The 57,671-nt window shown below is 35.7% G+C and carries 44 protein-coding genes (1 of these 44 only partly in view); 35 read left to right on the top strand and 9 right to left on the bottom strand.

Features of this window, described 5'->3' with window-relative positions:
- Both PBT89_RS11180 and galK read right to left on the bottom strand, forming a co-directional pair.
- Positions 1-620: the 5' portion of a UDP-glucose--hexose-1-phosphate uridylyltransferase gene (locus tag PBT89_RS11180; protein WP_270061981.1), read on the bottom strand. 421 nt of this gene lie to the left of the window's left edge; only the first 620 of its 1,041 coding nucleotides appear in the window; it begins with the start codon at positions 618-620; its stop codon lies beyond the left edge, outside the window.
- Between the two features lie 21 nt (positions 621-641).
- Positions 642-1,805, bottom strand: coding sequence for a galactokinase (gene galK / locus PBT89_RS11175; RefSeq protein WP_270061980.1), 1,164 nt, complete (start codon positions 1,803-1,805; stop codon positions 642-644).
- Positions 1,806-1,930: 125 nt separating this feature from the next.
- Between galK and PBT89_RS11170 the strand changes: the two genes are divergently transcribed.
- Both PBT89_RS11170 and PBT89_RS11165 read left to right on the top strand, forming a co-directional pair.
- The gene (locus PBT89_RS11170) at positions 1,931-2,635 is read left to right on the top strand and encodes an NUDIX hydrolase (RefSeq protein ID WP_270061979.1); all 705 of its coding nucleotides are present in this window, start codon (positions 1,931-1,933) and stop codon (positions 2,633-2,635) included.
- A 103-nt stretch (positions 2,636-2,738) separates the two neighbouring features.
- Positions 2,739-3,626, top strand: a complete 888-nt coding sequence (locus PBT89_RS11165; protein ID WP_270061978.1) for a hydroxypyruvate isomerase family protein — start codon at positions 2,739-2,741, stop codon at positions 3,624-3,626.
- A 32-nt stretch (positions 3,627-3,658) separates the two neighbouring features.
- Here the strand turns inward: PBT89_RS11165 and PBT89_RS11160 are convergent, their stop codons facing one another.
- From PBT89_RS11160 to PBT89_RS11130, 7 genes are all read right to left on the bottom strand, one after another.
- On the bottom strand, positions 3,659-4,534 hold the full coding sequence (locus PBT89_RS11160) for a sterol desaturase family protein (RefSeq protein ID WP_270061977.1): 876 nt from the start codon (positions 4,532-4,534) through the stop codon (positions 3,659-3,661).
- A gap of 102 nt (positions 4,535-4,636) precedes the next feature.
- A complete protein-coding gene (locus tag PBT89_RS11155) occupies positions 4,637-5,743 on the bottom strand; it encodes a hypothetical protein (protein WP_270061976.1) in 1,107 nt (368 codons plus the stop codon).
- Between the two features lie 231 nt (positions 5,744-5,974).
- On the bottom strand, positions 5,975-8,527 hold the full coding sequence (locus tag PBT89_RS11150) for an adenosylcobalamin-dependent ribonucleoside-diphosphate reductase (RefSeq protein ID WP_270061975.1): 2,553 nt from the start codon (positions 8,525-8,527) through the stop codon (positions 5,975-5,977).
- Between the two features lie 356 nt (positions 8,528-8,883).
- Positions 8,884-10,323: an alpha-amylase gene (locus tag PBT89_RS11145; protein WP_270061974.1), complete on the bottom strand. Its 1,440-nt coding sequence runs from the start codon at positions 10,321-10,323 to the stop codon at positions 8,884-8,886.
- 51 nt (positions 10,324-10,374) lie between these two features.
- The gene (locus PBT89_RS11140; RefSeq protein WP_270061973.1) at positions 10,375-11,520 is read right to left on the bottom strand and encodes a SusF/SusE family outer membrane protein; all 1,146 of its coding nucleotides are present in this window, start codon (positions 11,518-11,520) and stop codon (positions 10,375-10,377) included.
- 13 nt (positions 11,521-11,533) lie between these two features.
- On the bottom strand, positions 11,534-13,165 hold the full coding sequence (locus PBT89_RS11135; protein ID WP_270061972.1) for a RagB/SusD family nutrient uptake outer membrane protein: 1,632 nt from the start codon (positions 13,163-13,165) through the stop codon (positions 11,534-11,536).
- 9 nt (positions 13,166-13,174) lie between these two features.
- Positions 13,175-16,111 carry a SusC/RagA family TonB-linked outer membrane protein gene (locus tag PBT89_RS11130; protein WP_270061971.1) on the bottom strand — a complete coding sequence of 979 codons (2,937 nt, stop codon included), beginning with the start codon at positions 16,109-16,111 and terminating at the stop codon, positions 13,175-13,177.
- A 235-nt stretch (positions 16,112-16,346) separates the two neighbouring features.
- Between PBT89_RS11130 and PBT89_RS11125 the strand changes: the two genes are divergently transcribed.
- From PBT89_RS11125 to PBT89_RS10965, 33 genes are all read left to right on the top strand, one after another.
- Positions 16,347-17,366, top strand: a complete 1,020-nt coding sequence (locus PBT89_RS11125) for a LacI family DNA-binding transcriptional regulator (RefSeq protein ID WP_270061970.1) — start codon at positions 16,347-16,349, stop codon at positions 17,364-17,366.
- Positions 17,367-17,507: 141 nt separating this feature from the next.
- A complete protein-coding gene (locus tag PBT89_RS11120; protein ID WP_270061969.1) occupies positions 17,508-18,878 on the top strand; it encodes an MFS transporter in 1,371 nt (456 codons plus the stop codon).
- A 19-nt stretch (positions 18,879-18,897) separates the two neighbouring features.
- A complete protein-coding gene (gene pgmB / locus PBT89_RS11115; RefSeq protein ID WP_270061968.1) occupies positions 18,898-19,557 on the top strand; it encodes a beta-phosphoglucomutase in 660 nt (219 codons plus the stop codon).
- A gap of 8 nt (positions 19,558-19,565) precedes the next feature.
- The gene (locus PBT89_RS11110; RefSeq protein WP_270061967.1) at positions 19,566-21,857 is read left to right on the top strand and encodes a glycoside hydrolase family 65 protein; all 2,292 of its coding nucleotides are present in this window, start codon (positions 19,566-19,568) and stop codon (positions 21,855-21,857) included.
- 10 nt (positions 21,858-21,867) lie between these two features.
- On the top strand, positions 21,868-23,979 hold the full coding sequence (locus tag PBT89_RS11105; RefSeq protein ID WP_270061966.1) for a glycoside hydrolase family 97 protein: 2,112 nt from the start codon (positions 21,868-21,870) through the stop codon (positions 23,977-23,979).
- Positions 23,980-24,149: 170 nt separating this feature from the next.
- Entirely contained in the window at positions 24,150-25,994 is a 1,845-nt protein-coding gene (locus PBT89_RS11100) for a glycoside hydrolase family 13 protein (RefSeq protein ID WP_270061965.1), read from the top strand.
- Positions 25,995-26,311: 317 nt separating this feature from the next.
- Positions 26,312-27,298, top strand: a complete 987-nt coding sequence (gene pfkA, locus PBT89_RS11095; RefSeq protein WP_270060916.1) for a 6-phosphofructokinase — start codon at positions 26,312-26,314, stop codon at positions 27,296-27,298.
- Between the two features lie 17 nt (positions 27,299-27,315).
- On the top strand, positions 27,316-28,314 hold the full coding sequence (gene gap / locus PBT89_RS11090; protein ID WP_270060917.1) for a type I glyceraldehyde-3-phosphate dehydrogenase: 999 nt from the start codon (positions 27,316-27,318) through the stop codon (positions 28,312-28,314).
- A 97-nt stretch (positions 28,315-28,411) separates the two neighbouring features.
- Complete coding sequence (locus PBT89_RS11085) at positions 28,412-29,269, top strand: N-acetylglucosamine kinase (RefSeq protein ID WP_270060918.1); 858 nt, start codon at positions 28,412-28,414, stop codon at positions 29,267-29,269.
- Positions 29,270-29,322: 53 nt separating this feature from the next.
- Positions 29,323-30,858, top strand: coding sequence for a YifB family Mg chelatase-like AAA ATPase (locus PBT89_RS11080; RefSeq protein ID WP_270061964.1), 1,536 nt, complete (start codon positions 29,323-29,325; stop codon positions 30,856-30,858).
- A gap of 85 nt (positions 30,859-30,943) precedes the next feature.
- Positions 30,944-32,095: a DUF2891 domain-containing protein gene (locus tag PBT89_RS11075; protein ID WP_270061963.1), complete on the top strand. Its 1,152-nt coding sequence runs from the start codon at positions 30,944-30,946 to the stop codon at positions 32,093-32,095.
- 4 nt (positions 32,096-32,099) lie between these two features.
- Complete coding sequence (locus tag PBT89_RS11070; protein WP_270061962.1) at positions 32,100-33,311, top strand: Nramp family divalent metal transporter; 1,212 nt, start codon at positions 32,100-32,102, stop codon at positions 33,309-33,311.
- Positions 33,312-33,416: 105 nt separating this feature from the next.
- Positions 33,417-34,154: a 5-oxoprolinase subunit PxpA gene (gene pxpA / locus PBT89_RS11065; RefSeq protein ID WP_270061961.1), complete on the top strand. Its 738-nt coding sequence runs from the start codon at positions 33,417-33,419 to the stop codon at positions 34,152-34,154.
- The gene (gene pxpB / locus PBT89_RS11060) at positions 34,151-34,885 is read left to right on the top strand and encodes a 5-oxoprolinase subunit PxpB (RefSeq protein WP_270061960.1); all 735 of its coding nucleotides are present in this window, start codon (positions 34,151-34,153) and stop codon (positions 34,883-34,885) included. The genes pxpA and pxpB overlap by 4 nt, the downstream gene beginning before the upstream one ends.
- A 1-nt stretch (position 34,886) precedes the next feature.
- A complete protein-coding gene (locus PBT89_RS11055) occupies positions 34,887-35,738 on the top strand; it encodes a biotin-dependent carboxyltransferase family protein (protein WP_333474133.1) in 852 nt (283 codons plus the stop codon).
- 583 nt (positions 35,739-36,321) lie between these two features.
- A complete protein-coding gene (locus PBT89_RS11050; RefSeq protein WP_270061958.1) occupies positions 36,322-36,948 on the top strand; it encodes a response regulator transcription factor in 627 nt (208 codons plus the stop codon).
- An 86-nt stretch (positions 36,949-37,034) separates the two neighbouring features.
- Positions 37,035-38,555 carry a carbon-nitrogen hydrolase family protein gene (locus PBT89_RS11045; protein ID WP_270060926.1) on the top strand — a complete coding sequence of 507 codons (1,521 nt, stop codon included), beginning with the start codon at positions 37,035-37,037 and terminating at the stop codon, positions 38,553-38,555.
- A gap of 456 nt (positions 38,556-39,011) precedes the next feature.
- Complete coding sequence (ilvD, locus tag PBT89_RS11040) at positions 39,012-40,685, top strand: dihydroxy-acid dehydratase (RefSeq protein ID WP_270061957.1); 1,674 nt, start codon at positions 39,012-39,014, stop codon at positions 40,683-40,685.
- Positions 40,686-40,696: 11 nt separating this feature from the next.
- A complete protein-coding gene (gene ilvB, locus PBT89_RS11035; protein WP_270061956.1) occupies positions 40,697-42,430 on the top strand; it encodes a biosynthetic-type acetolactate synthase large subunit in 1,734 nt (577 codons plus the stop codon).
- Positions 42,430-42,969 carry an acetolactate synthase small subunit gene (ilvN, locus tag PBT89_RS11030; RefSeq protein ID WP_270060929.1) on the top strand — a complete coding sequence of 180 codons (540 nt, stop codon included), beginning with the start codon at positions 42,430-42,432 and terminating at the stop codon, positions 42,967-42,969. The genes ilvB and ilvN overlap by 1 nt, the downstream gene beginning before the upstream one ends.
- The gene (ilvC, locus tag PBT89_RS11025; protein ID WP_270061955.1) at positions 42,966-44,441 is read left to right on the top strand and encodes a ketol-acid reductoisomerase; all 1,476 of its coding nucleotides are present in this window, start codon (positions 42,966-42,968) and stop codon (positions 44,439-44,441) included. The genes ilvN and ilvC overlap by 4 nt, the downstream gene beginning before the upstream one ends.
- Positions 44,442-45,716, top strand: a complete 1,275-nt coding sequence (gene ilvA / locus PBT89_RS11020; RefSeq protein WP_443089595.1) for a threonine ammonia-lyase IlvA — start codon at positions 44,442-44,444, stop codon at positions 45,714-45,716.
- A 383-nt stretch (positions 45,717-46,099) separates the two neighbouring features.
- Complete coding sequence (locus PBT89_RS11015) at positions 46,100-46,729, top strand: GNAT family N-acetyltransferase (RefSeq protein ID WP_270061954.1); 630 nt, start codon at positions 46,100-46,102, stop codon at positions 46,727-46,729.
- A 13-nt stretch (positions 46,730-46,742) separates the two neighbouring features.
- Entirely contained in the window at positions 46,743-47,924 is a 1,182-nt protein-coding gene (locus PBT89_RS11010; protein WP_270061953.1) for an argininosuccinate synthase, read from the top strand.
- Between the two features lie 18 nt (positions 47,925-47,942).
- Entirely contained in the window at positions 47,943-48,905 is a 963-nt protein-coding gene (argC, locus tag PBT89_RS11005) for an N-acetyl-gamma-glutamyl-phosphate reductase (protein WP_270061952.1), read from the top strand.
- A gap of 24 nt (positions 48,906-48,929) precedes the next feature.
- Positions 48,930-49,724 (top strand): pyrroline-5-carboxylate reductase, encoded by a 795-nt coding sequence (proC, locus tag PBT89_RS11000; protein ID WP_270061951.1) that lies wholly within the window; start codon positions 48,930-48,932, stop codon positions 49,722-49,724.
- Between the two features lie 2 nt (positions 49,725-49,726).
- A complete protein-coding gene (locus PBT89_RS10995) occupies positions 49,727-50,869 on the top strand; it encodes an aspartate aminotransferase family protein (RefSeq protein WP_270061950.1) in 1,143 nt (380 codons plus the stop codon).
- 151 nt (positions 50,870-51,020) lie between these two features.
- Positions 51,021-51,968, top strand: a complete 948-nt coding sequence (locus tag PBT89_RS10990; protein WP_270061949.1) for an N-acetylornithine carbamoyltransferase — start codon at positions 51,021-51,023, stop codon at positions 51,966-51,968.
- Between the two features lie 143 nt (positions 51,969-52,111).
- A complete protein-coding gene (gene argB / locus PBT89_RS10985) occupies positions 52,112-52,885 on the top strand; it encodes an acetylglutamate kinase (RefSeq protein WP_270061948.1) in 774 nt (257 codons plus the stop codon).
- Positions 52,885-53,952: a M20 family metallo-hydrolase gene (locus tag PBT89_RS10980; RefSeq protein WP_270061947.1), complete on the top strand. Its 1,068-nt coding sequence runs from the start codon at positions 52,885-52,887 to the stop codon at positions 53,950-53,952. The genes argB and PBT89_RS10980 overlap by 1 nt, the downstream gene beginning before the upstream one ends.
- A 59-nt stretch (positions 53,953-54,011) precedes the next feature.
- Entirely contained in the window at positions 54,012-55,286 is a 1,275-nt protein-coding gene (gene argH, locus PBT89_RS10975) for an argininosuccinate lyase (protein WP_270061946.1), read from the top strand.
- Between the two features lie 2 nt (positions 55,287-55,288).
- Entirely contained in the window at positions 55,289-55,843 is a 555-nt protein-coding gene (locus PBT89_RS10970; RefSeq protein WP_270061945.1) for a GNAT family N-acetyltransferase, read from the top strand.
- 377 nt (positions 55,844-56,220) lie between these two features.
- Positions 56,221-57,519, top strand: a complete 1,299-nt coding sequence (locus tag PBT89_RS10965; RefSeq protein ID WP_270061944.1) for a hypothetical protein — start codon at positions 56,221-56,223, stop codon at positions 57,517-57,519.
- The last annotated feature ends 152 nt before the right edge of the window (positions 57,520-57,671 follow it).

Here is a 57,671-nt window from a genome sequence, read left to right as displayed (position 1 = left end):
TCCAATTCTTGTTTAATGTAATCGCCTAATAAGCTACTCTTTTTCTTATCCCAATATTCTTTAAAATGCTTTGATTTTTTTTCAATTTCGGTTGGGATAGACATTTGCGACCAGATTTGCCCGTGTGGATGGGGATTACTACAACCCATAATGGCACCTTTATTTTCAAAGATCTGCACGTAATTGATATTTTCCTGGCTTCCTAACTCGGCATATTCCTTTTTCCATGTTTTCACCACTTTGGTAATATCTTTTTCTTCCATAAGAGGAAGCGTAAGCGAGTGATCTGGAGAAAAACAAACTACTTTACAGATGCCAACCTCAGTTTCGGCTTTCATCAATCCGTTTTCCTGTGTTTCAACCGGGCTATCGATTAAAAGGGCAGAGAAGTCATTAATAAAAGTGTATGGTTCTTTATAATCTGGATTTTTATCCCCCGTACTTCTTGTGTTTCCCGGGCATAAATAGCAGCTAGGATCGTAAGTTTCTTTTTTAGGCGTAGTATCTTTTTCGGTTTTTCCCTGCCATGGTCGTTTTGTACGATGCGGAGAACAAAGTATCCATTCGCCCGTTAAAATATTATATCGTCTATGAGGAATCGAATTAATATCCTGACTCATAATTTAAGTTTTCTATTAGTATTATACTTTTTCTACAATTGTCCCTTCACTTGGTGAAACGGCAATAGTATCTAATTTTATATTGAATTTTTTAAAGTAAGCTTCGGCAGCTTCGGCAACATATTCGTCAATCTTATCTGCTTCAATTAAATTAATGGTGCAACCGCCAAAACCACCACCCATCATCCGGGAACCATAGATGTAATCTTTATCTCTGGAGAATTCAACCAAAAAATCAAGCTCTGGGCAACTTACTTCATAATTATACTGAAGTCCGTCGTGAGATCCATACATTAAATCACCAAATTCGTTAAGTTCACCAGCTTTTATGGCAGTAGTGGCATTTATTACACGCTCGTTTTCTTCGATAACATATTTAGCTCTTTGATACTGTTTTTCCTGTAATTGTTCTTTGAACTCTTTGAGCATTTCAAGATTTACATCACGTAAGCTTTTTACTTCCGGATATTTTTTCTGAATAACTTCAACGGCAGCCTCACATTCTTGTCTACGGGTATTATATTCGCTATCGGCAAGATTGTGGGAAACATTAGTATTTAGTAATAATAATTTGCAGGATTTAAAATCTGCCGGAATATATTCAGCTTCTAAACTTTCACAATCCAGAAGTATAATATGATCTTTTTTGCTCATAACTGAAGCATATTGATCCATAATTCCGCATTTATTACCTACAAAATTATGTTCTGCTTTTTGTGATAATTTGGTGATTTCAGTTTTGCTTAATTCAAGATTAAAGAGCGCATTTAAGCCTGAGGCAAAACCACATTCTAATGCTGCCGAAGAACTAATTCCTGCACCTGTAGACAAATCACTTTTTATAATGCAATCAAAACCTTTTAAAGATTTTCCTAAAGCAATAATCTCGTTTGTTACACCTAAAACATAATTTTCCCAAGACTTGTTGCTTATAGCTAGCTTTTTAAGATCAAATTCTAGATAGGCATCGTATGTAGCACTAAAAACGCGGCAGGTACTATCGGTACCATTTTCTTTAAATTCGAAATAGATTTTTTTATCGATAGCCGTAGGCATTACAAATCCATTATTATAATCTGTATGTTCTCCTATTAGATTTATTCTTCCTGGTGAAGCGACTTTAATTTCAGGCTTAAAGTTGGTAAAAGCTTCTGGTAAATTATGTGCGTTTGCTGAAGTACTCAATATGCTTATTTTTAATGAAAATTATAAATCAAATATAATAAACGTAAAATTTACATTCATCTTTTTAATAGATTATTTTTCAACTATTTCCCTATATTTATGTAAAAATTGTATAAAATACGCTTATGACCCCAGCTTTAAAAGATCAATATGTTCAAAAAGACAAAATGTATGTGGCAACCGACTGTATTATCTTCGGTTTTGATGCAGGCAAACTAAAACTACTTGTTTTTAAGCGCCGGGTTGCTCCATTTTTAGGAACTTGGTCTTTAATAGGAAGTTTTGTGAAAATGGAAGAGGATGTGAGCAACGCAGCAAAACGTGTACTTACCGAGATTACCGGTTTAGATAATGTTTTTATGGAGCAGCTTAAAGCTTATGGGCTAGCAGATCGTGATCCCGGTTATCGTTGTGTTTCTATTGCTCAATATGCTCTAATTAGAATCGATGAATACGATAAAGAATTAACCGAAAAACATGGCGCGCACTGGTTTGACTTAGAAGAATTACCCGATCTAGTACTAGATCACAACCAAATGGTTGTCGATGCCATGGCTAGATTAAAACGAAAAGCCAGATATCAACCTATAGGATTTGAGTTACTTCCTGAAAAATTTACGATTCCGCAGCTACAAAGTTTATATGAAGCGATCTATCAGAAAAAGCTTGATGATCGTAATTTTCGGAAAAAACTAATGAGTCTTGGACTGCTAATTAAATTGAATGAGAAAGATAAATCGGGTTCTAGGCGTGGTGCTTTTCTTTATAAATTTGATTATACCAATTACCAAAAATTGGCAAAATCTGGGTATAATTTTGAAATTGCTTAATATATTTTCTTTTTTATGGTTATTTCATTATAAAAATACTTTTTTTAAAAATATGTTTTTAATTTAGAATTCTTAATTTACATAGATTTTTAAATTTAATAAAATGAGCAAAACGAATAGGAGATTAGCTATTAAAACCATTACGCTAGGAGCCGGGGCATTGGGTTTAAGTTCGTTTTCTAGTTTACAAGCAGAAACTAAGCCAACCGCTTTAAATGTAAAGCGCTTAAACAACAACATTAAGCATTCAGCATGCCGATGGTGCTACCAAAATATTCCTTTAGATGATTTTGCTAAAAATGCTGCAGAAATTGGATTATCAGGAATAGATCTTTTAAGACCCGAAGAATGGGATACGGTCGAAAAATATGGATTAAAATGTTCGATGGCTACCGATAGTTTTGCAGATATTCAAAACGGATTTAATGAGATTAAAAATCATAAACATTTACAAGCATCTTATAAAACTTTAATTGAAAAGGTGGGTAAGCGCGGTATCAAAAACGTAATTGTTTTCTCTGGCAATCGTAGAGGAATGGATGATGAAACCGGATTTAAAAATTGTGTTATTGGTTTAAGACCATTGTTGGAATTTGCTGAAGAACACAATGTAAATTTAGTGATGGAGCTTTTAAATAGTAAAGTAAATCATCCCGATTACATGTGCGATCATACCGAATGGGGTGTGGAACTGGCAAAACGTACAGAAATGCCAAATTTTAAATTGCTATATGATATTTACCATATGCAAATTATGGAAGGTGACGTTATCGCAACTATAAAAAAGCATCACAAATACATTAATCATTATCATACCGGCGGAGTGCCCGGTAGAAATGAGATTAATGATTCTCAAGAATTATTTTATCCTGCAATTGTAAAAGCTATTATAGAAACTGGCTTTGACGGTTATCTTGCTCAAGAATTTGTTCCTACCTATGATGATAAGCTTGCCGCTTTGAAAGAAGGAATTAAAATATGTGATGTGTAATATATCAATCACACATCACATATTTCAACTATTTATTTTTTATTAGTTTGCTTCGGAATCTTTTTTAGAGAGCTTGGTGGCCCAAAAAAGATTTTTACCGCTTCTTTAAAACTTTCTGCATGTCTCATATTTCTAAAAATATCTACCCAAACATGGAATACATGCTTCACTGGATTAAAGTGTTTAGGCTGATCTATAATTCCGTAAATAGATTTTTCTCTTTCAGGCTCAAAAGTGCCAAATAAACGATCCCAAATTATAAATGTAGAGCCGTAATTTTTATCTAAATATTGTTCATTACGACCATGGTGCACGCGATGGTGAGAAGGTGTAACAAAGAAAAAGCTAAACCATTTAGGCATTCTGTCAATTAATTCTGTATGAATCCAAAACTGGTATAACACTGCAATTTGGTGACAGATAAAAAACACAATAGGGTTAAATCCTAAAAAACTAATAGGAATAAAGAATATTACTTTTATCTGTTGCGTCCAGGATAATCTAAAAGAAGTCGATAAGTTATACTTTTCAGAATTATGATGCGTCACATGGGTGGCCCATAAAAAATTTATTTCGTGGCCATAGCGATGCGCCCAATATCTGCAGAAGTCTAAAATAACGAAACATAAAATGCTCGTAAACCAATTTGTTGGAATGCTCCAAGGGACAATATTATAAACCCACAGCACTAATCCAAACATAATAGATTTGGTTACAAGTCCCTGTAGGACATATACCAAACCTATACTTAGTGATGTGAGAAAGTCTTTTTTCTCGTACCATTCTCGCTTTGTTTTCCAGCTGTAGTAAAATTCTAAAAGTGCCAAGCCAATCATTAGCGGGGCGGCATATAAAATTAAATCGGGGGCACTGGAAACAACACTGTCTAATGTGATTTCCTTTTTCATGGGGGTAATTTTTATTTTATGAATGATAATAGAAATTATCCCCATCAACAAATTTTAAATCACAAGATTTTTAAATTTTAACAATTGGCGATAAGGTACTTTCTAATCTGGCTTCAGCATGTTTCCAAACCAAGAATAACCTATAGATAAATTTACAGAATATCCATTTAAATCTTCATAAAAATCATTCTTAGAAACGAATAATTTCGCTCTAATCGCGCTAAAAGAAATATCTTTTCTACCTAAAAATAAATTAGGAATTGTATTAATATGAGTTCTAAGTTTAAAATCGGCACTTAATCCTAATAGAAAATTAAAATCAGTCATAATTAGATCGTGTTCTTCACCATCATAATTTACTTCTGAAAATTCTGTAATTGCCAAACCGGCAAAAGGGGCTAATTTCAATTTCGAATTGTCAATAATGGCGTAACCGTAAGAAATATCTATCAAAGCCACCGAAAATCGTTCTCTTTGTTCCCAATAAATGTTCCCTAGATAGTCATCTTTTACGCGTCCTCCAGATAATGCTCCGTTAATATTCAAAATCGAATTTTTGAATGCTAAATCGAATCCAAACAAAAAACTTATAGAATTACCGAAATGCTCTTTAACCTCGCCGTTACGAAAGCTATAGAGCGCGCCTACGTTAAATCCCAGTCCGAATTTTGCTTTCTCGTACTCCGGCAATTTATTATTATTGTAAATATCCAGCCGGTCTTCGATATTGGGTTTCCATTGCAGTATTACAGCATAGTTTCTTCCGTAGTCACTTTGTTTTTGGAACATAGCAACTTCATCGTTTAAGTTCTGATAAATGTTCTGAAAAACGGTTTCAGCTGAATAATATGATCCCAATCTATCTAGTTCGTATTGTAATTTTCTTCTGTATAATTCAGCAATATCAAATATAATCTGATTGTACTCTAGGTTTTCTTCAGTTTTAAAATCTGGATGCACCCAGGATATCTGCGGATCGATGTAACAAAATGATTGTAATCTTAAAATTACCGTATCCTTGCGTTTCTGTTTTTCCGTAGTATATCCAATGGTATATTTTAATTCTGAAATAGAATGTTCAAAAGCAATTTCACGTTCCTGAAAATCATTCCAGGTTAAATTTCCTTCATTCCAGTCTTTTCTGGAAACCTGACTGTGTACCCCTACAAAAGCGAAGTAGATGATGATACAAAAATGTTTAATTTTCATTAATGATAATGGATTGCAGAATCCAAAGAGTAAGTTTAATCGATATATTTTGTGATTTAATAATGAATAAAAAATTATTTATAAATAACGGTTAAATGTATATAATTTTCTTGATATAAAATTATAAAAAAAAGTGCTAAATATTAAATTTTCAGAAGGTTAGGGGGAGTGAACCAAAAACAAAAAGAGCCGCCATTAGGCAGCTCTTTTATAACTTAACTTTTTAGTTGTTTATCCACATTTGGAAGAACCACAATCTTTACAGGTTAGGCAGCCTTCCTGATAGATAAGATTCGAAGAATTACAATTGCTACATTTTTCTTTTTTCGCAACGGTACCATCTTCAATAAAGCGTTTTAAGGCTCTCGCGACTCCGTTTTTCCAGGTATTAATGGATTCGGTATCCAACTGCAAGCTATTCACAAGATTTACCACGTTATCGATTGCCATACCATGTCTTAGTGTACTGGAAATAAGTTTTGCGTAATTCCAGAATTCTGGATTAAACTTATGTGATAAGCCTTCTATGGTTGTTTTATAACCTCTTTTATTTTTATACTGAAAATCGTAGCGTGAAGAACCGTCTTCATTTCTATTTTTAATAATTAATCCTTCGTTTACCCATCGAGGAATAAGAATACCGTCTTCATCATCTGAAAATCCTGTAAAAATTTCATAAGGCCTGCCATCGATCAAACCAATAAAGGCGATCCATTTATCTTTATTATTCTGGAAACGTACAACGTCAGCTTCTAAAACCTGAGGACGCTTGGTAGGGAATATTCCTTGAGTATCATTCTTTTCTTCTTTTTTCTCTTCATTAGAAATTAATACTCCAGAGCGGGAACCATCACGATAAACCGTAACACCTTTACATCCCGCTTCCCATGCTTCCAGATACAATTTGCCTACAAGCTCTTCGCTTACATCATTAGGTAAATTAATTGTAACACTGATTGAATGGTCTACCCATTTTTGTACAGCTCCTTGCATTCTTACTTTACTTAACCAATCTACGTCGTTACTGGTAGCTTGGTAGTAAGGAGAAGCTTTTACCAATTCATCTAACTCGGTATTAGAATAGTTTTTATCAATGTCGTGCCCATTAATTTTCATCCATTCTTTAAAACGATGGTGAAAAACCACATATTCTTCCCAGCTATCGCCAACTTCATCTACAAAATCAACGCGAGAATCCTTATCATTAGGATTTACTTTTCTTCGGCGTTTGTAAACTGGTAAGAAAACAGGTTCTATTCCTGAAGTTGTTTGCGTCATTAAACTAGTAGTACCAGTTGGTGCAATGGTTAGCAATGCGATATTTCTACGACCATGTTCCAACATATCGTAGTATAATTTTTCATCAGCTTCTTTTAATCGAAGTATAAATGGATTTTCTTTTTCTCTTTCAGAATCGAAAATAGTAAAAGCACCCCTTTCTTTTGCAGCTTCTACAGAAGCGCGATAAGCAGCAAGTGCGATATTTTTATGAATTTCGGTCGAAAAAGCAACACCTTCTTCGCTGCCATATCTTATTCCTAAACCGGCGAGCATATCACCTTCAGCAGTAATCCCAATACCAGTTCTTCTTCCTTCTTGTGCCTTCTTTTTAATATTTAACCAAAGATTGCGCTCCACTCCTTTAACCTCTTCGCTTTCAGGATCGGCTTCAATTTTCTCAAGAATGGCGTCAATTTTTTCTAATTCAAGATCGATAATATCGTCCATGATTCGCTGAGCCGCGCTAATATGTTTTTTGAAAAGCTCGTAGTTAAATTTCGCTTTCTCTGTAAATGGATCTTCAACATAAGAAAATAAATTGATGGCTAACAATCGGCAAGAATCGTAAGGACAAAGCGGAATTTCGCCACATGGGTTTGTCGAAACAGTTTTGTAACCTAGATCGGCATAACAATCGGGTACCGATTCGTTAATTACCGTGTCCCAGAATAAAATCCCTGGTTCAGCAGATTTCCAGGCATTATGCACAATTTTTTTCCAAAGTTTTTCTGCTTCAATCTCTTTACTGAATCTAGGCGCTTCACTAAAAACCGGGTATTTTTGAGTGTAAGCTGTTTGATTTTTTACAGCTTTCATAAATTCATCATCAATTCTCACAGAAACATTTGCTCCGGTAACTTTACCCTGTTCCATTTTAGCATCGATAAAATCTTCTGAATCGGGATGATTAATCGATACGGAAAGCATTAAAGCACCACGGCGGCCATCTTGCGCTACTTCACGAGTAGAATTAGAATAGCGTTCCATAAAAGGGACAATGCCTGTTGAAGTTAAGGCTGAATTTTTTACCGGTGAACTTTTTGGTCGAATATGCGATAAGTCGTGGCCTACACCACCACGTCGTTTCATCAGCTGAACCTGCTCTTGGTCTATTTTCATGATTCCGCCATAAGAATCTGAGCTTCCATCATTGCCAATAACAAAACAATTTGATAGCGATGCAATTTGGTGAGGATTTCCTATACCGGCCATAGGGCTGCCTTGGGGTACGATATATTTGAAATCTTTTATAAGATCGAAAACTTCGTCTTCAGACATCGCATTGGGATAGCGTTGCTCTACTCTTGCAATCTCTTTTGCAATTCTGCGATGCATATCGTTTGGCGTAAGCTCATAAATATTTCCATCAGAATCTTTTAGAGCATATTTGTTTACCCAAACACGGGCAGCAAGATCGTCTCCTTTAAAATATTCTAGAGAAGCTTTAAAAGCTTCGTCTTGAGTGTAAGTAGTAGCTTTTTTGGGTGTTGTATCTACAGGCATAAAATCGCTTCGGTTAAATGAAAAAACTAAAATTTAAGAGCGATAAAAGTAAATAAATATTAAGGATTTTTTGTTCTTATGGAAGATAAAAGTTATCAAAAATAAGTTGTTAATAAATTGTTTTTCAGTTATTTATTTGTTTTTGAATAAAGGAGAAGTGAACAAAAAATATCTATTTTTTGCTTTAAGTAGAGGGGTGTTCAATAGATTCGTTATTAACGAATGTTGAGATTGCAAAAGTACTTTTTTGAATCAAAATAGAATGAATTTTAACAAAAAATCCGACTTAAAATATGTCGGATTTTTTTTCTACTTCAGCTTCAATGTGAAGTTTTCAAATTTTGCCATTTTTTAATTTATTTCATAATAGACCAGACAGCATAAGAATTTGCAGGAGCTTCTATACTCACATTCCCTGAATTTTCTGATTTGGGTTGAAAAGCAGAATTGCCGGTATAATCCATTAAAACCATATTTTCCCAATCTGAAGCTACAATGCGGCGCTTATTATTAGCGCTAGTGTTGATGTATAAAATTAGACCTGGATTTTCTGCATTTCCGTTTCGTTTCATGATGTACTCGTCATCATCTACATGTAAAATTGTGACATCACCTATGGCTAAGCTATTGTGAATTTTAATGAGTTGCTGAATAGGTTGCTGGAATGCTTCATTTTTGTAATCGGAATAAAAAATACAAGGATAGCCGGGGTGCGTTAAAATATAAGCATAGGCTTTCAATTTATTTTCGGCAGCAATTACGTTGTTCTCGTCATCATCCTTTTCGGTATCGTGATTTGCAGTAAAGGTGACAGCTTTATCGGCATTTGTTTTCCATAGCATATCATTCTCTAAAATTTGCAGATCGTCATTTCTATCAAATGCTTCTTCTAATTTATAGAATGTTGAAAAATCGAATACACTACTGCCAGTTTCATCTATAAATTTTCGTAGCACATCTGGATTGCCGTCCCAAAGTTCACTTACTGCAAAACCGCCAACTTCATCTAACCAGTTTTTAATTACAAAAGGTTCAAAACCTAGCACATAATCAAAACGCCAGCCATCAAATTCCATCACGTTTTTATAGTATTTAGCAACAGAATTCTCATCTTTCCATAACCAGTCCTTAACGCGCTCTCTGTGATGATCTAAGTTTGTTTCTTGATAAAATAAACTTGGCGGATCGTACTCGCTTACGCTATTAGGATAAAAATCTTCGTAATTTCTATTAAACATTCCTGAAGCATTGCCATGAGTTTCGTCGAAAAGCGTGTATGTATCTCTTTCACGATAAGGATTGTATTCTAAACCACCACCAGAATTATGATTTAAAACGATATCGGCAATTACTTGCAGATTATTTTCATGCGCTTCAACAATTAAGCTTTCTAAATCTTCACGAGTTCCAAATCGCGTAGGTATCGTACTATGTTGATTATATTCTCCAAAATCAAAATAATCGGAAGGATCGTAGCCCATAGAATATCCGCCCGATTGCCCTTTACTTGCTGGCGGTAACCAAATACGATCTATACCATTTGCAGACCAATCGCTAACTTGTTCTGCGATGGTATTCCACCATTCAAATCTTGGTTCTACATCCCAGTAAAATGCCTGCATCATTACTCGAGATCCATTATCGTAATCTGATAAGTTTAATGCTGAAACTGTTTCGGGTTGCTCTACATCGTTATCATCGTCTGAATCTAAAACCGCATCATCATCTGAAGAGCAACTAAATATAAGAGCCAAAATCAGAAAATAGAGTAGAGGAATACTTGTAATTTTTTTCATAAGAAAAGAAGTTAAAAAAGGCTGCCATGGCAGCCTTCTTATTAGTAGTTTTTATTCTTCAACCTGTGGAATTAATAAGTAGCGTCCATCTAGATCATTAAACCAGATATTATAGGTCCCTGGAGTTGCAGTAATATTCTCGCCTCCTAAATTAGTTTCTCCACTAATTGCTGCTGAAGCGATACCCCAACTTACATCCCATGAATCGTTGGCTCTAAATTTAAACTCACCATCGTTAAGCACGAAATCTTTTATATACCATATATGAGGATTAAATTCAGATTGCGTCATATCGGTATCGGCATCCCATCCACCTGGTGTTGCGTCACCAATGATTCCTATGCTTGTGTAACTAGGTGCATCATTAGTTGCAAGAGTTTCCATAGAATAAGTGCCATCTGAAACATTTACGATTAAACTATAATAGGTATCCTCATTAACTTTAAATGCATTAGGATCGCCACCTAAAACCTCGCTGCTGGTTACTAATTCTTCTGAAATTCCCCATTGTGGTTGCCATTGGCCAAGATTTTCTAAAAGTTTAAATCCTTCAACATCTGCACCTCCTGCGAATCTTCCTTCAAAATAATAGATGTCATCATTTTCAGCATCTCTAAAAAGAGGGGTGTTATTATTGTCATTACTCCATCCTGCAGCAGTAGCATCACCAACCAAATAAAGTTCTCTTTTTAGTTCTAAAGCATCAGTATTTTCCGGAAGCATTACCATAACACTTAAGGTATCTGAATATTGCTCCACTAAGTTGCCGCCATCATTACTGCCGGCATAGGCTCGAACTCTAAAATAAAGTTCGCCAGAGTTTGGTGCTTCTGTATCTGGATCGTTATCTAAACCGGCATCTTTTGCCAGTTCTAACATGTTTTTAACCGTAACTGCTGCATTGGTACTTTTACCATCACTTATTGCAGCTATGATATTGAAAGTAGAAGAAGTAGCTCCCTGTAGTTCGTAATTAATAGGTGTTTGAACACCAAAATCTACTGCATTCCAAACAAAACGTTCTGCCAGATTGTTAGCGTTATTTGCTTCTAAAGTATAAACTTCAGCAGCGGAATTGGTAAATGAAATTCCGTTAGGATCTTCTTTTGCGACAAATGTAAAATCATCATCGTCTGAGCAAGAAAAAGTAGTGAAGATTCCTAAAAATGCGATTAAAAGGTATTTAAAATTTCTCATAGTTTTAAATATTTTAGTATCCTGAGTTTTGTGTAAGATTTGGATTTATGGAAATGATATTGCTTGGAAGGGGAAATATTTCTCTATATTCTGAAACTGAAGTCCCCGGGCGAATACCACCTTTAAATGGCCACAAGTAATTGGCAGAGGTGAATTTATTGAAACGTATTAAATCAGTCCTACGCTGTCCTTCCCAATATAATTCTCGAGCTCTTTCGTTTAAAATAAGGTCTAAATTAACATCTGAAGAAGAAATATTTCCGGTGTTATTACCAAAAGCACGTTCTCTTAACTCATTAATATAATTAGTAGCGGTTTGTAAATCTCCACCTGAACCACCGCGTGTAACAGCTTCAGCATATACCAAATAAATATCAGCTAATCTAATTAAGGGTAGATCGGTATCTGTGAAATTACCTGCTTCGTCACTACCACTATTTCCCTGGCTGTCTATATTGCTGAATTTTACTACGGCATAACCATCACTAAAAGTATTTGCAATGGTATTAATTTCAAGATTTTGACCATCGGTATAGAACATAGCTCTTCTATCGCTCCAGGCTATAGGATTACCATCTTCATCGGTCTCGGTTATCGCATAATCAAATTTAGATACTAACGCTTTAGTAGTTCTTAAACCTTCCCAACCACCGTTAACACCATAGTCTGAGGCTGTCATCGATCCGCCAATAGCAGCATGTACTAAAAAGCTTGTGCCGCCATAGGTTCTAGAGTTATTTCCGTCAAAATTCAGTACAAAAATGAATTCTTTTTGGGCGCCATTACTATTGTTGTCTGCAAGAAACAATTCGTCATAAGCAGATCCATTTCCGTTAGCATCTGTTGTGTTTATGGCGTAAGAAGAATTTATGGTTTGTTGAGCATAAGCTATAGCATCGGTATATCTGTCTTCATTCACCCATGTTTCAGCATTTAAATATAATTTAGAAAGTAAAGCCCATGCAGCAACGCGATCTACTCTGCCATATTCGTTAGCACCGCTTTCTTTTAATTGATCTTGAATATCTAATAATTCAGATTCCACAAAATCAAACACCTCTTCTCTAGAATTTTGGGCAGGTAAAGCAGTAGAAACTTCAGTTACTATTGGAATATTCGCATATAAATCAATAAGGTTATAATAGGCAAAGGCGCGTAAAAAACGAGCTTCTGCAATGTAGTACCCAACTTCGCTATTATCGCTTAAACTTTCTGCATTATTAATAAACGAATTACAAAAGGAAACTTCTTGTGCCAGGCGATAATACATAGCCGTTGTAAAAATGTTTCCTGCTTCCCAGTTCATGGCATGAAGGTCTGGTAAACCCGGATCTCCCCAACTAACAACTGCGTTATCGGTAGTTAATTCGTTTAAATTAAAAAGCATTCTGGAATATTGTGAAGTACCTTCATCGATACTTGTAATATCAGGTTTTCCAGAAGGGCCTTCCTGGCCGGTTAATGCTAAACTTGCATACAATTTGGCTATTGCACCTCTTGCTTCATCTGCATTTGCGAAAACATCATTTTCAGTAAAATTATTAGGATCTATTTTAGGATCTTGATCCAGATCGTCATGACAGGATACCAGCAGCGTAATAGGTAGGGCCAGCATCAATTTTTTTATCAAGTTTATCGTTTTCATAAGTCTTTTTTAAAAATTAAGAGATACACCTATAGTATATATTCGTGGTCTTGGGTAGAAATTATTATCGATACCCGTGGTTGGAAAATCACCACCTATATAGATTTCAGGATCTAAACCATCGTAATCGGTAACGGTAAGCACATTTTGAGCAGAACCATAAACGCGTAGATTAGAATCTTCAAAAATTTGATTGAAAGTATAACCAAGGGTAATATTATCGAGCTTAAAGAAGGATGCATCCTGAACGTAGTAATCGCTTCTTAAATTAGTATCGGTTAAGGATTTGAAACCTGTTGAATAATAATCACGATGTAGATTACTTAAAATTCCATTTATTGTGGCTTTCGTTTCATAAGCACGGCTAGAAGCCATGTTGTTGTATGCATAATTTCCTAAACTGGCTCTTGTAACCACTGCCAAGTCCCAATTTTTATAATTCAGGTTGGTATTAAAGCCCATGGTAATATCTGCAAAGGGATCTTTATATAAGTATTTATCTTTTTCTGTAATTTGATTGTCCCCATTACGATCTACATAGGCACCTTCGATAGGTTTCCCGTCTTCATTATAAACTTGTTTATACACCCAGAAACTGAAAGGTGAATAGCCTTCTTTATGAAGTTGAACCGTGTTACCAGTACCGCCATCTATACCACCAACCTCAACTTGATCTGGTAAATTGGTAATTTCGTTCTTATTTAAAGCCATGTTGAAGCCAATATTCCATGTAAAATCTTCAGTTTGAACAGGAATGGCATTTAATTCAAATTCAATCCCCTTATTTTCCATGTCGCCAATATTGCTTTCAATTCTGTTTGAAAAATTAGTGAAAGGATCTACTGTTACATTACTAATTAAATCTTGAGTTGTTTTGATATATGCGTTAATAGATCCTGAAATGCGGCTATTAAAAAAAGCATAATCAATCCCGGCATTTAGCGTATTTCCTACTTCCCAACGTAAATTTTTATTGATAGGTTCTGGTCGATAGGTTTGATAATAATTGTCACCTAGTTGATAATCGGCGCCGGCAATACTTTTGTTATAACGAGTTAAATACTTGTAATCACCCAAACCATTTACATTCCCAATTTCCCCGTAACCTATGCGCAGTTTTAATTGATTGATCTTTTCAGTATTGAAAAAGTTCTCATTACTAATATTCCAGGCTAAAGCTACAGAAGGAAAATAGCCCCATCTGTCATCAGGATTTAATTTAGAAGAAGCATCTGCTCGTAAAGTAGCGGTAACTAGATATTTGTCGTCATAATTATAATTAGCGCGACCAAAATACGATAATAGAACACTTTTATATTTAGTTATGGTATTAGGATTTAATCCGTCTTTTTCGCGTAAACTATTATAATCGAATTTATGCGTTTCAAAGCTCTGGTAAGAATATCCTCCAACTAATTTAAGATTGTTTTTATCGTTAAAATCTTTATCGTAAGTAAGATATGCATCTAGTAATTTGTTGGTAGATTCATTTTCGTAATTGGTAAAAGAACCTTCCCAGTCGGTATTTGAAGATGGCATCTCTTCAGAAGTAATTACGCGACCATGGCTGTTGGTTTTATCTAAGCCAATATTTATGGTAGCGGTTAATTCAGGTAAAAAATGAAGACGATAATCTACTTTGGTATTCCCTATAAATCTTCTAATTTCTGAAGTATCGTCTTTAAAGCGTAACAAAGCTACAGGATTGGTGGGAGCCAGGTTTTGCTGATAACCTTCAGAGTTTAGCCATGTATAGTAACCACCAAATGGAGAAGCTTCGTCATAAATTGGCTGCGTAGGATCGAAATCCACTGAAGCACCAATAGCATCTTTGTTTGCAAAAGTATTTTCAGTATACATTCCTCTGGCATTCACTTCTACTTTTAAGTGACCATCCATAAATGAAGGGCGTAAACTTAAAGAAGCAGTTGTTCTGGAGAAATTATCAGAATCTAATATTCCATCCTGATCGGTATAACCAACAGAAGCGCGGGTTGGCATAAAACCACCTATATTACCAGTGGTACTGAAATTATGCTCAAAACCTATTGCATCTTTGTAAATTTGATCTTGCCAACTGGTGTTTGCGTCTCCTAATAATTCGATAGCCGATTCGCTACCAATCTGGGTTACAAGTTCTCTAAATTCACCTGCATTTAAAACATCAACATGATCGGTAGGACGATACAAGGTTGTAGCGCTAGAATAATTGAATTTAAACTCCTGGCCTTTCCCTTTTTTAGTGGTAATCATAATTACACCGTTGGCAGCCCTAGATCCATAAATTGCTGTAGCAGAGGCATCTTTTAAAACCGTCATGCTTTCAATATCATTAGGGTTAATAAAGTCTAATGGATTTCTGGATCCTCCTATGCTTTCATTATTTAATGGAATTCCATCTACAACAAATAATGGCGAACTATTTAAAGAAATAGAACCAATACCTCTAATATTAATATTTTGACCTTCACCTGGCGCACCACCACCGGAAGTTACATTTACACCAGCAATTTTACCGGTTATTAACTGGCTTGCGGTGTTCACCTGTCCTTTATTAAAATCTTCAGTAGAAACTTGATTCACCGCTCCGGTTGCATCTTTTTTACGAATGGTACCATAACCTACAACTACCACTTCGTCTAATTGAGACTGATTTTCTTTTAGTAAAATATTAATTTCGTTCTGTCCGGTAAATTCAATTTCTTCGGTTTCAAAACCAAGAAAAGAATAGGCAATGGTATCTCCAACTACAAGGTTTTCGATAGTGTATAAACCGTCAAAATCGGTCATCGTTCCGTTAGAGGTTCCTTTCACTATCACATTTGCACCGGGAACGGGCATCCCTGTAGCGGCTTCTGTAACTGTTCCCGAGACTTGCTCCTGAGCAAAAAACTGGATAGGCAACAAGCAAAGTAAACCTAGTATTCCTTTAGTAATCGTTTTCATAAATTTCAATATCTAATTTTACTTGTTAGATCTTATATTTTTACTTCCTGTGGTTAAAATTATATAAATTTTATCTTCTTTTTTTGAGGATATGTCAATGAAAGCACACTACAACGTTGTAGTGTTGAAAACTTTTCTCTTTTACGCCTGGAAAATCTCTAAATCGTAAAAGAAACTATGATTTTATAGTATTTTTGGAATATTGGAAGAGCGCAAATCATGTAGATTTAATTTTATGAGGCCAAAACTTACTTTAAAGCAAATTGCAAGAGAATTAGATGTTTCAATTTCAACCGTATCTAAATCCTTAAGGGATAGTCCTGAGATAGGGGAAGATACCAGAAAAAAAGTACAGGCATTTGCCAAATTATATAATTATAAACCCAATAATATTGCGCTAAGTCTTAAAAATCGAAAAACAAAAACCATAGGTGTTGTTATTCCAGAGATTATTCATCATTTTTTTACTACGGTTATTAGCGGAATAGAGCATGTAGCAAATGAGCGTGGTTATAGTGTTATTATTTGCCTTTCAGACAACAGTTTTGATAAAGAAGTATTGAATATGGAAATGCTGGCCAATGGTAGTATAGATGGTTTTATAGTTTCTGTGGCTAAAGAAACCATGCAAAAAGAGGATTATCATCATTTAACTGAAGTGGTGAACCAGGGAATGCCTTTAGTGCTTTTTGATCGTTCGGTAGAACAAATTCCATCAGACAAGGTTATCATTGATGATATAAAAGGAGCGAAAAAGGCTGTTCAATGTCTTATAGATAAAGGAGCCAAAAATATAGGGATTATCTCTACCGTAGATTATATTAGTGTGGGGAAATTAAGAACTCAGGGATATACAGATGCGCTTAAAGAAAATGGATTTGATGTAAATGAAAGAAATATTCTGAAAATAGAGAATATGGAAGAGGTAGAGCAGGAAATTTCAGCTTTTATAAAAGAAGGAGATTTTGATGCGCTCTTTGCCGTAAACGAACATTTTGCAGCAGATGCTGTACGTGCGGTTCAGGAAAAAGGACAAAAAGTTCCTGATGATGTTCAGGTTATCGGTTTTACTGATGGTGAATTGTCGAAACGTTTTATTCCTAGTTTAACCACTATTAGTCAGCATGGGAGTAGAATGGGAGAGGAAGCAGCAAGATTATTAATTGAAAAATTAGAAAAATCACCTAACGAAGAAGAAAGTTATAAAACTATCATCGTAGATACAGGTTTAATAGAACGCGAATCAACAAAGTAGTGATTTAATGCAGCAATCTTTAAATTATTAATTATATTTATCCCCAAATTAGTTAATTTATCAAAGCTTATATTTTTACTTCCTACCTAAATTAAGTTTTGATAAGTCTTAGTGCTTATCGTAACCATTTAAAATTACGATATGCAGAAACGCAAATTAAGTTTCTGGGAAATCTGGAATATGACGTTCGGTTTTCTAGGAATCCAAATGGGCTTTGCATTGCAAAATGCTAACGCAAGCCGTATTCTTCAGGTTTTTGGTGCAGAGGTCGAACATCTCTCATGGTTTTGGATCGTCGCTCCTGTTACCGGTTTGATCGTTCAACCTATCATTGGTTATTATAGTGATCGCACTTGGACGAAATTGGGTAGACGCCGACCGTTTTTCTTAACAGGTGGAATATTGGCTGCCATTGGTTTGGTTTTAATGCCAAATGCCGATTTATTTACCGCAATTATGCCATCCTTATGGGTTGGTGCCGGGATGTTAATGATAATGGATGCGTCTTTTAACGTAGCCATGGAACCATTTAGAGCATTAGTGGCCGATAACCTTCCAAGTGATCAGCGAACCTTAGGTTTTAGTATTCAAACAGTACTAATTGGAATTGGAGCTGTAATAGGCTCATGGTTACCTTATGTATTAACCAATTGGTTTGGATTTACAAATAGAGCTGCGGAAGGGGAGATTCCTTTAAATCTTCTTTTATCTTTTATTATTGGTGCTGTGGTTTTAATAGTAAGTATTTTAATTACGGTATTTACAACTAAAGAGTATAGTCCAGAAGAATTAGAGCATTTTCACGCTCAGGAAGATAAACCAGATGAAGTAGTTCCAGAAGAAGAGAAATCTAAGATCACCGATATTTTTACCGATTTTGTAAAAATGCCACACACGATGCGTCAGCTAAGCTGGGTGCAATTTTTTTCTTGGTTTGGATTGTTCGGAATGTGGGTATTTGCTACCCCAGCCATTGCACATCATATCTATGGTTTGCCACTTTCAGATTCTAGTAGTGAGACCTATCAGGATGCAGGAGATTGGGTTGGGATTTTATTTGGAGTTTACAATGCCGTTTCTGCTGTCTTCGCGTTTTTCTTACCGGTAATTGCCAAAAAAGTAGGCCGTAAAAAAACGCACATCATTTCATTACTTATTGGTGGAGCAGGTTTGCTTTCTATCTATGTAATGCCAGATGAAAATTGGGTGATCTTAAGCATGGTTGGTATTGGTATTGCCTGGGCCAGTATTCTGGCGATGCCTTATGCTATTTTAGCCGGAGCGATACCACCTCGAAAAATGGGTGTTTATATGGGGATTTTTAACTTTTTTATTGTTGTGCCTCAGATAATCAATGCGCTAATAGGCGGGCCTATGGTAAAATACCTTTATGGCGGTGATCCTATTTATGCATTAATGATGAGTGGTATTGCCTTTATTATTGCCGCGATCCTTACCATTAGAATAGACGACGTAGACGAAGAAGTCTCATCTAATATTGCTACTAACTAAGAATTCAAGAAACATTAAAATGAGTGAAAAAGCTATCATATTCGATCTTGATGGTGTAATCGTAGATACTGCAAAATTTCATTTTCTAGCCTGGAAAAAACTGGCTAATGATTTAGGTTTCGATTTTACCAAAGAGCAGAATGAAGAATTAAAAGGAGTGAGCCGGGTAGATTCGCTAAAAAAGATACTGAACTGGGGAAATAAACAACTTTCAGAAGAAGAGTTTAATCGCCAAATGCAGTTAAAGAACGAGAATTACCTGTCTTATGTAAATAAGATGGATAAAGGAGAGGTGCTTCCGGGAGTGCAAAAAGTTTTGGATTATTTAGAAGAAAATAACATTCCGTATGCATTAGGATCGGCGAGTAAAAATGCACGTCATATTTTAAAGAAAATAGACTTAAAGGATGGTTTTGCTGCAATTGTAGATGGTACAGACGTAAGTAAAGCGAAACCAGATCCTGAAGTTTTCTTAATTGCTGCTGAAAAACTGAATATCGCTCCGCAAAACTGTATCGTTTTTGAAGATTCGGTGGCCGGAGTACAGGCAGCGAAGAAAGGTGAAATGATAAGCATTGGGATTGGCGAAGAAAAAACACTTCATGAAGCCGATTATATCTTCAATGATTTTACAGAGATCTCAATCGAATTTTTAAAAAATCTACTCCAAAATAAATAAAATAACGAATGAATCAGGATTATATTAAACCAGATGCATGGTCCATTATAGAAGAAGGTTTTGATGCCACGCGCGTCGAATCTTCAGAAAGTTTATTCAGCATAGGTAACGGAGCCATGGGGCAACGTGCCAATTTTGAAGAGCAATATTCTGGCGACACCTTTCAGGGAAATTATATCGCCGGTGTTTTTTATCCCGATAAAACAAAAGTGGGTTGGTGGAAGAACGGCTATCCAGAATATTTCGCTAAAGTACTTAACGCGCCAAACTGGATAGGAATTAATGTAAGTGTAAATAATGAAGTTTTAGATCTTAATACCTGTAAAGAGGTAAAAGGTTTTGTGCGTGAATTAAATATGAAAGAAGGCTATCACCAACGAAGTTTTATTGCGGTGATGCCAAATGATCTTGAAATAAAAGTTACGGCAACTCGTTTCCTTTCGATCGTCGATGATGAGTTAGGAGCTATTAACTATGAAGTTGAGGTTCTAAACAGCGATGCTGTTATAAAATTTACGCCATATTTGGATGGTGGGATCACCAATAGAGATGCGAATTGGGAAGAGCGTTTCTGGCAGACTTTAGAAATTAAGGCTGAAAATAATCAGGCTTTTGTTGTTTCTAAAACTTTGAAAACCGAATATCATGTAGGTACCTATATGCAATCTGAAATTACGGTAAATGGAGAAAAAATTCAGGTTGAAGGTGAAGTTGAAAAAGCTGATGATCAGGTACGTATTTCGTATTCGGTAAAAGTGAATAAAGGAGAAAAAATTGCGCTTCAAAAATATGCTGGTTATGTAACCGATATGAATCATAAGAAAGATTCGTTAATTGAAGCGGCAAAAATTGTATTGCAAAAAGCGACAACTTCAGGTTTTGCACAATTACTTCAGGAGCAAAAAGAAGCCTGGGCAAGAATCTGGGAAATGGCCGATATTACCATCGATGGTGATGTAAAGGCGCAACAGGGAATTCGCTTTAATATTTTTCAGCTAAATCAAACTTATTTAGGAAAAGACGAACGATTAAATATTGGCCCAAAAGGATTTACTGGCGAGAAATATGGTGGTAGCACCTATTGGGATACCGAGGCGTATTGTATTCCGTTTTATATGGCAACCAAAGATCAGCAGGTGGCTAGAAACCTGTTGACATATAGGTATAATCATTTAGAAAAGGCAATAGAAAATGCACAAAAATTAGGCTTTACTAATGGAGCGGCGCTTTACCCGATGGTAACGATGAACGGAGAAGAGAGCCACAACGAATGGGAAATTACTTTTGAAGAAATCCACCGTAACGGAGCCATGGTTTTTGCCATTTACAACTACGTTCGTTTTACAGGAGATTACAGTTATGTGCCAGAAATGGGGCTGGAAGTAATGATCGCGATTGCAAGATTTTGGCAGCAACGCGCAAACTTCAGTAAAAACAAAAATAAATACGTAATTCTTGGCGTTACCGGACCAAATGAATACGAAAATAATGTAAACAATAACTGGTACACTAATTATTTAGCGAAGTGGTGTATCGAATACTGTATCGAAAATATCGAGAAAATTAAAGCGGAATATGCGGAAGATCATGCTCGAATTTTGGCCAAAACTAATTTAAATTCAGAAGAAATTGCGAAGTGGAAAGATGTAGCTGATAATATGTATTTCCCGTATTCTGAGGAATTTGGCGTGTATCTTCAACAAGATGGTTTTTTAGATAAAGAAATTGAACCGGTAAGTACGCTTACAAAAAACCAGCGTCCAATTAACCAAAATTGGAGTTGGGATCGCATTTTAAGAAGTTGCTACATCAAACAGGCCGATGTACTTCAAGGTTTCTATTTCTTTGAAGATCATTTTTCCGAAGAAAACTTAGAAAAACACTTCGATTTCTACGAACCTATTACCGTTCACGAATCCTCGTTATCGCCATGTGTACATAGTATTCAGGCAGCGAAATTAGGTAGAATGGAACAGGCCTATACTTTTTATTTAAGGACTTCTCGATTGGATTTAGACGATTATAATCACGAAGTAAAAGAAGGTTGCCACATTACAAGCATGGCGGGAACCTGGATGAGTATTGTAGAAGGTTTTGGAGGAATGCGTGTTGTGGATGGAAAATTATCGTTTACCCCAAAATTGCCGAAACAATGGAAAAGCTTTAGTTTTAAAGTGAATTTCAGAAATCAGATTGTAACCATCAATATTGGTCAAAAACAGACCACATTTTTGGTTGAAGGAAATAAGCCTTTAAGCATTTTGCTTAATGGAAAAGAAATAAATGTCCAAAACACCTAAGTATATAATTATGAGAAATTTTTTAGTAGTAGTAAGTATTTTTTTGGTCTCGGCGCTAGGGAGATCGCAAGAATTATCGTCGCCGGACGATAATTTTAAAATGAAATTTAATTTGAAGGATGATGGTTCTCCTACCTACCAACTTTTTTATAAAGGCAAGGAAGTTATAAAACCCAGCAAATTAGGTTTAGAACTTAAAGATGATGAAAAATCATTAGTAAACTCTTTTGAAGTTACCAATACAGAAACGTCAACTTTTGATGAAACCTGGAAACCGGTTTGGGGTGAACAATCTGAAATTCGAAATCAGTATAACGAGTTGGCAGTGACGCTAAATCAGCCATCAGAAGATCGAAAAATGATTATTCGATTTCGTTTATTTAACGATGGTCTAGGTTTTCGATATGAATTTCCGAAGCAAAAAAATTTAGTGTATTTTGTGATTAAAGAAGAGCATACACAATTTGCGATGACGGGCGATCATACCGCTTTTTGGATTCCCGGAGATTACGATACGCAGGAGTATGATTATACAAAATCCAAATTAACCGAAATACGCGATAAGTTTGATGGAGCAGTGACTTCTAATGCATCACAAACACAGTTTTCTAAAACTGGAGTACAAACTTCTTTAATGATGAAAACTAAAGAGGGTTTGTATATTAATTTACATGAAGCTGCTTTAAAAGACTATTCGTTAATGAGTTTAAACTTAGATGATAAAAATTTAATTTTTGAGTCTTGGTTAACTCCAGACGCACAAGGTAACAAAGGGTATATTCAAGCGCCGGCAGTTTCTCCTTGGCGAACCATTATGGTGAGCGATGATGCACGAGATATTTTAGCATCTAATATTACCTTAAATTTAAACGAACCCAATAAAATTGATGATACTTCTTGGATAAAACCGATTAAATATATTGGTGTTTGGTGGGAAATGATTACCGGTAAAAGTAGTTGGAATTATACCAATGAGCTGCCATCGGTAAAATTAGGAGAAACCGATTTTTTTAAAGTAGAACCTAATAAAACGCATGGAGCGAATACTAAACACGTAAAAGAATATATAGATTTTGCTGCTGAAAATGGTTTTGATGCCGTTTTAGTTGAAGGATGGAATGAAGGTTGGGAAGATTGGTTTGGAAAATCGAAAGATTATGTATTCGATTTTGTAACTCCATACCCAGATTTTGATGTAGAAGAAATTCAAGAATACGCTGAATCTAAAGGCGTAGAAATGATGATGCATCATGAAACTTCTAGTTCTGTAAGAAACTACGAACGTCATTTAGATACAGCGTACCAGTTCATGAAAAAATATGGTTACAATTCGGTTAAAAGCGGTTATGTAGGCGATATTATCCCACGTGGAGAATTTCACTACGGGCAATGGATGGTAGATCATTATTTATACGCGGTTAAAAAAGCAGCTGATTATAAAATTATGGTAAATGCCCACGAAGCTGCTCGACCTACCGGATTACGTAGAACCTGGCCAAATTTAATAGGAAACGAATCGGCTAGAGGGACTGAATATCAAGCTTTTGGTGGCTCTAATCCTAATCATGTTACTATTTTACCTTTTACACGTTTAATTGGCGGCCCTATGGATTATACACCGGGTATTTTTGAAATGGATATTAGTAAATTAAATCCTGATAACAATTCTCATTTAAATGCTACCATTGCCAATCAATTAGCCTTGTATGTAACCATGTACAGTCCGTTACAAATGGCTGCTGATCTTCCTGAAAATTATGAACGTTTTCCAGATGCTTTCCAGTTTATAAAAGATGTGGCGGTAGATTGGGATAAGAGTTTGTATTTAGAAGCTGAACCGGGCGATTATATTACGATTGCTCGAAAAGCAAAAGGAACCGGAAATTGGTTTGTAGGAAATGTGAATGGAAATGAATCAAGAACGTCAAAAATCAAACTTGATTTCTTAGAAGAGGGTAAAAAATATGAAGCCACCATTTATGCTGATGCTAAGGATGCGCATTATAAAACCAATCCACAAGCCTACAAAATCACTAAAAAAACAGTGACCAACCGAACTACTTTAAAACTGACTTCTGCACCGGGCGGAGGTTATGCCATAAGTATTTTCGAGAAAGAATAGTCTTTTTAAAATATAAGTTTTCAAAAAATAAAATTAGAAAATACTATCCCGGGCTTGCTCCGGGATAGTGTTTTAAAACCATTCATTGTAAAGGATTTATCCAACCTACAAACTGCTTAAACTTATAAACCAAGGTTTAGGAAGAAAAAATGCTAGCTAAAACGTAAATAATGAAAAAAAATATAAGCCTTAATCTTGTTGCACTTTTGCTATTATTTTCAGGAGTAATACAAGCGCAAATCGATAAAATGGAACCACCTTTTTGGTGGAGCGATATGAAGCTGCAAGAACTTCAGATCATGTTCTACGGAAAAAATATCGGTACATACGAGGTTTCTTCAGAAGATGAAGTAATCATCAATACTATTCGGAAAACTGAAAATCCAAATTATGTGTTTGTAACCATCAATTCAGGCGATCTTGCTGCTGGAGATTACGAATTTACTTTCAGTAAAAAAGGAAAAAAAACCATCACAAAAGCTTTTGAATTAAAACAACAAGCCAAGGGTTCAGCCTTGCGAGAAGGTTTTGATGCCAGTGATGCTATTTATCTAATTATGCCCGATCGTTTTGCCAATGGCAATCCAAAAAATGATTCTTCAGCAGAAATGCAGGAAAAAGCCGATCGTTCTAAACAAGGTGGCCGCCATGGTGGCGATATTCAAGGTATTATCGATCATTTAGATTATTTAGAAGATTTGGGAGTAACCGCACTTTGGAGTACACCTTTATTGGCAGACGATGATGCTGAATATTCGTATCATACGTATGCGCAAAGTGATGTGTACAGGATCGATCCTCGTTACGGAACTAACGAAGATTATAAACGCTTAGCCGATGCGCTTCATCAAAAGGATATGAAGTTGATTATGGATTATGTAACCAACCATTGGGGAAGTGAACATTGGATGATTAAAGATTTGCCAACTTACGATTGGATACATCAATTTCCGGGTTACGAAAACTCAAATTATAGAATGACCACACAATACGATCCGCACAAATCGGAACGTGATTTTACCTATTGTGTGGATGGTTGGTTTACGGGTACGATGCCCGATTTGAATCAGAGTAACCCTTTGGTGCTTAATTATTTAATTCAGAATGCGATCTGGTGGATCGAATATTCTGGTTTAGATGGTTTTCGTGTAGATACCTATTCGTATAATGATAAAAAAGGTATCGCAAAATGGACAAAAGCAATCATGGATGAATATCCTAATTTCAATATCGTTGGAGAAGTTTGGATGCACGATCAGGCGCAAATAAGTTACTGGCAAAAAGATAGCCCGATTGGTGCTATTCAGGATTACAATTCCAATTTACCATCGGTAATGGATTTTACTTTGCACGATGCGATGACATCGATGTTTAATGAGCCAGATGCCAGCTGGGATCGTGGAATGATAAAAGCTTACGAGAATTTTGTAAATGACTTTTTATATGCCGATACCGATAATTTATTGGTGTTTATGGGGAATCACGATACCGGTAGATTTAATGAAATTTACGATGGTGATTTCCGGAAGTACAAAATGGCGATGACGATGATTGCTACCGTAAGAGGGACGCCGCAATTGTATTATGGAGATGAAATAGGAATGCGTGGCGATAAAGCTAAAGGTGATGGTGCGATTCGACAAGATTTTCCCGGTAGTTGGGAAGGCGATGAGCAATCTGCTTTTACTGCGGAAGGAAGAACGGAAACTCAAAATCGATATTTTGACTTCACTTCAAAATTGTTGAATTTCAGAAAAGAAAATGAAGTGCTGCAATTTGGCAAGATGCTTCAATTCTTACCTGAAAAAAATGTGTATGTGTATTTTAGATATAATGATGAAAACCGTGTAATGGTGGTAATCAATAACAGTGCTGAAGACCAGATTTTAGCTCTAAAAAAGTATGCTGAAGGAATCCAAGATTCGACATCTGGGAAGGAAATTATTTCCGGAGAAAACATTCAGCTAAATGAAACTTTACGTATTAAGGCTCAGGATGCCATGTTAATTCAATAGGAATCAATATTGAGTGAGGAGAAGTTTAATTATTAAATTTTTAAAGAAAATCTTCAAACTCAATCCTCACGTTTTTAAACTATAATTGCCAATGAATTTTAAATATTTAGAAAGCGAAAAAGTTTTCGGATTGTAAAAAATCCTATAATATGGGATATTTACCTTAGTAATATAAAATTTTAATAAACTGATAATAAAATTCACAAAATCCTAAAAACAGTCTCATTTTGAGACTGTTTTTATTAGTTATTAACCGCAATCGATTTAGTTGTGAATGAAATTAGGTTATAATTAAGATTTAAAATAGATTTGAGGTGATGGCAAATAAAATAAAAAAAATTGGTGTCTTAACATCTGGAGGTGATGCTCCCGGAATGAACGCCGCAATACGAGCGGTCGTTAGAGCTTGTTCTTTTTATAAAATTGACTGCGTTGGAGTTTATCGTGGCTATCAGGGCTTAATGGAAGGAGACTTCGAAGAACTGAATGCGAGATCTGTACGTAACGTCATAAATAAAGGTGGTACTTTCCTTAAATCTGCCCGCTCTATGGAGTTTAAAACCAAAGAGGGTAGAAAACGAGCTTACGAGCAATTAACAAAAAATAACATTGACGCTTTGGTTGTTATAGGCGGAGATGGTACTTTTACTGGTGGAATATATTTTAGCCAGGAATTTGATCTTCCAATAGTAGGTATTCCGGCCACAATCGATAATGATATAAGTGGTACAGATTTTACTTTAGGTTACGATACAGCTTTAAATACTGTTGTTGAAGCTATAGATAAAATTAGAGATACAGCAAGTTCTCATAATAGATTATTCTTTATCGAAGTTATGGGAAGAGACGCCGGCGATATTGCACTGAATAGTGGAATTGGAGCAGGAGCAGAGGAAATTCTAATTCCTGAAGAAGATGAAGGCTTAGAGCGAATGCTCGAATCGCTTAGAAAAAGTAAAATGTCCGGCAAACTTTCTAGTATTATCGTTGTCGCTGAAGGAGAAAAGAGCGGAAAAAATATTTTTCAGCTCGCAGAACATGTAGAAGAGCAGCTAGAGGGTTACGACATAAGAGTATCTGTTTTAGGACATATTCAGCGAGGTGGTAGGCCAAGTTGTTTTGATCGTGTTCTGGCAAGCAAATTAGGAGTAGGAGCTGTAGAAGCTTTAATAGACGGCGACTCTAAGGTAATGATTGGTTTAAGCCATCAAAAAGTTGTTCGCGTTCCACTTACCACCGCTATCAACGGTGAAGCAAAATATGATAAAGAATTAAGGAGGGTGGCAGACATCACTTCAGTTTAAATTTTAAAAATAGAAAAATGAGTACAAAAATTGGAATTAACGGTTTTGGCCGTATAGGGCGTATTGCTTTTAGAATAGCAGCTCAAAGTGAGAAAGTAGAAGTAGTAGCTATCAACGATTTATTAGATGTAGATCATTTGGCTTATCTTTTAAAATATGATTCTGTACACGGTAAATTTAAAGGTTCTGTTGAAGTTAAAGACGGAAGTCTTATCGTAGACGGAAAAACAATTAGAGTAACTTCTGAAAAAAATCCAGCAGACCTTAAATGGAAAGATGCAGGAGTAGAAGTTGTTTTAGACTGTACTGGTATCTTTACAGATTTAGATAATGCAAAAGCTCACCTTGAAGCAGGCGCTAGAAAAGTTGTAATTTCTGCACCTTCTAAAACTGCTCCAATGTTTGTTATGGGAGTAAATCATAACGAAGTTACTGCAGATCAGGATATCGTTTCTAACGCTTCTTGTACTACTAACTGTCTTGCACCACTTGCAAAAGTGATTGATGATGAGTTTGGTTTAGTAGAAGGATTAATGACAACTGTACACGCATCTACTTCAACTCAATTCACTGTAGATTCTCCATCTAAGAAAAACTTTAGATTAGGACGTAGTGCTATGGCTAACATTATCCCTAGTTCTACTGGTGCTGCTGTTGCTGTAACCAAAGTAATTCCTTCACTTAAAGGAAAACTTACCGGGATGGCTTTTAGAGTTCCAACTACAGATGTTTCTGTTGTGGATCTTACAGTGAAAACTGAAAAAGCTACTTCTTACGAAGAAATTAAAGCAGCTTTCAAAAAAGCAGCTGATGGAGATTACAAAGGTGTGATTTCTTATACAGATGAGGCTGTAGTAAGCCAGGATTATGTATCAGATGCTCATACATGTAACTTTGATGCTGAAGCTGGTATCGCACTTAATGATAACTTCTTCAAGTTAATCGCATGGTACGATAATGAGTATGGATACTCTTCAAAACTTATCGATTTAGCTGCTCACGTAGCTTCTCTATAATTAACTAATTTTAAGCCTGAAAAGTTATGCGTTAATTCAGAATTTTGAATTTGCATAGTTTTTCAGGCTTTTTTATCTCTAATCAATACCTAAACAAATGATACTAATAGCAGATGGTGGCTCTACAAAGTGCGACTGGATTTTGATGGACGCTTCCGGAGAAAAGATATTTAAAACCAGAACTAAAGGATTAAATCCGGCTGTATTTCCAGAAATAGTATTAGAACAACGTATAGAAGAAAATGCAGATCTAAGGGAAGTAAAAGACAAAGTACAACGAGTTCACTTTTTTGGTGCTGGATGTGGTACTGCAAAGCCAAGTGCGCTATTAGCAGGAATTATTGGTAATTTCTTTACCAATGCAGATGATGTAATGGTAAAAGAAGATATGGTCGCTGCTGTTTACGCTGCTACTACAGAACCTGGTATCGTTTGTATTCTAGGAACGGGATCTAACTCTTGTTATTTTGATGGAGAGAATATTCATCAATCTGTGGCGTCTTTAGGATACATTTTGATGGATGAAGCTAGTGGTAATTACTTCGGAAAAAGATTGATCCGTGACTATTACTACAAAAGAATGCCCCCTGAATTGGCGGTTAAATTTGAAGAAAAATTTGACTTAACCAGTGATGAAATTAAGAAAAATATCTACCAGAAGGACAATCCAAATACTTATTTGGCTTCTTTTGCAGAATTCATTTTTGCTAATGAAAGAAATGGATATTTTTACAAACTAGTACACGAAGGATTAACCGATTTTATACATTCTAGAGTTCTTTGTTATCCAGAATGTCGTACAACACCGGTACATTTTATTGGTACTATCGCTTATTTTAGCGAGGATATTATTAAAGCCGTGCTTCAACCTTACGGTATAGAAGTAGGGAATATCGTTAGACGTCCTATCGATGCTTTAGTAGAACATTATCGTAAAAATGTGTTAACTGCTTAAATAACAGTTTACTAAAAAGAATATTTTACTAGATTTAAAGAAACTTTCTTTAAATGCTGGTAAAAGTTTATGGTAGTGCTGTTTTTGGAGTAGAAGCAACAACTGTTGCAGTTGAAGTAAATATAGACAAAGGCATAGGCTACCATTTAGTAGGATTGCCAGATAATGCGGTAAAGGAAAGCAGTTTTAGAATTGCCGCAGCATTACAAAATAACGGATTTAAATTTCCGGGAAAAAAGATTATAGTGAATATGGCTCCGGCCGATCTTCGAAAAGAAGGATCGGCTTACGATCTTACTTTTGCTATCGGTATTTTGGCAGCTTCTGGCCAAATTAAAGCCGAAAATATTTCAGAATACATAATAATGGGAGAATTATCCCTTGATGGAAGTTTACAACCCATCAAGGGAGCACTTCCTATTGCCATAAAGGCAAAACAAGAAGGTTTTAAAAACTTTATCTTACCGCAGCAAAATGCCAAAGAAGCGGCGATAGTTTCAGATATTAAAGTCTTTGGCGTAAATAATATTAAAGAAGTTTGCGATCACTTTGATAAAGCTATAGAATTACCTGAAACCACAATCAACACTCGAGAAGAGTTCTATAATCACTTAGATCATCCCGAGCATGATTTTGCCGATGTAAAAGGACAGGAATCTATCAAACGATGTATGGAAATTGCCGCAGCCGGAGGGCACAATATCATTTTAATTGGCCCACCGGGAGCCGGTAAAACAATGCTTGCTAAAAGATTACCAAGCATTTTACCACCTATGACTTTACATGAAGCATTAGAAACGACTAAAATTCATAGTGTTGTTGGTAAAATAAAAGATCATGGTTTAATGGCTCAGCGACCTTTTAGAAGTCCACATCATACAATTTCAGACGTCGCACTTGTTGGAGGTGGCGCTTATCCGCAGCCGGGAGAGATTTCACTTTCACATAACGGAGTTTTATTTTTAGATGAATTACCCGAATTTAAACGTAGTGTTTTAGAAGTGATGCGACAGCCTTTAGAAGATCGCGAGGTTACCATTTCTAGAGCTAGGTTTACAGTAACTTATCCTTCCAGTTTTATGTTGGTTGCTAGTATGAATCCCGGCCCAGGAGGTTATTTTAATGATCCAGATGCCCCGGTAACTTCTTCACCAGCCGAAATGCAACGCTATTTAAGCAAAATAAGCGGTCCTCTTTTGGATCGAATAGATATTCACATTGAAGTTACTCCGGTTCCATTCGATAAACTTAGCGAAGAAAGAAAGGGAGAAAACAGTATCGATATTAGAAAACGAGTAACTAAAGCCAGAGAACTACAGACTCAAAGATTTCTAGAGTACGAAAATATACATTATAATGCGCAAATGGGAACTAAGCAAATTTCAAGATTTTGTCGTTTGGATTTGGCTTCAAAAGATTTATTAAAATCGGCGATGGAGCGCTTAAATCTTTCTGCAAGAGCTTATGATCGAATATTAAAGGTCTCCAGAACAATTGCCGATTTAGAAGCTTCCGAAGAAATTAAAGCAATGCACATAAGCGAAGCCATTCAATATCGAAGTTTAGATAGAGAGGGCTGGTTGGGCTAAATCTTTTTGCTTTTTAGCAAGACCTTTAAATTTTTGTAATTAATTTTTGATAAATTGTTCCTGAATTTTCAATCCATTTCGATTCATGAAAAAAATAGTGCTTGTTCTTGCAGCTTTTAGTCTTTTTTCCTGCAAAAAAGAAACAGCTAGTGATCCAGAGCAAAAAGAGGAAACCTCATCTGATTCTTTAATTGATGTAGAGACAATTACAGAAACTATAAATCCTGAAACTACTGTCGAATTTACGCTAGAAGAAGCAAATCGTCTTGCTGAACTTCCGTTAGAATGTGTTGAAACACAATATCCTAATAAATTAAGCCAAACGCTGGAAAATGCCGAAGCTATAGGGGAACCTAAAGAATTGCATCCTGCATTTTTTGGTTGTTTCGATTGGCATAGTTCTGTACATGGACATTGGTCTTTAGTGGCACTTTTAAAACGTTTTCCTAATCTTGATAAAGCAGACGAAATTCGCGAAAAATTAAAAACATCCTTAACCGCCGAGAATATCAAAGCTGAAGTTGATTACTTTAAAAGACCTCAGGCTTTGAGTTATGAGCGTACTTACGGCTGGGCTTGGTTATTGAAACTTGCAGAAGAATTAAAAACCTGGGATGATCCTATGGCAGTTCAACTCGATAAAAATTTGCAACCGCTTACGGATTTAATTGTTTCAAGATATTTAGAATTTTTACCAAAATTAAATTATCCAATTAGGGTAGGAGAGCACACAAACACTGCTTTTGGTTTAGGTTTCGCGTATGACTATGCGGTAGCTGCTAACAATAGAGACCTGCAAGAAATTATTTCCAAAAGGGCCAAAGATTTTTATTTGAAAGATGATAATTGCCCCATTGCTTGGGAGCCTAGTGGGTATGATTTTTTATCGCCCTGTTTGGAAGAGGTAGATATAATGAGAAGAATTATGCCTAAAAATGCATTTTTTCTATGGATAGAAGACTTTATGCCAGAACTGATGGAAAAAGATTTTTCTATTGAAGTAGGAGAAGTTTCTGATAGGAGTGATGGTAAGCTCGTACACTTAGATGGCTTAAACTTTAGTCGTGCCTGGGTTTTTAATGGTTTAGCCGATACTTATCCAGAAAAATTTGGGCATTTAAGCTCGCTTGCGGACAATCATTTATCTTATTCTTTTCCTAATTTGGTAGGAGATTCTTACGAAGGTGGGCACTGGTTAGGAACTTTTGCAATTTATGCTTTAAGCAGAGATAAATAATAATTTGAAGAATTATCTCAAAGAATTAGGTCCGGGAATCTTAGTTTCTGCGGCTTTTATAGGACCAGGAACTGTAACGGCCTGTACTTTGGCAGGTGTTAACTTTGGCTATTCTTTACTTTGGGCATTATTACTTTCCATTTTTTCATGTATCATTTTGCAGGAAATGGCGGCCAGGTTGGGTGTAGTTTCTCAAAAAGGATTAAGCGATAATATTCGAGCCGAGATTAAAAATCCTTTATCGCGATTCCTTGCTCTTGCTTTAATTTTTTCAGCGATTGTTATTGGTAATGCAGCTTACGAAGCCGGTAATATTACCGGGGCTGTTTTGGGGTTAGAGGCCGTTTTTGGTGAGCAACATGTAAGTTTATCAAATTTTGAAATAAATCTTTGGAGTCTGGCTGTTGGAGCGGTAGCTTTTGCGATTCTTTGGATAGGAACTTATAAAGTTTTAGAGAAGATTTTTATCGCGTTGGTCATATTAATGAGCCTCGCATTTATTATCACCGCTATATTCGTAAAACCTGATATTACTGAAATTTTAAATGGATTTATACCGAATAATATTTCCAGCGGAATTTTAGGGGTCATCGCTTTGGTAGGGACTACTGTAGTGCCTTATAATTTGTTTTTGCACGCTTCGTTGGTTAGTGAAAAATGGAAAGGAAAAAAGTATCTTAAAACAGCTAAAATCGAATTGATTATTGCGATAGTTTTGGGCGGAATCGTTTCTATGGCGATCTTAATTTGCGGTGGAGCTTCTGGATTAGATGGCGTAAACAATGCGGTAGATCTGGCCGAAGGTTTAAAACCTGTTTTTGGAGATTTTGCCTCCTGGTTTATGGCTATTGGTCTATTATCCGCCGGGATTACCTCTTCGATCACAGCGCCACTTGCGGCCGCTTATGTGGTAAAAGGTTGTTTGGGATGGCAAACTAATCTTAAGTCGGGTAAATTTAAGGTAGTCTGGGCAAGTGTGGTCATTTTGGGTGTTTTCTGCTCTTCTTTAAAGATTCAGCCAATACAATTAATTCAGTTTGCACAAATTGCCAACGGAATATTACTTCCGGTCATTGCGATTTTCCTATTTTGGGTAGTGAATAAAACCTCAGTATTAGGTGATTACAAAAATACACTTACTCAAAACATTTTTGGTTTTATCGTCATTGCTATAGCTGTATTTCTGGGAGCAAAATCAATCTACACGGTTTTATAAAATGGCCTTATAAACTTCAAATCTTAGCAATATACAAGGCTTATCATTTCTTTTGCACTTTTCTACGGAAAAAACTTTATATTAAAATCCTAGAAAAATAAGACCATGAAAGAGATAGATATTAATTGCGATCTTGGTGAAGGTGGTGATTACGATCATTTGTTAATGCCCTTAATTTCCAGTTGTAATATTGCCTGCGGTGGCCACGCTGGTGATCTAGGTATAATGGAAAAAACATTAGATATTGCCATAGCAAATAAAACCAATATTGGTGCACATCCATCTTATCCTGATAAGAAAAATTTTGGAAGAAGATCGATAGCGATTTCTGCGGAAGCTCTAAAAAAAAGTATCCAGGATCAGGTAATATCTTTACAACATATTGCTGAAGAAAAAGGAGCGAAACTACATCATGTAAAACCTCATGGAGCACTTTATAATGATGCAGCAAAAGATGAAAAAATAGCACAAATTGTAGTGGAAAGTATGCTGGAAATCAAAAGCGATTTTAGTCTTTTTGTACCACTTAATTCTGTTATTTCTGAAGTTGGAAAAGGCAAAATAAATATGATTTTTGAAGCTTTTGCAGATCGAAATTATGAAGCTGATTACTCATTGGTAAGTAGGTCGAAATCGAATGCAGTAATCGAACAAAAAGAGGCTATTTTCAATCATGTTTTAGGCATGTTCCAGGAGCAAAAAATTACAGCAAAAAATGGCCAAATTTTGCCCTGTAAAGCAACTACTTTTTGCCTGCACAGCGACACCAAAAATTCAGTTGAAATTATACGATTTTTACATCAAAAATTTTCCGAAGAAAATATAAAGATCAAAAACACATGAGTAAGGAATTACCGCAAATTTCTTTGTTAGGCGATAGCGCAATTTTGGTTCAGTTTGACCAAATTATAAGCGAGAAACTACTAGAAAAAGTATTGTTTTATAAAAGATTGATTCAGCAGCTTTATGTTAAACAAAAAGTTGAAGTAATCAATACATATAACTCGATATTAGTTAATTACTTTGTTACTATAGAAGATGCTTATAGTGACCTAGAAGCCGTTAAAGAGGTTTTTCAGCATAACAATAATACAAAAAATATAGATAGTCGTGTTTTTGAAATCCCCGTGTGTTATGATCTTGATTTTGGTATCGATCTTGAACTTATTGAAAAAGAGAAAAAACTGGAAATTTCAGAAATAATTTCACTGCATACAAAGCCAGAATACCGAGTTTATTTTATGGGTTTTTTACCCGGATTTTTATACCTGGGTGGGCTAGATAAAAAACTTCAGATTTCAAGAAAATCACAACCCCGAATGAAGATCGAAAAAGGGGCTGTGGGAATTGGTGAAAATCAAACAGGAATTTACCCAAAAGTGAGCCCCGGTGGTTGGCAAATTATTGGTAATTGTCCGCTTACTTTCTTTGATAAAAATGAAGATATTCCTACGCAAATTTTGTCGGGAGATTGCATCAAATTTAAGAGTATAGATAAGCAAGAATATAGGCAAATAAAGGAGCAAATTAAACACGGGAATTTTCAACTTAAAAAACTAGAGCGAAATGGGTAAAATGAAAGTTTTACAACCGGGACTTTTTAGTAGCATTCAGGATTACGGAAGATTTGGGAATATGAAATACGGCGTTCCCGCAAGCGGAGTAATGGATCGATATGCAGCAAGAACTGCTAACCTTATGTTGCGGAATGATGCGAATGATGCAGTTTTGGAAGTTACCATGATGGGGCCTAAACTAGAATTTACCGCCGCAACAAAGATCGTAATTTCAGGAGCTTTTCTTAGTCCGAAATTGAATGCTAACGAACTTGAAAATAATACAGTCATAGAAATTTCTAATGGCGATATTCTAAGTTTTGGAAGAAGAATTTCTGGATGCAGGGCTTACGTGGCAATTTCCGGTGGTTTTGCCACGGAAGAAATTTTAGGAAGTAAAAGCTGGTATGAAGGAATTAGCGACCATCAGAAGTTACAAAAGGGAATGGAAATTCCTTTTACTGAAGATGCATTAAGTAAAATTGAAACCTTTGCAGCTTTAAAGTTTGATGATAAGTATTTAAGATCTTCGAAGATTGAAGTCTATAAAGGGCCAGAATTCGATTTTCTTTCAGAAGAAAAAAAATCCCAATTGGAAGCTTCAGAATTTAGTATCGATCAAAACAATAGCAGAATGGCGATACAGTTGCAAGAAGAATTATCAAATGAGCTCGACCCTATAATTACAGGACCGGTAATTCCCGGTACGGTGCAATTAACACCTTCAGGAAAATTAATTGTCTTAATGAGAGATTGTCAAACTACTGGAGGTTATCCAAGAGTTTTGCAGTTAACAAGTGAGGGTATAAGAACTATTGCTCAAAAATTAACAAACGAGAAGATTAAATTTTTGATTCAGGAATCGCTGTAAAATAAAAAAGTGCCGACTAGATGTTTAACGAAGTAATAAAGACCCTACTCAGAATTACTTCACAATCTATCGACACTTTTTTGCCCCAAAACACCTTAGCTAACTAAAATGATATTTCAAATGTAGTTTAAAAGATTCGCATAACAAAGGGGAAAAAGCCCCATTTTCGTTAAAAATTCTTTGTTAGGGCAATATATACGTTCATAATAGCCTTTAAAACCACTTTTTTTATCAAAAACGTTAAACTAAATTTTTTAAGCGTTAATTTTTAAAACGCTCTAGCATAGTAAAATGATGGGAAAAGTAGATTATGAGAACAAATAAATTCAATTTTTTAGGTATTAATTTTAAATTTTATAGTTGAAAGTAGATCACTTAAAAATTTTTATGCTAAACAGAGTGATGTTTTTATGAAAGGTATTTCCAACTTGTATTAAATCGAAGAAAGAAGCTATGCAATTCAAATTTTAGCTTTTATTATTTTAAACATTAGTATTTTGAAATTTAGGTAAGCGTTAAATTTCTTTTGTAGCTTTTTCACTTCCCTATCTTTGCACTATCCAAAGCAAACCTGATTAGTATAATGAGCAAATCGATAGTTATTGTTGATGATCATACACTTTTTGGCCAATCCTTAAAGATTCTGATTAATTCCTTTAAAGATTATCGTGTAAAAGCGGTTTATAAGAACGGAAAAGAACTTCAGGATAATCTTAGAATGATGGATCTGCGTCCCGACATTATTCTGTTGGACGTGCGTATGCCAGTGATGGATGGGTTAGAAACAATGCAGTGGTTAAAACAAGAATTTCCGAAGCAAAAAGCTATGGCACTAACCATGGAGGATGACGAAGATACGCTACTAAGAATGTTAAGTTATGGGTGTAGGGGTTATCTTTTAAAAGATATAGATCCAGATAAATTCAAGCAGGCTTTAGATCATGTGATTAATACAGGTTATTATGTAGATAATGAGTCAATGGCTCAGCTAGCGAAAAAAGAATCTCTCAAAAATGTGTTTTCTGAACGGGAAGTAGAACTGCTTAAGTATGTTTGTTCTGAAATGACCTATAAAGAAATTGCTTCAGTAATGCATCTTAGTCCAAAAACCATTGATGGATACCGTGAAAGCCTATTTACTAAACTAAATATAAAGAGTAGAGTAGGTCTTGCCGTTTATGCAATTAAAAATAACTTTTATACAATTTAATATTCCCTGTTTTTAGCTTCATTTTTTGAAAATCTAAAGTTTTTGATAGTATCTTCGTTACGCAATAAAACATGCGTTTATAGAAGATGGAGACACCTACGATCGAGCTAAGAAACCTAAAAGTTCAGGATTATAAAGAGCTTAAACTTTCGATGATTAAAAGCTACAGCGGGATGCCAGAGGATTACTGGAGCGAAGCTGAAATAAAAACCTTAGTAACAAAATTTCCCGACGGTCAGTTTTGTATCGTTATCGATAACAAAATTGCTGGTTGCGCTCTTTCTATAATCGTAGATTACGAAAAATTTGATGAGAATCATACTTATGATGACATTATAGGAGGTGATAATTTTTCTACCCATTCCAAAAAAGGAAATGTATTGTACGGGATTGATGTTTTTATACATCCAGAATATCGAGGCAAACGTTTAGGAAGACGTTTATATGAAGCTCGAAAAGAACTCTGTGAACAACTTAACCTGAAGTCGATTGTATTTGGTGGGCGTATCCCAAATTATGCGAAATATGCCAAAGAGCTAACACCAAAAAAATATATCGAAAAGGTGAAATTACAGGAGATTCATGATCCTGTTCTTTCTTTTCAGCTCTCCAACGATTTTCATGTTAAGAAAGTAATTAAAGGATATCTTTCTGGAGATCATGAAAGCAAAGAGTATGCAGTTTTAATGGAGTGGAATAATATTTATTATACCAAAGCTCAAAAACTTATAGAAAGTAAGAAGACTGTTGTAAGATTAGGGCTGGTACAATGGCAGATGCGTTTATTTAAAGATTTTGATGCGCTGGTTTCGCAAATTGAATTTTTTGTAGATGCTGTAAGTGATTATCAAAGCGATTTTATTCTTTTTCCTGAATTGTTTAATGCACCGCTAATGGCAGAGTTTAATCATTTAAATGAAGCTGAAGCAATTCGAGGACTATCAACTTATACTGAAAGATTATTAGAAGTTTTTATCGATTTTGCGATAAATTATAATATCAATATTATTACCGGTAGTATGCCCCAGGTAATTGGCGAGCATATGTATAATGTAGGATTTTTGTGTCGTCGCGACGGAAGTTATGAGCGCTACGAAAAACTGCATATTACTCCGGCAGAAGAATCTGCCTGGGGAATGAAAGGCGGAAGTAAATTACAAACTTTCGATACCGATTGTGGTAAGATTGGGGTGCTCATATGTTACGATGTAGAATTTCCAGAACTACCAAGACTTTTAGCTGAAGAAGGAATGAATATTTTATTTGTACCATTTATGACCGATACTCAAAATGGATATTCTCGAGTAAGAATTTGCGCGCAATCGCGAGCTGTGGAAAATGAATGTTATGTTGCGATTGCAGGCTCTGTAGGAAACTTGCCGAAAGTGAATAATATGGATATTCAATATTCGCAAAGTGCCGTATTAACACCGTCGGACTTTGCTTTTCCGGTAAACGGTGTTAAGGCTGAAGCTACACCAAACACTGAAAGTACCTTACTTGCAGATGTGGATTTGGATTTACTTAAAGAACTCCACAATTTTGGAAGCGTTCGAAATTTGAAAGATCGCAGAAAAGATCTTTATTCCATTAAACTTAAAAAATAAGATAAAACTTAATCTCCTAAAAAAATAATGCTTAAGTTTATCATATGAATTACAAAAAAGAACGCGTTATTTCTTCAATTATTGAGGTCATTTTAATTTTGAAAAACTGACAATAGGAGAAGATGTATACGATTTATATAAAAGAAGCCATCTCTCGAGATGGTTTTTTTTATGCTTTGTCTAAAGTACTAATTAGACTATATGTTTTTTAAAGCTGTTGTTTTTCCTTTAAAACTAAAGGTGTTTTAAGGATAATAATGCTGTTCATGTTAAATCAGTGAAAAATTGTATGTTTTTTGAATGTTTCAGCAATCGTAATACTAAAGGTTTTAAATGTTTAATTATCAAATGATTACAAAACAAAATCTCCGCTTGAAGACAATTAAGTAAACTAGGCTAAAATATAGAGGCATTTAGAAGACGGTAATTTTATCTAACCAGAAGAGAAAATTAGTAATGAATAATAAGTATAGTAGTATTTTAACTCAAAGTGACTCCCAACCGGCGTCACAGGCCATGCTTCATGCGATAGGCTTAACTAAAGAAGATTTCAATAAACCTTTTGTAGGAATTGCAAGTACAGGATACGAGGGCAATCCTTGTAATATGCATTTAAATGATCTCGCTAAATTGGTAAAAGAAGGAACTCTTTCTGCCGATCTTGTAGGATTAATTTTTAATACTATCGGAGTAAGCGATGGTATTTCTATGGGAACTCCGGGAATGCGTTTTTCACTACCCTCAAGAGATATTATAGCAGATTCTATGGAAACTGTGGTGAATGCTATGTCTTACGATGGTTTAATTACGGTAGTAGGTTGTGATAAAAATATGCCGGGAGCTTTAATGGCCATGTTAAGAATAAATAGGCCTTCGGTTTTAGTGTATGGTGGTACTATTGCTTCGGGATGTCATAATGGTAAAAAACTGGATGTTGTTTCAGCATTTGAAGCTTGGGGAGCTAAAGTTAGTGGCGATATAGATAAAGAAGAGTATGATAGTGTAATTGAAAAAGCTTGTCCTGGTGCAGGAGCTTGTGGTGGCATGTATACTGCAAATACTATGGCTTCAGCAATAGAAACTTTAGGAATGTCTTTACCTTACAATAGCTCGAATCCTGCAGTAGGAGAAGAGAAAAAGACTGAAAGTGTAAGGGCAGGAGAAGCTATGAAACTTCTTATAGAGAAAGATCTAAAGCCCAGAGATATCGTAACTAAAAAATCTTTGGAAAATGCAATTCGCTTGCTAACGCTTTTGGGAGGTTCTACCAATGCAGTATTGCACTTTTTGGCTATTGCACGTTCAGCAGAAATTGATTTAGGTATAGAAGAATTTGGTGAAATAGTAGATAGTACGCCATTTTTGGCCAATCTGAAGCCTAGCGGCAAATACGCAATGGAAGATATTCATAGAATTGGTGGTATCCCTGCGGTGCAAAAATATATGCTTAAACACGGCTTGCTACATGGTGATTGTATGACGGTTACTGGAAAAACTCTAGCTGAAAATCTTGAAAATGTACCTGATTTAGAAGAAGGTCAGGATGTAATATATCCAATCGATCAGCCAATCAAAAAGACAGGACATATTAGAATTCTCCACGGAAATTTAGCTGAAGAAGGATCTGTTGCTAAAATTACCGGAAAAGAGGGAATGAGCTTTACTGGAACAGCAAAAGTTTTTGAAAGCGAATATGAAGCAAATGACGGGATTTCTGAAGGTAAAGTAAAGAAAGGCGATGTTGTTGTGATTCGATATGAAGGTCCAAAAGGAGGTCCTGGTATGCCAGAAATGCTAAAACCAACTTCCGCAATTATGGGGGCAAAACTAGGTAAAGATGTTGCTCTTATTACAGATGGTAGATTTTCTGGTGGTACACATGGTTTTGTAGTGGGACACATTACCCCTGAAGCCCAGGAAGGCGGAATGATCGCTTTACTAAAAGATGGAGATAAAATTACAATTAGTGCAGAAGACGATTCTATACAGGTAGATCTTACTGATGCAGAAATTGAAGAAAGAAGAAAAAACTGGAAAGCACCTGCTTTAAAATTTAGCAAAGGTGTTTTATATAAATATGCGAGAACAGTTTCATCGGCATCAAAAGGATGCGTAACTGATGAGTTTTAATTTGGTGAATTATGGAAGTAAAAACAGCTAGTTTCGAAAAGACATCGGCAGATACTTCAACTACTGTTTCTGGAGCAGAAGCGGTAATTAAGTGTTTGTTAGAAGAAGGCGTAGAGACAATATATGGCTACCCAGGCGGAGCCATTATGCCGGTGTATGATGAATTGTACAAATACCAAGATAAAATTCACCACGTCCTTACCAGGCATGAGCAGGGAGCTACTCATGCTGCACAGGGATATGCGCGCGTAAGCGGTAAGGTTGGGGTTGCTGTAGCAACTTCTGGCCCTGGCGCAACTAATCTGGTTACCGGAATTGCAGATGCTCAAATAGATTCTACCCCTATGGTATGTATTACCGGGCAGGTTGGCTCGCACTTACTTGGTAGTGATGCTTTTCAGGAAACTGATATTGTAGGTATTTCTACACCAATTACTAAATGGAATTACCAGGTTACACGTGCTGAGGAAATTCCTGAAGTTATAGCAAAGGCATTTTATATAGCAAAATCTGGTCGTCCAGGGCCTGTTTTAGTTGATATTACTAAAGATGCTCAATTCGCTTCATTAGAATTCAATTATAAAAAATGTAAAGGAATTCGTAGTTATAAGCCAAACCCGGAGGTTGATTCTTCCCAGATAGAAAAAGCTGCAGAAGCTATAAATTCAGCAAAAAAGCCTTTAATCGTATATGGTCAGGGAGTAATTCTTGGTGAAGCAGAATCTCTTTTTCAGGAATTTGTAGAAAAAACAGGGATTCCTGCAGCTTGGACAATTTTAGGTGTTTCAGCATTAGGAACTAAACATCCTTTAAATGTAGGTATGGTAGGAATGCATGGAAATTATGCACCTAACGTTCTAACCAACGAATGTGATGTACTTATTGCTATTGGGATGCGTTTTGATGATAGGGTAACCGGTAATTTAGAACATTATGCTAAACAGGCCAAAGTTATCCATATGGAAATCGATCCTGCGGAAATAGATAAGAATGTAAAAGCTGATTTTCCTGTATTAGGTAATGTAAAAGAAACGCTGAAGTCACTTTTAGAATTGGTTCAGCCTAAAGAGCATAAAGAATGGCATAATAAGTTTAAAGAATTATATAAAATTGAATACGATAAAGTCATAAGCCTTAACCTTGATGTTAATAAGAAAGACATGGGCATGGCTGAAGTTATTCAGGAAATCAATAGAAATACAGATGGAAAGGCGGTAATCGTTTCAGATGTAGGACAGCATCAAATGGCGGCGTGTCGATATGCCGAATTTAAACAAACACGAAGCAATGTTACAAGTGGCGGTTTAGGAACTATGGGATTTGCCCTTCCTGCTGCTATTGGTGCAAAAATGGGAGCACCAGAAAGAGAAGTTGTAGCGGTAATTGGAGATGGTGGTTACCAAATGACCATTCAGGAATTAGGAACAATCTTTCAAACAAAAGTTCCTGTTAAAATTGTGGTTTTAAACAACGGATTTTTAGGAATGGTGCGCCAGTGGCAACAATTATTTTTTGATCGCAGGTATGCTTCAACTGAAATGACTAATCCAGATTTTGTGACGATTGCTAAAGGATATCATATAAAAGCCAATCGCGTAACAGATCGATCTCAGCTGAAAGATGCTATTGCAGAAATGATCGCTTCAAAAGAATCGTATTTCCTTGAAGTAAAAGTAGAGCAGGAAGAAAATGTATTTCCAATGGTTCCAACAGGAGCTTCTGTTTCAGATATAATTTTAGAATAATGGAAAAGAAAAATTTCACCGTTTCGATATATACCGAAAATAACCTGGGCTTGTTAAGCCGAATTGCAGCTATTTTCTTAAAACGACATATTAATATAGAAAGTATTACCGCGTCACCCAGTGAAGTGCCAGAAGTAATGCGTTTTATTATAGTTGTTGAAGTAACCGAAGAGCAAATCAAAAAGATTGTTGGTCAGATCGAAAAGCAAATCGAAGTGATCAAAGCATTTTATCATACTGCTGAAGAGATGATCTATCAGGAAACTGCTTTATACAAAATTAAATCTTCAGACTTTTTAGACGATTTGGATGTGCAGGCGTTCATAAAAGCAACAAATGCTCGCATTGTAACGGTTACACAAAAATTCTTTGTAATAGAAAAAACCGGAAAGAGGCATGAAGTAAACGAATTGTACGAAACACTTAAGCCTTATGGTTTGATGCAGTTTGTACGTTCAGGTACCATCGCGGTAACTAAAAACGAAATGCCAATAACAGGAATATTAGAACAATTTAATACTACAAATTCAATATCATGACAAACTATTTTAACAGCCTTTCTTTACGAGAAAAATTAGCCCAGCTAGGGACATGTAGGTTTATGGAACTAGATGAGTTTAGCGATGGAGTGGCTGCATTAAAAGATAAAAAAATAGTTATTGTAGGATGTGGATCTCAAGGCCTTAATCAGGGATTAAACATGAGAGATAGTGGTCTTGATATTTCTTACGCGCTTAGAGAAGGAGCGATTAAGGAAAAAAGACAGTCTTACAAAAATGCAACTGAAAACAATTTTACAGTTGGAACTTACGAAGAGTTAATTCCATCGGCAGATTTGGTGATTAATCTTACTCCAGATAAGCAACATACAGGAGTGATTAATGCTATTATGCCACATATTAAAAAAGACGGAGTGCTATCGTATTCTCATGGTTTTAATATTGTTGAAGAAGGGATGCAAATTAGAGAGGATATTACCGTAATTATGGTAGCTCCTAAGTGTCCTGGTAGTGAAGTAAGAGAAGAATACAAAAGAGGTTTTGGGGTACCAACATTAATTGCTGTACATCCAGAAAATGACCATTTAGGTATTGGTTTAGAATGGGCTAAAGCTTATGCTTACGGTACTGGTGGTCATAGAGCAGGAGTGCTACAATCTTCATTTGTTGCTGAGGTAAAATCAGATTTAATGGGCGAGCAAACCATTCTTTGCGGATTGCTTCAAACAGGATCTATCCTTAGTTTCGACAAAATGGTTGCAGATGGAGTAGAACCTTCTTATGCTGCAAAATTAATTCAGTATGGATGGGAAACTATTACAGAAGCACTTAAGCATGGCGGTATTACCAACATGATGGATCGTCTATCTAATCCTGCAAAAATTAAAGCTTTTGAAATTTCAGAAGAATTAAAAGAAATCATGCGTCCGCTTTTTCAAAAACATATGGACGATATTATTTCTGGAGAATTTAGTTCTAGAATGATGAAAGATTGGGCGAATGACGATAAAGAATTATTAGAATGGAGAGCCGCTACCGGTGAAACTGCATTTGAAAAAAACGAAGCTTCTGAAGAAGAAATTTCAGAACAGGAATATTTCGATAAAGGTGTGCTAATGGTAGCCATGGTGAAATCTGGTGTAGAACTGGCTTTTGAAACTATGGTTGAAGCTGGTATTATTGCAGAGTCTGCTTACTACGAATCTTTACACGAAACTCCGCTTATCGCAAATACGATTGCCAGAAAGAAATTGTTCGAAATGAACAGAATTATTTCTGATACCGCAGAATATGGTTGTTACCTTTTTGATCATTCCTGTAAACCACTTATCAAAGATTATGTAAATGCTTTAGATAAAGATTTAATTGGTCATAATTTTGGAACAGAAGAAACTGGAGTAGATAACCTTGAATTAATTGCGGTAAATGATGCTTTAAGACAACATCCTGTAGAAAAAGTAGGAGGTACGCTTAGAAAAGCCATGACTGCAATGAAAAGAATATATGAATAAATGATGGATACTACTGCATTGGCACAAATATATAAACCGAGTATAGAAGCTGTTAAACAGGCGTCTGAAAGAATATCTAAAGTTGTAGTTCATACTCCCTTAGCCGAATCCTTTACGTACAGTAATCGTTTTGGCGCGAATATTATGTTTAAAAGGGAAGATCTACAGCAAGTACGCTCTTACAAAATTAGAGGAGCGTATAACAAGATAGCCAGTTTGCCTAAAGACCAGCTAGAGAAAGGGGTAATTTGTGCCAGTGCGGGAAACCATGCACAAGGCGTAGCATTTGCCTGCAACAAGTTAAAAGCTAGAGGTGTAATTTATATGCCAAGTACGACGCCAAGCCAAAAAGTAGCCCAAACAAAAATGTTTGGCGGAGAATGGGTAGAGGTTGCTTTAGAAGGTGATACTTTCGATGATTCCTTTAAAAACGCTACGATAAGAGCAGGAGAAGAGGATCTTGTTTTTATACATCCATTTGACGATGAAAAAGTGATTGAAGGACAGGCAACAATAGGATTGGAGATTTTGCAACAATCCAAAGAGCCTATAGATTATGTTTTTGCACCTTTAGGAGGTGGAGGTTTATTAGCTGGTGTTTCTTCAGTTTTCAAAGAATTATCTCCTAATACTAAGATTATCGGTGTAGAGCCAGAAGGAGCTCCTTCGATGTCTGCTTCTTTAAAAGAAGGAAAATTGATAGAGTTGGAAAAGATCGAACGTTTTGTAGATGGTGCAGCCGTGCAAAAAGTAGGAAGTCGAAATTTTGAAATTTGTAAGCAAAATCTAGATAAAATGGTTACGATTCCTGAAGGTAAAATATGCCAGACGATCTTAGATCTTTACAACCAGGATGCAATCGTGGTAGAACCCGCGGGAGCGATGTCGATTTCTGTTTTAGATTTTTTTGCTGAAGAAATTAAAGGCAAGAATGTAGTGTGTATCGTAAGCGGAAGCAACAACGATATTACCCGTACTGCTGAAATTAAAGAAAGAGCCTTACTTTATGCTGGTTTAAAACATTATTTCGTAGTGACTTTCCCTCAAAGAGCAGGCGCTTTACGAGAGTTTTTGGACAAGGTTTTAGGGCCAACAGATGATATTACACATTTTGAGTATTCAAAAAAGCACGAAAGGGAAAATGGACCTGCTGTGGTAGGGATTGAACTTAAGGATAAAACTGATTTTCAACCGCTGTTAAAGAGGATGAAAGACCGAAATTTTTATGGCAGATATCTTAACGATACTCCAGATTTATTTCAATTTATTATTTAGTGAAAAAAGTTTTTGAAAGTCCGTTTATAAAACCTACATTTACGTTGTGAATACACAAAATCAAATAATATTAACTGATAATCAATACCGCATGTGGTAATGTTTATATTAATCCTTTTAATTAATATTATTTGAAATCTTTACTTTGAAAAAAACACTAAACATACAGCAAATATTAGAAAGCCTTAAAGAAGGTTTACAAGATTGGATTGCCCGTTTTAACAGGCCATCAACTCCTGCTGTTGTTCTTGTTCCCGTACGCCGTCGCCGCTTTCCCCGCCGCACGTCGGTGCGTGTATAATTTTATGGAACTTAGGTGAGTCCGGTTCCCCTTTCAGTCAGAATTTCAATTTATTTTTTCAATCTTAATAATCGTTTAGCAAATGAAGATTATCATTGCTAATAAATCTCATGCAAAATTTGCAGAGATTATCTGTACAACTATAGAAGAATCTGCCAAAATTCGCGGCACAGGAATCGCTCGTCGTACGCCAGAATATGTGATTACCAAAATGGAAAATGGTAATGCCATTATTGCTTTAGATGGCGAAAAATTTGCCGGCTTCTGTTATATTGAAACATGGAGTCACGAGAAGTATGTAGCAAACTCTGGATTAATTGTACATCCAGATTACAGAAATCAGGGCTTAGCAAAAGATATTAAAAAAGCCGTTTTCGATTATTCAAGAAAAAAGTATCCAGAAGCAAAGATTTTTGGAATTACTACAGGCTTAGCCGTGATGAAAATTAATTATGAGCTGGGATACCAACCTGTTACTTTTTCTGAACTCACCGATGATGACGCGTTTTGGAAAGGCTGCCAAACCTGTAAAAATTACGATATACTAACCCGCACCGAGCGTAAAATGTGTTTGTGTACTGGTATGCTTTACGACCCTGAGAAGAAGAAAAAAGAGAAAAATAAGCACGATCTCAACGAAAAAACATTTACTCGTTTAAAAAATATCAAACAAAGTCTTTTCTACAAAAAAGAAAAAAATAACCAAGATTAAAACCTACCCAAAAATGAAAAAAGTAGTTATTGCCTACAGCGGCGGATTAGATACTTCATATTGTGCAAAATCACTATCTAATGAAGGTTTCGAAGTTCATGCAGTAAGTGTGAATACCGGAGGATTTTCAAATGAAGAAGTTCAACATATCGGAGAAAACGCCAAGAAAATTGGAGCAACCACCTATAAAAATATTGATGCAGTTTCTTCATTTTATGACAAAGTAGTAAAATATTTAATTTTTGGGAATGTTTTAAAAAATAATACTTACCCGCTTTCGGTGAGTGCTGAACGAATTGTACAAGCCATTGAAATTATTAATTACGCCAAAGAGATTGGCGCTAAATATATTGCTCATGGTAGTACCGGCGCAGGTAACGATCAAGTGAGATTCGATATGATTTTCCAGATTATCGCTCCAGAGATCGAAATTATAACTCCAATTCGAGATAAACAATTAAGCCGACAGGAAGAAATTGAATATTTAAAAGCGAACGGAGTAGAAATGAACTGGGAAAAGTCTAAATATTCAGTAAACAAAGGACTTTGGGGAACTAGTGTTGGTGGTGCTGAAACCTTAACTTCTCATGAAGCTTTGCCAGAATCGGCATTTCCATCGCAACTTTCAGAAACAGAAGTTGGGAAAATTAGTCTGAGTTTTACCAAAGGTGAGCTTACAGCTATCAATGATAAAGAAGATTCACCAGAAAATAATATTCAGGTTCTTGAAGAAATCGCTAAAAAATATGCGATAGGAAGAGATATTCATGTTGGCGACACCATTATTGGAATTAAAGGAAGAGTAGGCTTTGAAGCCGCTTCAGCAACAATCATTATTAAAGCGCATCATTTATTAGAAAAGCATACGCTTAGTAAATGGCAATTACAACATAAAGATTATGTGGCGAATTGGTACGGAACACATTTACATGAAGGCCAATATTTAGATCCGGTAATGCGAGATTTTGAGGCTTTATTGCAAAGTTCTCAGGAACGAGTAACCGGGAAAGTTTTTGTGAGCCTGCATCCTTACCGATTTAATTTAGACGGAATTTCATCTCCTTACGATTTAATGAACAGCAATTTTGGTAATTATGGCGAAGAAAATAAAGCCTGGACAGCTAACGATGCTAAAGGATTTATCAAGATTTTATCGAATGCAGGTAAGATTTACCAATCAGTAGAAAATAATTAATCGAAAAATTGGCAAAGCATGATTAAAGCAGGAATTATTGGTGGTGCAGGCTATACAGCAGGAGAATTGGTTAGAATTTTAACCTATCATCCAGAAGTTGAACTCGATTTTGTGTACAGTACTTCCAGGCCCGGAACTCCGGTTTCAGGAGTGCACCAAGATCTGATTGGGGAAATTGATCTATTATTTTCAGGAGAAATTAATACGAAAGTTGATGTAGTTTTTCTATGTCTAGGACATGGGAATTCAGTGAAGTTTTTAGCTGAAAATACATTTTCAGCACAAACAAAAATCGTTGATTTAAGTACCGATTTTAGAATGAAGGGTGATCACGATTTTGTTTATGGTTTACCTGAATTTAAAAAAGAAGAAATCAAAAAAGCGAATTTTATTGCGAATCCCGGCTGTTTTGCTACCGCAATAAGTCTGGCGATACTTCCGCTGGCAAAAGCGAAAAAAGTAACAGACGAATGGCATGTAAATGCCGTTACCGGAGCAACGGGAGCCGGAGTTTCACTTTCAGCAACCACACATTTTACCTGGCGAGATAATAATTTTTCGGCTTATAAATCTTTTGAACATCAGCATTTAAATGAAATAGGACAAAGTTTACAATCGCTGCAACCCGATTTTGACGCGACCGTAAATTTTATTCCGAATAGAGGAAATTTCTCTCGTGGAATTCATGCAACAGCCTATACCAAGTTTTTAGGAAGTTTGGAAGAGGCTAAGGAGATTTATGCAGCTCAATATAAAGATGCGGCTTTTACGTTTGTAACTGAAGAAAATATTCATTTAAAACAAGTAGTAAACACCAATAAAGCATTACTGAAATTAGAGAAATTCGGCGATAAATTATTAATTACCAATGTGATCGATAATTTATTAAAAGGAGCGTCTGGACAGGCTGTACAGAATATGAATTTACTATTTGGTTTGCCGGAAACTTCAGGATTGCATCTTAAAGCCAGTTACTTTTAGAACCAACCTCTAAAAACTTAAACCATGAAAATAGCGATTATCGGTGCAGGAAATTTAGGAAAGTCGATTGCTAAAGGACTTATCGTAAACAATGCATTTACCACACTTTATTTAACCAAGCGCGATACTGAAGCCATTAAATCTTACGAAGAATATTCAAAAGTTACGGTGACTTCAGATAATCGGGAGGCCGTTAAAAATTCAGATATCCTGATTTTTGCGGTTCAACCCCAACAATTAGAGCGAATTCTCGAAGAAATTAAAGATCTATTAACCGAAAAACATGTATTAATTTCAACAATTACCGGTTTTAAAATTAATAGAATTGAAGCCATTGTTGGCGAAGATCAGTTTATTATTCGAGCGATGCCAAATACAGCAATTGCAGTGGGCAAATCAATGACGTGCATGTGCAGCAACGAAAAAGGAGTAAAGCGAATCGCTATTGCCGAAGCTATTTTTAATCGTTTGGGAACAAGTATCATTATCAACGAAAATAAAATGCAAGCCGCTACTGTAATTTGTGCCAGCGGTATCGCTTTTTGGATGCGATTAATTCGTGCCACCACTCAGGGTGCCGTACAACTTGGTTTCGATGCCAAAGATGCACAGGAATTAGCGATGAATACCTGCTTAGGTGCGGCAAGTTTACTGGTAGAATCTGGGAAACATCCCGAAGAAGAAATCGATAAGGTAACCACACCAAAAGGTTGTACGATAGAAGGATTAAACGAGATGGAACACAATGGTTTAAGTTCTTCTCTAATTAAAGGTTTACAAGCCTCTTTCAAAAAAATAAATAACATTTCAGAACAATAAATATGGAGCTTTTTGAGGTTTATCCATTATTTGATATCACTCCCGTAAAAGGCGAAGGCACTTATGTTTTCGATAACGACGGTAAAAAATATCTTGATCTTTACGGCGGGCATGCTGTGATTTCTATAGGACATTCGCATCCTGCTTATGTTAATGCAATTTCTAATCAAGTTCGTAAGCTTGGATTTTATTCGAATTCCATTAAAAATCCGTTACAGGTAGAACTGGCAGAAAAACTAGGCAAGTTATCAGGTTGCCAAGATTATCAATTATTTTTATGCAATTCGGGTGCTGAAGCGAACGAAAATGCTTTGAAAGTAGCTTCGTTTGCTACCGGAAAAGATCGCGTGATCTATTTCGATAATGCTTTTCACGGAAGAACATCTGGAGTGGTAGCAGTAACCGATAATGAGAATATTAAGGCACCTTTTAATAAAGGCCATAAAATAACGAAAATCGCTTTTAATGATACTGAAGCTTTAGCTACCGAATTACAAAAAGGAGATGTAGCTGCTGTTATTTTTGAAGTGATTCAGGGTGTTGGTGGTTTGGATGAAGCAACAACTGAATTCTATCAGCAAATAGAAAAACTTGCCAAAGAAAACGGAGCAATGATTATTGCAGACGAAGTTCAGGCAGGTTATGGTAGAACGGGTGACTTTTTTGCATTTCAGAAACATAATATTCATCCAGATATTATTTCCATTGCGAAAGGAATGGGAAACGGATTCCCGATAGGTGGTGTTTTGATCGATAAAAATATCGCTCCAAAATATGGAATGTTGGGAACTACTTTTGGCGGAAATCATTTAGCATGTGCAGCTGGATTGGCAGTGCTGAACATTCTAGAAAAGGAAAATCTGATGCAAAATGCTTCAGCGATGTTCGATTATGTTCAGGAGAAAGCAAAAGAAATTCCGCAGATAAAAAATATCAAAGGTCGCGGATTAATGATTGGTTTAGAATTCGATTTTGAAATAGCAAATCTTAGAAAGGATATGTTATATGTGCATCAGATCTTTACCGGATCGGCTGCTAACAAAAACTTACTGAGAATTTTACCGCCGCTAAATATCGAAAAACAACATTTTGATGCCTTTTTTAAAGCTTTGAAAATCAGTTTAGCTAACCAAAAAGCTCATTAATAATAAAAGATTCGTCACTCTGAACTTGATGCAGCGACATATTCAGTAATCTTTGAATTGAAAGACATGATGAGATTTCGTGTCAAGCAAGGAATGACGAAATTGTAAATTAGTAGATAAATATAACTCAAGAGAAAAATAAAATATTTCAATGAGACATTACACAAGCGTTCACGATATCGAAAACCTTGATGAATTAATACAAGAAGCCATTCAGCTTAAAAAAGAGAACTCGGCTGCTAACTTAGGAAAAGGCAAAACATTAGGTTTATTATTTTTCAATTCTAGTTTACGTACACGTTTAAGTACAGAAAAAGCTGGCCGACTTTTAGGAATGGAAGTGCTAACGATGAATGTGGGAGCCGATGGATGGGCATTGGAGTTTGAAGATGGAGCGGTAATGAATTCTGACAAAGCGGAGCATATTAAAGAAGCCGCTGCTGTGTTGTCACAATATTGTGATGTTATTGGAGTTCGTGCTTTTCCTGGTTTAAAAGACAAAGAAAAAGATGAAGAGGAACAGGTGATTAACTCGTTTAAAAAATTTGCCAGCGTTCCTGTCGTGAATTTAGAAAGTTCTACCGGTCATCCGTTACAGGCGTTGACTGATGCGATTTCGATAACTGAATTAAAAAAGAAAGATAAGCTGAAAGTAGTGTTAACCTGGGCGCCGCATCCTAAAGCTTTGCCACAATCGGTTCCCAATTCTTTTGCTGAAATGATGCAGAAAATGGATGTAGATTTTTGCGTAGCAAATCCTGAAGGTTACGATCTAAGTGATCGTGTTTTAAACGGAACGAAAGTTTATCATAATCAAGACGAAGCCTTAAAAGATGCTGATTTCGTGTATGTAAAAAATTGGAGCAGTTACGAGAAATACGGTGAAGTATTGTCTACAGATCCAAATTGGACATTTTCAAAAGATAAATTAGCATTAACTAACGATGCTAAAGTGATGCATTGTCTACCGGTCCGACGAAATGTGATAATTTCAGATGAAGTTTTAGATAGTGAAAATTCCGCTGTAATTCATCAAGCAAATAATAGAACGTACGCAGCTCAAGCTGTTTTAAAACAAATATTGGAAGGCTTGGGTTAATGCGATAATTTGTTGATGCGTTAATTTGATAATGTGATGATTAGAATTAAGACATAAGAATCAAGAAAATAGAATATAGATTAGAGAGTTGCTATTTTGCTATAAATCTCAAATCTAATTACTAATTACTAACCACTAAAAAAATGAAACCACTAAAAGTTGTAAAAATAGGAGGGAAGTTAATCGAAGATAAAGCTAAATTCGATGAATTTCTGAAAGATTTTAAAAATCTGGAAGGGCATAAAATTCTGGTGCATGGTGGTGGAAATATGGCGACCGAGGTTTCAGAAAAACTAGGTTACGAAACTAAAATGGTCGATGGCCGGCGGGTGACAGATGCAGATACGGTAAAGGTAATTACCATGGTTTATGGCGGACTTATCAATAAAAATATTGTAGCAAAATTGCAGTCGATGGGAAATAATGCAATCGGACTTTGTGGTGCTGATGGGCAAAGTATCTTGTCGGTAAAAAGACCGGTAACAGATATCGATTATGGATTTGTAGGCGATATAGAAAAAGTAAATGCTGAATTTATCGATTCATTATTGAACGACGGAGTTGTTCCCGTTTTTTCGGCGATTTCTTGTACGAAAGAAGGAGTTTTACTGAATACCAATGCCGATTCTATCGCTTCTGAAATTGCTCGCGCCATGAGTAAGTCTTACGAAACCGAATTGTATTATTGTTTTGAGAAAAAAGGAGTTTTAGCCAATGCTGAAGATGATGAGTCGATAATTAAAGAAATTGACTTTTTAGAATACAAAACCTTAGTTGAAAAAAAGGTGATAACTGATGGAATGTTACCCAAACTTCAGAATTGTTTTGAAGCCTTAGAAAATGGTGTTCAGAAAATTCATTTAGGAAATCATCAGTCTTTAAAAGAAAATACAACGCATACCAAAATCATTCAATAATGGAAATAAAAGCACTTCAGCAAGAAGCACTTCAATTACTTCAAGATTTAATTGAAACGCAGTCATTTTCAGGAGAAGAAGATAAAACAGCACAGCTGTTAGAACAATGGTTCGTTCAGCATAAAATTCAATATAAAAGACATTTAAATAATGTTTGGGCAACAAATCATGCTTTTGATGAAGCAAAACCTACTTTGCTCTTAAATTCGCATCACGACACGGTAAAACCAAATGCAGCCTATACTAAAGATCCATTTAAAGCAGAAATTACCGACGGTAAATTATTCGGACTAGGAAGTAATGATGCCGGTGGTTGCTTGGTTTCTTTAATAGCGACTTTTACTTATTTTTATAATCGAAATGATTTAAATTATAACATCATTTTTGCCGGAACTGCGGAAGAGGAAACCAATGGTAAAAACGGAATTGCCTGTATGCTACCAATAATGCCAAAAATTGATGTGGCCATTGTAGGCGAACCAACGTTGATGGATCTGGCGGTTGCTGAAAAAGGTTTGGTGGTTTTTGATGCTGTGGTAAAAGGAACGCCATCACATGCGGCGCATCCAAACACCGATAATTCAATTTATAAAACCGCGGAAGTATTGAAGTGGTTTGAAGCTATTAAATTCCCTGAAGTTTCTAAGCAATTAGGTGAAGTGAAATTAACGGTAACGCAAATCAAAGCCGGTTCGCAGCATAATGTGGTGCCTGCAAAAGTGGATTTGGTGATCGATGTTCGTGTGAATGATTGTTATTCTAATCAGGATATTAGCGATTTTTTACAGAAAAATGCTCCGGTAGATAGTATTGAACCACGCTCGTTGCGATTAAATTCATCGAATATTCCGTTAGATCATGATTTGGTAAAAGCCGGTTTAGATTTAGGAATGAAAACCTACGGATCGCCAACATTATCAGACCAGGCGATGCTGAAATGTTCGTCGTTGAAATTAGGTCCAGGTGATAGCACGCGTTCCCATTCAGCAGACGAATTTATTTATGTGAACGAAGTAGAAGAAGGAATAGAAAAATATATCGCCTTGTTGGAAAAGGCTTTGAAATAAGATCAATCAAACCTCACAGGTTTTCAAAACCTGTGAGGTTTAAAAAATAAAACATCATAATGAAACTTTGGGATAAAGGAATAAGCATCGATAAGAAAATTGAAAAGTTTACGGTTGGTAACGATCGTGAACTCGATATGTATCTTGCTGAATACGACATAACAGCTTCAAAAGCTCATGCTAAAATGTTAGGTGAAATAGGCATTTTGGAAAAAGATGAGGTTCCTGCTTTGTTAACCGAATTGGATAAGCTTCACAAACAAGTCGAAAATGGCGAATTTGTAATTGAAGAAGAATTTGAAGATGTGCATTCTAAAATAGAATATGAACTCACCAAAGTTCTGGGAGATACCGGAAAAAAAATTCATACTGCAAGATCACGAAACGATCAGGTTTTGGTGGCGATGCAATTATACTTCAAAGAAAATCTAATTGAAATTCATCAAAAAACAGAAGGATTAATTGATATCCTTTTAGGATTAGCTGAACAATACAAAGATAAATTACTGCCTGGATATACGCATTTACAGGTAGCAATGCCATCTTCTTTTGGCTTGTGGTTTTCAGCCTATGCTGAAATTTTGATCGATGATTTATATCAATTAGAAGCTGCATTAAAAGTTGCCGATCAAAATCCGTTAGGATCTGCTGCGGGTTACGGTTCGTCCTTTCCGATAGATCGTGATTTTACTACCAAAGAATTAGGCTTTAAAACCTTAAAATATAACTCGGTTGCTGCGCAAATGAGTCGGGGTAAATGTGAACGTACGGTAACTTCAGCAATTGCCGGCTTAGCCAATACACTGGCACGTTTTGCGATGGATATTTGTTTGTATATGAGTCAGAATTTCGGTTTTATCAGCTTTCCGGATGAGTTAACTACCGGAAGTTCCATTATGCCACATAAAAAGAATCCTGATGTGTTTGAATTGATACGCGGAAAATCGAATAAACTTCAGGCAATTTCAACTGAAATGGTTTTAATTACTAATAATTTGCCGAGTGGTTATCACAGAGATTATCAGCTCATCAAAGAAAATAGTATGACTTCCGTAGAAGGAATAAAAGAGATTTTGGATATTTTCTCGTATTCTATTTCTCAGATTATTGTAAAAGATGTGAATTTAGAGGATGAAAAATATAAGTATCTGTTTACGGTAGATAGCATTAATGATTTAGTGATCGATGGCGCTAGTTTTAGAGATGCTTATAAAGAAATAGGCGGGCAAGTTCAGTCTGGAACGTATAAGCCGGGAGAAGGCCGAAAACATAGCCATTTAGGAAGTAAAGATAATTTGGCTTTAGATAAAATTGCAGCCAAGAAAAAGCTATAAGATTGGTTGATTTTGAACTCAATTTAGAAAATGAGAATATTCTTTTAAGACCATTAGAATCTCATGATTTTGATGAACTTTCTGAATTGACAAAGGACCCTGAAATGTGGTATTATTTCACTTCAGATTTATCGAATCCTGAGCTTTTGAAGAATTGGATTGATGCTGCGATGGAAGAGCGAAAAGATCAAAAGCGCTTAGCTTTTACCATTATTGAAAAATCTTCTGGAAAGATCATAGGATCAACCAGTTTAGGCAATTATTCTGAAAGAGATAAGCGTATTGAAATTGGTTGGACTTGGCTGGGAAAGGAATTCCAAGGTGTAGGTTATAATTTTCAGGCTAAACATTTACTTTTAGAATACTGTTTTAAAAGTTTGAAATTAGAGCGAGTAGAAGCCAAAACGGATATACTGAATGAGGCAGCTAAAAATTCGTTAGCAAAATCTGGTTTTACTGAAGAAGGAATTTTGCGAAGTCACACATTAATGACCAATAATAGGCGGAGAGATACCGTCTATTTTAGTGTCTTAAGAGAGGAATATTTGAATCATTAACGCAAAAAATAAATGAATGTATTAAGTACTTTTATTTATATTTGAGTTAGGGAAGTAGTAAAATTTTTGAATTAAAGAGTTAGGAAGAAAGAGGAGTGGAAAAGGCCATTTTGAATAAATGGGGATTACTTGGTCTACCGCATCCAGGGAAGATTATATTTATTGGCAGAAGAGCGAGAAGAAAATAATGAAACGGACAAATGGAGCTTATAAAAAGTGGTAAGCAATAGCCAAAAAATAGTCAAGTTCTAAAAAATCATTTGTTGTTTGAAAGATCAAATGCTAGTCTCATTATTTTCAATTAATTATTATTTCCGGTGATAAATAAAATCATAGAATATTTATTTTAAAAACCAATACTTCTGATTACCCCAGTTATGAAAAATTTTACTTTTCGATCATTGCTATTCGCAGTTACAGTTCTATTGTCTTCCTGTCAGAAAGATGATAATTTTCCTCAGACCAATTATTCCATAGAATCTGGTGATTTTTTCCAGATCATCAGTAAACATCCCAATGGCTGGATCAAAGAGGCTAAACATGGTTTGGACAATCCATACGACAGTTTTGAATATTATGAGAACGGATATATAAAATCTGCTAAAATCTATTCCAGCTATCCACAACAGCATTTATATATGGAAGTGAGCCGTAGTGAAGACAATAAACCACTTTGGTCTAAATATTATACTTCTGAAGGTGATTTATGGTTTGAGACCGTATATGAGAATGGCTGGGCTTCAGAGAAAAAGATTTATAGTGAAAAGGGCACCTCAATTTATAGTTATGAGGAAGGAGATCTGATTTCCGTAGATTTCACCAGAGCTGATAATAGTGGAAAAAGCTCTACTGTTTTTAATAAAACTGAAGGAACCAGGACCGTTACGATTAAAAAAGACGGCGAAACCATTCTGGAAGCAGTGTATCCTTACACCGAAAGTACTGGTGCCGCAATGCTAACAAACAACCAAGTTCCTGTGGGCAATCCCTTTGCTAATTCTGATGGGAATTATCATAAAATTAATGGATCTTTTTTTCGTAATGCTACTTGGCAGTACAATGCAGATCCTAGCGGAAATATACCTCCTTTTCGTAATTTCTATGAATGGAATTGGTATGTTCCCAATAAAATATTTGCCACTAAATTTGCGGTTAGCACAGAACTTTACCAATCTATTATTGAACAATATCCCATTTCTGAAGATCAAGTGCTTACTTTAAATCTCACACATAAAGAGGGTGTAAGAGGCTTCAGGCCTTCTTACGAAGAGAGTTTGTCCCTAACTGAAGAAATGGAAAAAGATCCTTCTCTTTTCGAATTAAAGTACGGCAATGAATATGTTGAAGCAATTTATTATGGTAAAATAATATATGTTGTAGGGGCGCTACGTAATATGCCTACCGATAAAAATACTGCTGATGAAGTTAAACATCTAGCTCAAAAGAAAATGAATTGGATAGTTGATGGGAATAATCCGCTAACTGCTGAAGAACAAAAAGTATTAGATAAAGTGTGGTTTGAAGTGAAGTTTTTCTCTACATTGAAACAGCATCGTAACGGAATTGTATTAAATAACGCGGAAGATTTTGCTAGGCTTTCGGAGGATGTTGAAAATTCAGAATCTTCAATAATTCAAATGGATTATGCAGCATTTGAACATCTTACAGCGAATTAATAAATTTATAATTACCTTTTAAAAATTTCAGCTAGTTTAAAAAGTGACCTATTCTGAAATAAAAAAAGCAGATGTACTGAATACAGTTTAATTGGAAAATATTGCTGAAAATAAAAAAGGAGCTGAAATTATAGAATTTCAGCTCCTTTTTA

The organism is Zunongwangia sp. HRR-M8 (assembly GCF_027594405.1).
Taxonomy (GTDB): Bacteria; Bacteroidota; Bacteroidia; order Flavobacteriales; family Flavobacteriaceae; genus Zunongwangia.
This window is presented reverse-complemented; position numbering and strand designations above follow the sequence as displayed.

Bases quoted from the DNA above. Each gene is read 5' to 3' on its own strand.
- PBT89_RS11150 (WP_270061975.1), bottom strand. From the start codon at position 8,527: ATGCCTGTAGATACAACACCCAAAAAAGCTACTACTTACACTCAAGAC.
- PBT89_RS11100 (WP_270061965.1), top strand. From the start codon at position 24,150: ATGAAAAAAAATATAAGCCTTAATCTTGTTGCACTTTTGCTATTATTT.
- PBT89_RS11165 (WP_270061978.1), top strand. From the start codon at position 2,739: ATGAGCAAAACGAATAGGAGATTAGCTATTAAAACCATTACGCTAGGA.
- gap (WP_270060917.1), top strand. From the start codon at position 27,316: ATGAGTACAAAAATTGGAATTAACGGTTTTGGCCGTATAGGGCGTATT.
- PBT89_RS11145 (WP_270061974.1), bottom strand. From the start codon at position 10,323: ATGAAAAAAATTACAAGTATTCCTCTACTCTATTTTCTGATTTTGGCT.
- PBT89_RS11125 (WP_270061970.1), top strand. From the start codon at position 16,347: ATGAGGCCAAAACTTACTTTAAAGCAAATTGCAAGAGAATTAGATGTT.
- PBT89_RS11155 (WP_270061976.1), bottom strand. From the start codon at position 5,743: ATGAAAATTAAACATTTTTGTATCATCATCTACTTCGCTTTTGTAGGG.
- pxpA (WP_270061961.1), top strand. From the start codon at position 33,417: ATGAAAGAGATAGATATTAATTGCGATCTTGGTGAAGGTGGTGATTAC.
- PBT89_RS11170 (WP_270061979.1), top strand. From the start codon at position 1,931: ATGACCCCAGCTTTAAAAGATCAATATGTTCAAAAAGACAAAATGTAT.
- PBT89_RS11160 (WP_270061977.1), bottom strand. From the start codon at position 4,534: ATGAAAAAGGAAATCACATTAGACAGTGTTGTTTCCAGTGCCCCCGAT.
- argB (WP_270061948.1), top strand. From the start codon at position 52,112: ATGAAACCACTAAAAGTTGTAAAAATAGGAGGGAAGTTAATCGAAGAT.
- PBT89_RS11105 (WP_270061966.1), top strand. From the start codon at position 21,868: ATGAGAAATTTTTTAGTAGTAGTAAGTATTTTTTTGGTCTCGGCGCTA.
- PBT89_RS11080 (WP_270061964.1), top strand. From the start codon at position 29,323: ATGCTGGTAAAAGTTTATGGTAGTGCTGTTTTTGGAGTAGAAGCAACA.
- argC (WP_270061952.1), top strand. From the start codon at position 47,943: ATGATTAAAGCAGGAATTATTGGTGGTGCAGGCTATACAGCAGGAGAA.
- ilvC (WP_270061955.1), top strand. From the start codon at position 42,966: ATGACAAACTATTTTAACAGCCTTTCTTTACGAGAAAAATTAGCCCAG.
- PBT89_RS11140 (WP_270061973.1), bottom strand. From the start codon at position 11,520: ATGAGAAATTTTAAATACCTTTTAATCGCATTTTTAGGAATCTTCACT.
- PBT89_RS11045 (WP_270060926.1), top strand. From the start codon at position 37,035: ATGGAGACACCTACGATCGAGCTAAGAAACCTAAAAGTTCAGGATTAT.
- ilvB (WP_270061956.1), top strand. From the start codon at position 40,697: ATGGAAGTAAAAACAGCTAGTTTCGAAAAGACATCGGCAGATACTTCA.
- ilvD (WP_270061957.1), top strand. From the start codon at position 39,012: ATGAATAATAAGTATAGTAGTATTTTAACTCAAAGTGACTCCCAACCG.
- PBT89_RS11085 (WP_270060918.1), top strand. From the start codon at position 28,412: ATGATACTAATAGCAGATGGTGGCTCTACAAAGTGCGACTGGATTTTG.
- PBT89_RS10995 (WP_270061950.1), top strand. From the start codon at position 49,727: ATGGAGCTTTTTGAGGTTTATCCATTATTTGATATCACTCCCGTAAAA.
- PBT89_RS11110 (WP_270061967.1), top strand. From the start codon at position 19,566: ATGAATCAGGATTATATTAAACCAGATGCATGGTCCATTATAGAAGAA.
- PBT89_RS11050 (WP_270061958.1), top strand. From the start codon at position 36,322: ATGAGCAAATCGATAGTTATTGTTGATGATCATACACTTTTTGGCCAA.
- ilvN (WP_270060929.1), top strand. From the start codon at position 42,430: ATGGAAAAGAAAAATTTCACCGTTTCGATATATACCGAAAATAACCTG.
- ilvA (WP_443089595.1), top strand. From the start codon at position 44,442: ATGATGGATACTACTGCATTGGCACAAATATATAAACCGAGTATAGAA.
- proC (WP_270061951.1), top strand. From the start codon at position 48,930: ATGAAAATAGCGATTATCGGTGCAGGAAATTTAGGAAAGTCGATTGCT.
- PBT89_RS11120 (WP_270061969.1), top strand. From the start codon at position 17,508: ATGCAGAAACGCAAATTAAGTTTCTGGGAAATCTGGAATATGACGTTC.
- pfkA (WP_270060916.1), top strand. From the start codon at position 26,312: ATGGCAAATAAAATAAAAAAAATTGGTGTCTTAACATCTGGAGGTGAT.
- PBT89_RS11055 (WP_333474133.1), top strand. From the start codon at position 34,887: ATGAAAGTTTTACAACCGGGACTTTTTAGTAGCATTCAGGATTACGGA.
- pgmB (WP_270061968.1), top strand. From the start codon at position 18,898: ATGAGTGAAAAAGCTATCATATTCGATCTTGATGGTGTAATCGTAGAT.
- PBT89_RS10990 (WP_270061949.1), top strand. From the start codon at position 51,021: ATGAGACATTACACAAGCGTTCACGATATCGAAAACCTTGATGAATTA.
- pxpB (WP_270061960.1), top strand. From the start codon at position 34,151: ATGAGTAAGGAATTACCGCAAATTTCTTTGTTAGGCGATAGCGCAATT.
- PBT89_RS11130 (WP_270061971.1), bottom strand. From the start codon at position 16,111: ATGAAAACGATTACTAAAGGAATACTAGGTTTACTTTGCTTGTTGCCT.
- PBT89_RS11075 (WP_270061963.1), top strand. From the start codon at position 30,944: ATGAAAAAAATAGTGCTTGTTCTTGCAGCTTTTAGTCTTTTTTCCTGC.
- PBT89_RS10980 (WP_270061947.1), top strand. From the start codon at position 52,885: ATGGAAATAAAAGCACTTCAGCAAGAAGCACTTCAATTACTTCAAGAT.
- argH (WP_270061946.1), top strand. From the start codon at position 54,012: ATGAAACTTTGGGATAAAGGAATAAGCATCGATAAGAAAATTGAAAAG.
- PBT89_RS11135 (WP_270061972.1), bottom strand. From the start codon at position 13,165: ATGAAAACGATAAACTTGATAAAAAAATTGATGCTGGCCCTACCTATT.
- PBT89_RS11010 (WP_270061953.1), top strand. From the start codon at position 46,743: ATGAAAAAAGTAGTTATTGCCTACAGCGGCGGATTAGATACTTCATAT.
- PBT89_RS11015 (WP_270061954.1), top strand. From the start codon at position 46,100: ATGAAGATTATCATTGCTAATAAATCTCATGCAAAATTTGCAGAGATT.
- PBT89_RS10965 (WP_270061944.1), top strand. From the start codon at position 56,221: ATGAAAAATTTTACTTTTCGATCATTGCTATTCGCAGTTACAGTTCTA.